At 36.3% G+C, this 57,671-nt stretch carries 51 protein-coding genes and 1 tRNA gene (1 of these 52 cut by a window edge); 24 read left to right on the forward strand and 28 right to left on the reverse strand.

Features of this window, described 5'->3' with window-relative positions; genetic code table 11:
• Positions 1–18: 18 nt before the first annotated feature.
• The 3 genes from AC3QLY_RS14270 to AC3QLY_RS14280 form a co-directional block, all read right to left on the reverse strand.
• Complete coding sequence (locus AC3QLY_RS14270) at positions 19–1,008, reverse strand: YpdA family putative bacillithiol disulfide reductase (protein WP_218330357.1); 990 nt, start codon at positions 1,006–1,008, stop codon at positions 19–21.
• 48 nt (positions 1,009–1,056) lie between these two features.
• Positions 1,057–2,643, reverse strand: a complete 1,587-nt coding sequence (locus tag AC3QLY_RS14275; protein ID WP_218330356.1) for a peptide chain release factor 3 — start codon at positions 2,641–2,643, stop codon at positions 1,057–1,059.
• A 272-nt stretch (positions 2,644–2,915) separates the two neighbouring features.
• Complete coding sequence (locus tag AC3QLY_RS14280; RefSeq protein WP_218330355.1) at positions 2,916–3,524, reverse strand: GNAT family N-acetyltransferase; 609 nt, start codon at positions 3,522–3,524, stop codon at positions 2,916–2,918.
• Positions 3,525–3,607: 83 nt separating this feature from the next.
• Between AC3QLY_RS14280 and glmS the strand changes: the two genes are divergently transcribed.
• The 5 genes from glmS to AC3QLY_RS14305 all read left to right on the forward strand — a co-directional run bounded on the left by glmS (position 3,608) and on the right by AC3QLY_RS14305 (position 9,650).
• Complete coding sequence (gene glmS, locus AC3QLY_RS14285) at positions 3,608–5,446, forward strand: glutamine--fructose-6-phosphate transaminase (isomerizing) (RefSeq protein ID WP_218330354.1); 1,839 nt, start codon at positions 3,608–3,610, stop codon at positions 5,444–5,446.
• Positions 5,447–5,470: 24 nt separating this feature from the next.
• Entirely contained in the window at positions 5,471–7,708 is a 2,238-nt protein-coding gene (locus AC3QLY_RS14290; RefSeq protein ID WP_218330353.1) for a DUF4954 family protein, read from the forward strand.
• An 86-nt stretch (positions 7,709–7,794) separates the two neighbouring features.
• Positions 7,795–8,448, forward strand: coding sequence for a hypothetical protein (locus AC3QLY_RS14295; protein ID WP_074418148.1), 654 nt, complete (start codon positions 7,795–7,797; stop codon positions 8,446–8,448).
• 69 nt (positions 8,449–8,517) lie between these two features.
• Positions 8,518–8,991, forward strand: coding sequence for a 23S rRNA (pseudouridine(1915)-N(3))-methyltransferase RlmH (locus AC3QLY_RS14300; RefSeq protein WP_218330352.1), 474 nt, complete (start codon positions 8,518–8,520; stop codon positions 8,989–8,991).
• Positions 8,992–9,011: 20 nt separating this feature from the next.
• Entirely contained in the window at positions 9,012–9,650 is a 639-nt protein-coding gene (locus AC3QLY_RS14305) for a rhomboid family intramembrane serine protease (protein WP_492989897.1), read from the forward strand.
• Here the strand turns inward: AC3QLY_RS14305 and tilS are convergent.
• On the reverse strand, positions 9,638–10,990 hold the full coding sequence (gene tilS, locus AC3QLY_RS14310; RefSeq protein ID WP_492989898.1) for a tRNA lysidine(34) synthetase TilS: 1,353 nt from the start codon (positions 10,988–10,990) through the stop codon (positions 9,638–9,640). The two genes, AC3QLY_RS14305 and tilS, sit on opposite strands and share 13 nt — an antisense overlap.
• Positions 10,991–11,027: 37 nt before the next feature.
• Positions 11,028–12,689 (reverse strand): glutamine--tRNA ligase/YqeY domain fusion protein, encoded by a 1,662-nt coding sequence (locus AC3QLY_RS14315; protein WP_218330350.1) that lies wholly within the window; start codon positions 12,687–12,689, stop codon positions 11,028–11,030.
• 236 nt (positions 12,690–12,925) lie between these two features.
• On the opposite strand from AC3QLY_RS14315, the gene AC3QLY_RS14320 reads away from it, so the two are divergent.
• Positions 12,926–14,611: a T9SS type B sorting domain-containing protein gene (locus tag AC3QLY_RS14320; RefSeq protein ID WP_287100676.1), complete on the forward strand. Its 1,686-nt coding sequence runs from the start codon at positions 12,926–12,928 to the stop codon at positions 14,609–14,611.
• On the opposite strand, the gene hutH is transcribed toward AC3QLY_RS14320, so the two are convergent.
• Positions 14,600–16,099, reverse strand: a complete 1,500-nt coding sequence (gene hutH / locus AC3QLY_RS14325) for a histidine ammonia-lyase (protein WP_074418152.1) — start codon at positions 16,097–16,099, stop codon at positions 14,600–14,602. The genes AC3QLY_RS14320 and hutH overlap by 12 nt on opposite strands.
• Positions 16,100–16,293: 194 nt before the next feature.
• Between hutH and AC3QLY_RS14330 the strand changes: the two genes are divergently transcribed.
• Positions 16,294–17,559, forward strand: coding sequence for an MFS transporter (locus AC3QLY_RS14330; protein ID WP_074418153.1), 1,266 nt, complete (start codon positions 16,294–16,296; stop codon positions 17,557–17,559).
• 94 nt (positions 17,560–17,653) lie between these two features.
• Here AC3QLY_RS14330 and AC3QLY_RS14335 read toward each other — a convergent pair.
• A tRNA-Arg gene (locus AC3QLY_RS14335) sits at positions 17,654–17,727 on the reverse strand.
• Between the two features lie 59 nt (positions 17,728–17,786).
• On the opposite strand from AC3QLY_RS14335, the gene ung reads away from it, so the two are divergent.
• Together ung and AC3QLY_RS14345 are read left to right on the forward strand one after the other, a co-directional pair.
• Complete coding sequence (ung, locus tag AC3QLY_RS14340; RefSeq protein ID WP_074418154.1) at positions 17,787–18,458, forward strand: uracil-DNA glycosylase; 672 nt, start codon at positions 17,787–17,789, stop codon at positions 18,456–18,458.
• Between the two features lie 19 nt (positions 18,459–18,477).
• Entirely contained in the window at positions 18,478–19,230 is a 753-nt protein-coding gene (locus AC3QLY_RS14345) for a lysophospholipid acyltransferase family protein (RefSeq protein WP_074418155.1), read from the forward strand.
• Between the two features lie 8 nt (positions 19,231–19,238).
• Here AC3QLY_RS14345 and AC3QLY_RS14350 read toward each other — a convergent pair whose 3' ends face one another.
• Positions 19,239–21,881 (reverse strand): putative LPS assembly protein LptD, encoded by a 2,643-nt coding sequence (locus tag AC3QLY_RS14350; protein WP_287100677.1) that lies wholly within the window; start codon positions 21,879–21,881, stop codon positions 19,239–19,241.
• A gap of 147 nt (positions 21,882–22,028) precedes the next feature.
• Between AC3QLY_RS14350 and AC3QLY_RS14355 the strand changes: the two genes are divergently transcribed.
• From AC3QLY_RS14355 to AC3QLY_RS14365, 3 genes are read left to right on the forward strand one after another with little or no spacing between them, the layout of a single operon-like run.
• Positions 22,029–22,973: an N-acetylmuramoyl-L-alanine amidase family protein gene (locus AC3QLY_RS14355; protein WP_074420452.1), complete on the forward strand. Its 945-nt coding sequence runs from the start codon at positions 22,029–22,031 to the stop codon at positions 22,971–22,973.
• 51 nt (positions 22,974–23,024) lie between these two features.
• The gene (locus AC3QLY_RS14360; protein WP_074419642.1) at positions 23,025–24,038 is read left to right on the forward strand and encodes an MlaD family protein; all 1,014 of its coding nucleotides are present in this window, start codon (positions 23,025–23,027) and stop codon (positions 24,036–24,038) included.
• 52 nt (positions 24,039–24,090) lie between these two features.
• Positions 24,091–25,683, forward strand: coding sequence for an OstA-like protein (locus tag AC3QLY_RS14365; RefSeq protein WP_074420451.1), 1,593 nt, complete (start codon positions 24,091–24,093; stop codon positions 25,681–25,683).
• A gap of 71 nt (positions 25,684–25,754) precedes the next feature.
• On the opposite strand, the gene AC3QLY_RS14370 is transcribed toward AC3QLY_RS14365, so the two are convergent.
• The gene (locus tag AC3QLY_RS14370; protein WP_218330344.1) at positions 25,755–27,185 is read right to left on the reverse strand and encodes a type III PLP-dependent enzyme domain-containing protein; all 1,431 of its coding nucleotides are present in this window, start codon (positions 27,183–27,185) and stop codon (positions 25,755–25,757) included.
• A gap of 244 nt (positions 27,186–27,429) precedes the next feature.
• On the reverse strand, positions 27,430–27,867 hold the full coding sequence (locus tag AC3QLY_RS14375) for a YqaE/Pmp3 family membrane protein (RefSeq protein ID WP_218330343.1): 438 nt from the start codon (positions 27,865–27,867) through the stop codon (positions 27,430–27,432).
• A gap of 254 nt (positions 27,868–28,121) precedes the next feature.
• Between AC3QLY_RS14375 and AC3QLY_RS14380 the strand changes: the two genes are divergently transcribed.
• Entirely contained in the window at positions 28,122–29,015 is an 894-nt protein-coding gene (locus AC3QLY_RS14380) for a hypothetical protein (protein WP_218330342.1), read from the forward strand.
• A gap of 14 nt (positions 29,016–29,029) precedes the next feature.
• Positions 29,030–30,337, forward strand: coding sequence for a bifunctional folylpolyglutamate synthase/dihydrofolate synthase (locus AC3QLY_RS14385; protein ID WP_218330341.1), 1,308 nt, complete (start codon positions 29,030–29,032; stop codon positions 30,335–30,337).
• Here the strand turns inward: AC3QLY_RS14385 and AC3QLY_RS14390 are convergent.
• The 6 genes from AC3QLY_RS14390 to AC3QLY_RS14415 form a co-directional block, all read right to left on the reverse strand.
• Positions 30,334–30,894, reverse strand: a complete 561-nt coding sequence (locus tag AC3QLY_RS14390) for an NUDIX hydrolase (RefSeq protein WP_288095719.1) — start codon at positions 30,892–30,894, stop codon at positions 30,334–30,336. The genes AC3QLY_RS14385 and AC3QLY_RS14390 overlap by 4 nt on opposite strands.
• Positions 30,894–31,421 carry a YfiT family bacillithiol transferase gene (locus AC3QLY_RS14395; protein WP_288095716.1) on the reverse strand — a complete coding sequence of 176 codons (528 nt, stop codon included), beginning with the start codon at positions 31,419–31,421 and terminating at the stop codon, positions 30,894–30,896. Before AC3QLY_RS14395 ends, AC3QLY_RS14390 begins: the two co-directional genes overlap by 1 nt.
• A 7-nt stretch (positions 31,422–31,428) precedes the next feature.
• Entirely contained in the window at positions 31,429–32,190 is a 762-nt protein-coding gene (locus tag AC3QLY_RS14400) for an ABC transporter ATP-binding protein (protein WP_218330339.1), read from the reverse strand.
• Positions 32,191–32,192: 2 nt separating this feature from the next.
• Complete coding sequence (locus AC3QLY_RS14405; RefSeq protein WP_074419710.1) at positions 32,193–32,699, reverse strand: hypothetical protein; 507 nt, start codon at positions 32,697–32,699, stop codon at positions 32,193–32,195.
• Positions 32,683–33,711: a class 1 fructose-bisphosphatase gene (gene fbp, locus AC3QLY_RS14410; protein WP_074419711.1), complete on the reverse strand. Its 1,029-nt coding sequence runs from the start codon at positions 33,709–33,711 to the stop codon at positions 32,683–32,685. Before fbp ends, AC3QLY_RS14405 begins: the two co-directional genes overlap by 17 nt.
• A gap of 97 nt (positions 33,712–33,808) precedes the next feature.
• Positions 33,809–34,306: a CAP domain-containing protein gene (locus AC3QLY_RS14415; protein ID WP_218330338.1), complete on the reverse strand. Its 498-nt coding sequence runs from the start codon at positions 34,304–34,306 to the stop codon at positions 33,809–33,811.
• A gap of 116 nt (positions 34,307–34,422) precedes the next feature.
• On the opposite strand from AC3QLY_RS14415, the gene AC3QLY_RS14420 reads away from it, so the two are divergent.
• Positions 34,423–35,688: an aspartate kinase gene (locus AC3QLY_RS14420; RefSeq protein ID WP_288095713.1), complete on the forward strand. Its 1,266-nt coding sequence runs from the start codon at positions 34,423–34,425 to the stop codon at positions 35,686–35,688.
• A 3-nt stretch (positions 35,689–35,691) separates the two neighbouring features.
• On the opposite strand, the gene AC3QLY_RS14425 is transcribed toward AC3QLY_RS14420, so the two are convergent.
• Together AC3QLY_RS14425 and hppD are read right to left on the reverse strand one after the other, a co-directional pair.
• On the reverse strand, positions 35,692–36,444 hold the full coding sequence (locus AC3QLY_RS14425) for a L,D-transpeptidase family protein (RefSeq protein ID WP_074419677.1): 753 nt from the start codon (positions 36,442–36,444) through the stop codon (positions 35,692–35,694).
• Positions 36,445–36,584: 140 nt separating this feature from the next.
• Positions 36,585–37,721 carry a 4-hydroxyphenylpyruvate dioxygenase gene (hppD, locus tag AC3QLY_RS14430; protein WP_287100678.1) on the reverse strand — a complete coding sequence of 379 codons (1,137 nt, stop codon included), beginning with the start codon at positions 37,719–37,721 and terminating at the stop codon, positions 36,585–36,587.
• A 316-nt stretch (positions 37,722–38,037) separates the two neighbouring features.
• Between hppD and AC3QLY_RS14435 the strand changes: the two genes are divergently transcribed.
• On the forward strand, positions 38,038–39,156 hold the full coding sequence (locus AC3QLY_RS14435; protein WP_287100679.1) for a 5-(carboxyamino)imidazole ribonucleotide synthase: 1,119 nt from the start codon (positions 38,038–38,040) through the stop codon (positions 39,154–39,156).
• On the opposite strand, the gene AC3QLY_RS14440 is transcribed toward AC3QLY_RS14435, so the two are convergent.
• On the reverse strand, positions 39,139–40,176 hold the full coding sequence (locus AC3QLY_RS14440) for a DUF3078 domain-containing protein (RefSeq protein WP_068241342.1): 1,038 nt from the start codon (positions 40,174–40,176) through the stop codon (positions 39,139–39,141). The two genes, AC3QLY_RS14435 and AC3QLY_RS14440, sit on opposite strands and share 18 nt — an antisense overlap.
• Positions 40,177–40,380: 204 nt before the next feature.
• Between AC3QLY_RS14440 and miaB the strand changes: the two genes are divergently transcribed.
• The 7 genes from miaB (at position 40,381) to AC3QLY_RS14475 (ending at position 47,296) form a co-directional block, all read left to right on the forward strand.
• Positions 40,381–41,808: a tRNA (N6-isopentenyl adenosine(37)-C2)-methylthiotransferase MiaB gene (gene miaB, locus AC3QLY_RS14445; RefSeq protein ID WP_218330335.1), complete on the forward strand. Its 1,428-nt coding sequence runs from the start codon at positions 40,381–40,383 to the stop codon at positions 41,806–41,808.
• A 52-nt stretch (positions 41,809–41,860) separates the two neighbouring features.
• Entirely contained in the window at positions 41,861–43,144 is a 1,284-nt protein-coding gene (locus AC3QLY_RS14450; RefSeq protein ID WP_492989907.1) for a sigma-54 interaction domain-containing protein, read from the forward strand.
• The gene (gene lptE, locus AC3QLY_RS14455; protein ID WP_287100680.1) at positions 43,128–43,700 is read left to right on the forward strand and encodes an LPS assembly lipoprotein LptE; all 573 of its coding nucleotides are present in this window, start codon (positions 43,128–43,130) and stop codon (positions 43,698–43,700) included. Before AC3QLY_RS14450 ends, lptE begins: the two co-directional genes overlap by 17 nt.
• Positions 43,701–43,720: 20 nt before the next feature.
• The gene (locus AC3QLY_RS14460; protein ID WP_074419350.1) at positions 43,721–44,878 is read left to right on the forward strand and encodes a hypothetical protein; all 1,158 of its coding nucleotides are present in this window, start codon (positions 43,721–43,723) and stop codon (positions 44,876–44,878) included.
• Position 44,879: 1 nt separating this feature from the next.
• The gene (gene secG / locus AC3QLY_RS14465; RefSeq protein WP_074419351.1) at positions 44,880–45,212 is read left to right on the forward strand and encodes a preprotein translocase subunit SecG; all 333 of its coding nucleotides are present in this window, start codon (positions 44,880–44,882) and stop codon (positions 45,210–45,212) included.
• A gap of 69 nt (positions 45,213–45,281) precedes the next feature.
• Positions 45,282–46,322: an endolytic transglycosylase MltG gene (gene mltG, locus AC3QLY_RS14470; RefSeq protein WP_074419352.1), complete on the forward strand. Its 1,041-nt coding sequence runs from the start codon at positions 45,282–45,284 to the stop codon at positions 46,320–46,322.
• Positions 46,319–47,296, forward strand: coding sequence for a YihY/virulence factor BrkB family protein (locus AC3QLY_RS14475; protein ID WP_074417979.1), 978 nt, complete (start codon positions 46,319–46,321; stop codon positions 47,294–47,296). Before mltG ends, AC3QLY_RS14475 begins: the two co-directional genes overlap by 4 nt.
• Here AC3QLY_RS14475 and AC3QLY_RS14480 read toward each other — a convergent pair.
• From AC3QLY_RS14480 to AC3QLY_RS14520, 9 genes are all read right to left on the reverse strand, one after another.
• Positions 47,293–47,781, reverse strand: coding sequence for a TlpA disulfide reductase family protein (locus AC3QLY_RS14480; RefSeq protein ID WP_074419353.1), 489 nt, complete (start codon positions 47,779–47,781; stop codon positions 47,293–47,295). The genes AC3QLY_RS14475 and AC3QLY_RS14480 overlap by 4 nt on opposite strands.
• 18 nt (positions 47,782–47,799) lie before the next feature.
• Positions 47,800–48,399, reverse strand: a complete 600-nt coding sequence (locus AC3QLY_RS14485; protein WP_074417981.1) for a TrmH family RNA methyltransferase — start codon at positions 48,397–48,399, stop codon at positions 47,800–47,802.
• A gap of 43 nt (positions 48,400–48,442) precedes the next feature.
• Entirely contained in the window at positions 48,443–49,606 is a 1,164-nt protein-coding gene (locus AC3QLY_RS14490; RefSeq protein ID WP_228733066.1) for a dipeptide epimerase, read from the reverse strand.
• Complete coding sequence (locus AC3QLY_RS14495) at positions 49,566–52,598, reverse strand: 4-alpha-glucanotransferase (RefSeq protein WP_228733065.1); 3,033 nt, start codon at positions 52,596–52,598, stop codon at positions 49,566–49,568. Before AC3QLY_RS14495 ends, AC3QLY_RS14490 begins: the two co-directional genes overlap by 41 nt.
• Before the next feature lie 169 nt (positions 52,599–52,767).
• A complete protein-coding gene (locus tag AC3QLY_RS14500) occupies positions 52,768–53,172 on the reverse strand; it encodes a c-type cytochrome (protein ID WP_074419362.1) in 405 nt (134 codons plus the stop codon).
• 240 nt (positions 53,173–53,412) lie between these two features.
• The gene (locus AC3QLY_RS14505; protein ID WP_068241358.1) at positions 53,413–53,622 is read right to left on the reverse strand and encodes a hypothetical protein; all 210 of its coding nucleotides are present in this window, start codon (positions 53,620–53,622) and stop codon (positions 53,413–53,415) included.
• A 228-nt stretch (positions 53,623–53,850) separates the two neighbouring features.
• Positions 53,851–54,912, reverse strand: a complete 1,062-nt coding sequence (gene namA / locus AC3QLY_RS14510; protein ID WP_074419354.1) for an NADPH dehydrogenase NamA — start codon at positions 54,910–54,912, stop codon at positions 53,851–53,853.
• An 81-nt stretch (positions 54,913–54,993) separates the two neighbouring features.
• Positions 54,994–56,904, reverse strand: a complete 1,911-nt coding sequence (dnaK, locus tag AC3QLY_RS14515) for a molecular chaperone DnaK (protein WP_074419355.1) — start codon at positions 56,902–56,904, stop codon at positions 54,994–54,996.
• Between the two features lie 127 nt (positions 56,905–57,031).
• On the reverse strand, positions 57,032–57,526 hold the full coding sequence (locus AC3QLY_RS14520) for a GtrA family protein (RefSeq protein WP_228733064.1): 495 nt from the start codon (positions 57,524–57,526) through the stop codon (positions 57,032–57,034).
• Between the two features lie 67 nt (positions 57,527–57,593).
• Here AC3QLY_RS14520 and argS point away from each other — a divergent pair, with 67 nt between their 5' ends.
• On the forward strand, positions 57,594–57,671 hold the 5' portion of the coding sequence (gene argS, locus AC3QLY_RS14525; RefSeq protein WP_074419356.1) for an arginine--tRNA ligase. 1,710 nt of this gene lie beyond the right edge of the window; the window shows 78 of its 1,788 coding nt (coding positions 1–78); its start codon is at positions 57,594–57,596; its stop codon lies beyond the right edge, outside the window.

Below are 57,671 nucleotides of genomic sequence, written 5' to 3' on the forward strand. Positions count from 1 at the left end.
TCCCGCTTATTATTTATATTATGTATTTTTTGCGGCAATATGATTCAAAATTTTAATCGCATGTTCCCGCGAATTTTCAATAAATAACCGGTGTGTATTCAAACCACCACAAACCACACCGGCTAAATAAATGCCGGGTACATTGGTTTCGTGTGTGTTTTCATCATAAGATGGTTTCTTTACCCCATCATCCGACAATTGAATACCCATTTGCTGCAGGAATGAGAAATCGGGCTGATAACCCGTAGCTGCAATCACCCATTGGTTGGGAATGATAACCGCACCATCCGGCGTTTGAATATGTACCTGATGTGGTTCTATAGCCGTAATAACAGAATTAAAATATGCCCTGATAGAGCCTTCTTCAATTCTGTTGATGATATCTGGTCGTACCCAATATTTTACCCTTTCACCAATCTGGCTTTCCCGAATTACCATGGTAACGTTTGCGCCCTTACGCCAGGTTTCTAATGCAGCATCAACTGCCGAATTATTGGCACCTACCACAATCACCTGCTGAAAAGCATAAAAATGAGGATCTTTATAATAATGCGTAACTTTTGGTAAATCTTCCCCCGGTACATTTAATAAAAAAGGAATGTCATAAAACCCTGTTGCAGTAACAATATTGTAACTGTGATAAGTAGCCTTTGAAGTTTTTACCTCAAAAACAGGTTTATTTCTTTCCTGTAACGGCTTGACACACAATACTTTTTCAAACAAATGAATATTGAGTTGTTCTTTAATGGCCACTCGCCTATAGTATTCCAAAGCTTCATTACGAGTAGGCTTTGACGCAATGCTCACAAATGGAACGCCACCAATTTCTAACTTTTCAGAAGTTGAGAAGAATGTCATATTCATGGGATAATGGTACAATGAATTCACCAGACATCCTTTTTCAAGAATTACATAATTTAATTGATGTGTTTTTGCTTCTAATGCACAAGCCAAACCAATGGGTCCGCCACCAATAATGATTACATCGAGTATTTCAGATTCGTTCATCGCAAATATTTAATACGAATTAGGGTCAATTCATTTATTCAACAAAAGTTACTTATGAATTTCACTGCTAAAGTGAAAAATAATATCCGGGTTATTGGTAATTTCCGTATTCAAAAACCATTCGCTTTGTGCCAGGTATACCGGATGTCCATCTTTGTCTTCTACGGTATTCTGTTGTTTAAACCTAAGGAAATCTTCTAATTTTTTTGCATCATTACTGGTAAGCCAACAGGCTTTATAAAAAGGCAGCGATCTGAACTCAACCGCAGCGCCATATTCCTGCAATAACCGGTATTGAATCACCTCAAACTGCAACTCACCAACGCATCCAATAATCTTTTTGGTTCCCCCAAATTGAGAAAATAACTGCGCAACACCTTCATCAGTTAACTGCTGTATACCTTTTTCAAGTTGTTTGGCTTTCATTGGATCCTTATTCACCAACTCCTTGAATATTTCCGGAGAAAATGTGGGTATACCCAGAAAATAAAAGTTGGCTCCCGCTGTAAGTGTATCACCAATTTTAAAATTTCCGGTATCAAACAAACCCACCACATCACCAGGATAAGCATCTTCAATCACATCTTTACTTCTTGCCAAAAATGAATAGGGATTATTAAAGCGAATATCTTTATTCAACCGAACATGATGGTAATATTTACTACGTTCAAATTTACCACTGCAAACTCTCAAAAAAGCTATTCGATCTCTATGACGGGGATCTAAATTGGCATGTATTTTAAAAATGAATCCACTAAATGTACTATCATCTGGAGCTATCGATCCTTTTGAGGTAGCCCTGTTTCTCGGTGTAGGTGCAATATGAATAAAAGTATTCAACATCTCCTGCACCCCAAAATTATTCACAGCACTACCAAAGAATACGGGCGCTACTTTTCCTGCTAAATAATCATCAATCACCAAATTGCCATGTACACCTTCAATCAGTTCCACATCCTCTCTTAATTGCGCAGCATCGCGTTCACCAATTTTATTGTCAACAATTGGGCTATTCAAATCATCAATTTGTAATACATCCTCATCATCTGCTTTGGTGCCGGCAGTAAATAGCAATAAATTTTTATTGGTAATATTGTAAACCCCTTTAAAATCTTTCCCACTATTAATGGGCCATGTCATGGGATGTAAAGCAATATTCAATTCTTTTTCAATTTCTTCCAACAAATCAAAACGGTTTTTGCCATCTCTGTCCATTTTATTGATGAACACTATAACGGGTGTGTCACGCATTCTGCAAACCTCCATCAACCGGCGGGTTTGCTCTTCTACCCCATTTACACTATCAATAACCAATACCACACTATCCACTGCAGTTAAAGTTCGGTAAGTATCTTCTGCAAAATCTTTATGGCCGGGTGTATCTAATAAATTAATTAAATAACCTTCATATTCAAAGGTCATTACACTGGTAGCTACAGAAATTCCACGCTGGCGCTCAATTTCCATAAAATCGCTGGTGGCATGTTTTTTTATTTTATTACTTTTTACAGCCCCTGCTGTTTGAATAGCACCCCCAAATAATAGTAATTTTTCAGTAAGTGTTGTTTTTCCGGCATCGGGGTGAGATATAATGGCAAAGGTTTTTCTTCGTTCTATTTCCTGTTGATAATTCATTGATTAATGCGCAATTACTTTTAATTTTTTATAAATAGGAGCCGCAAAGGTACAAAATTGAGGTGTTATGAGCTAAATTGCCATTTTCAATAAATCAACGTCTACATAAGTGTGTAACTAACTACAAACAAGTACCCAATTTTTTGTTGATATGCAATTCTTATTGAAATATGATAGAACAATTGAATCAATTAAGAATAAAATAAAGCCTTCGTTGCATAGATCATTTTGCATAAAACCAAAAACAAATACGAACTAATCAATTTAAAAAATCATATTATTTTACACTGCTCCTCCAACCTTTGTTTCACCCCTTCCATCCATTCATTTCTTAAGATACTCAATACCATTGAATCTCTCCTTCTCCCGTTTGCACTCAATGCATTGTTACGCAAAACCCCTTCCGTGGTAAAACCTATTTTTTTCATGGCAGCAATACTTCTTTTATTTAACGTATCTGACCTGGCTTCTACCCTTTCAAACATTATCGTTTCAAAAGCAAATGAAAGCAGTAAATATTTACAGTGCAAATTCAAACCAGTTCCCTGAAATTTTTTTCCATACCAGGTATACCCCAATTGCATAGTTGCATGTGCGCTTTGAATATCATAAAATCGGGTGCATCCTGCGTATTCCTGCCACTTTTTATCGTACACAATAAACGGATAGGAAATACCTGTTTTTCTATCCATCAAAGCCTTATCGATGTATTGTTTAAGCAAATCATCACCGGCAGCAGACTGAATAGAATATTGCCATAACTCGGGCTCATGTTGTGAAAAAAAACGCAGATATACCTCATCATTTTGTTGTAAACTACGCAATTTTACGCGTTCATCTTCCAACACAATTTCATCTAAAAAAGGAAATACAAGTTGCATGCAAATAGAGTATTTATGCATGAACATACAAATTTTTCCATTAAAATTTAGGATATTGCACACTCATCTTAAATTCGATTATTATGTGTGGAATTGTTGGTTATATCGGTAAAAGAGAAGCTTATCCGGTTATTATTAAAGGCTTAAAACGTTTGGAATACAGAGGCTACGACAGTGCAGGTGTTGCATTGGTAGATAATGGCGCTTTAAATGTGTACAAGAAGAAAGGAAAAGTAGCTGAACTGGAAGAAGAAGCACTTGGCAAAAATATACATGCACATATTGGTATTGGGCATACACGTTGGGCTACTCATGGAGAGCCCAGCGATAGAAACGCACATCCGCATGTCAGCAACAATGGTAATCTGGCCATGATTCATAATGGTATTATTGAAAATTACGTTGCTATAAAAAATGATTTACTGAAAAAAAGCTATCACTTTACCAGTGATACAGACACGGAAGTATTACTGAATTTTATAGAAGACATTCAAAAGAACAATAGTTGCAGCTTAGAAGAAGCTGTTCGTATCGCTTTAAAAAGAATTGTAGGCGCCTATTGTATTTTATTGGTAGATAAAAACGATCCTGAAACTATCATAGCTGCCAGAAAGGGCAGCCCGTTGGTAATTGGCATAGGTAAAGGGGAGCATTTTTTAGCCAGTGATGCCTCTCCAATTATTGAATATACCAAAGAAGTGGTGTATGTAAACGATTATGAAATTGCCATTGTTAAACCCGATGAGCTTACTTTAAAAAATTTAGGCAACGAGAAACAAACCCCTTTCATAACGCAATTGGATATGGATTTAGCTGCCATAGAAAAAGGCGGTTATGAACATTTTATGCTGAAAGAAATTCACGAACAGCCTGAAACCATTCACGATTGCTTACGTGGCCGATTGTTACCCGATGTTGGAAAAATTATGATGAGTGGTATCGAAAACCATATTGAAGCACTTACACAGGCACAACGTATCATTATTGTGGCTTGTGGTACCAGTTGGCATGCCGGTTTAATTGCAGAATATATGATTGAAGAATTATGTCGCATCCCGGTAGAAGTTGAATATGCCAGTGAATTCAGATACAGAAACCCTATCATACACCAGGGAGATGTTATTGTTGCCATTTCACAAAGTGGCGAAACAGCCGACACATTGGTGGCATTAGAAAATGCAAAAGAAAAAGGTGCTTTTATTTTTGGAGTTGTGAATGTAGTAGGCAGTAGTATTGCCCGGTTAAGCCATGCAGGTGCCTATACCCATGCAGGACCTGAAATTGGCGTAGCCAGTACCAAAGCATTTACCGGTCAGTTAGCCGTATTGGCAATGATGGCTTTCAAAATAGGTTTGGCCAAAGGCACGTTATCTTATGAACGTTATAAAGCACTCATGCATGAATTAGAAACCATTCCGGAAAAAGTAAAAGAAATTTTAAAAGATACATCTAATATTCAAAGTATTGCAGAAAAATATAAAAATGCGCACGACTTTTTATTTCTTGGCCGGGGATACAATTTCCCCGTTGCATTGGAAGGCGCTTTAAAACTGAAAGAAATTTCTTATATACATGCCGAAGGATATCCGGCGGCAGAAATGAAACATGGTCCTATTGCACTTGTTGACAATACCCTACCCGTTGTATTTGTTGCAACCAAAGACCGCTATTATGAAAAAGTAATTAGCAATGTGCAGGAAATTAAAGCACGTAAAGGCATTATCGTAGCTGTTGTAAGCGAGGGTGATACAGTATTACCCGGAATGGCGGATAATATTATGTATGTACCGGATGCCGATGAAATTGTAGCACCTTTATTAAGTGTTATACCACTTCAATTGCTCAGTTATTATGTAGGGGTTACAAAAGGATACGATGTAGATAAACCACGCAACTTAGCCAAAAGTGTTACCGTTGAATAATGAATGATCTTAAAATTAAAACAAATGCCTGAAAATAATATTCAAAAAATTCCCATGCCACAATTGGGATACAATTTTATTCCTTTGCAGTTTTTGCCAAAAGGTAAAGATGAATATTATTTAAGAGATACCCAGAACAGAAGCGGTATACAATACAGGCGCTTAACGGCATATGAAATTGAAGCTTTGGTTAAAAACAGAAATACCAGTGACGACTGGAATAATATTCTGGTATCCGATGCATTCAATCCTGAATTGGTAAAAAATTGTAAATTTTTTGGGCTGGTTAGAATTGGTAAACTGGAACCGGTTTGCCTTAACTTTAGTGATTTAACCATTCCTGTAGGTTTATACAACTCCATCATCATTAGTTGCGATATTGGTGATAATGTAGTAATTGACAATGTAAATTATCTTTCGCATTTCATTATTGGCAATGAATGTATTTTGGCCAATATTAATGAAATGGTAACTACCAACCATGCTAAGTTTGGAAATGGTATTGTAAAAGAAGGGGAAGACGAGGCCATTAGAATTTGGATGGAAATTTGCAACGAAAATGGCGGCAGAAGCGTAATTCCATTCAATGGCATGTTACCCGGCGATGCTTATTTATGGAGCAAATACAGAGACGATTTTATTTTGCTGCAACAATTTAAAAATTTTACTGAAAAGCAGTTTAACCAAAAAAGAGGATACTACGGAAAAATTGGCAGCAGAACTGTTATTAAAAACTGTGCAATTTTAAAAGATGTTTGGATTGGTGAAGATGCCTATATTAAAGGCGCAAATAAATTAAAAAATTTAACCATTAATTCTGGTAAAGAAGGGCAAACGCAAATTGGTGAGGGTTGTGAACTGGTAAACGGCATTATTGGTTATGGATGCAGAATATTTTATGGTGTTAAGGCGGTAAGATTTATTATGGCTTCGCATTCCCAATTAAAGTATGGTGCAAGATTAATTAACTCATATTTGGGCAATAATGCTACTATTTCCTGCTGTGAGGTTCTGAATTCACTTATTTTTCCCGCACATGAACAACACCATAATAATTCATTTTTATGTGCAGCACTTTTAATGGGACAAAGCAATATTGCAGCGGGTGCTACCATTGGTTCAAACCATAACTCCAGAGGTGCAGATGGCGAAATGGTGATGGGCCGGGGCTTTTGGCCGGGTTTATGCGTTAGCCTGAAGCACAATTCAAAATTTGCCAGTTATACCATTTTAGCCAAAGGCGATTATCCGGCTGAATTAAACATCACTTTACCATTTTCATTGGTAAGTATGGATAATGAAAAGAACCAACTTGTTATTATGCCGGGCTATTGGTTTATGTACAACATGTATGCATTGGCACGTAATAGCTGGAAATATATTGACAGAGATAAAAGGCAGGAAAAAATTCAATACTTAGAATACGATTTTTTGGCCCCCGATACCGTCAATGAAATGTTTCAGGCATTAGAAACATTAGCATACATTACCGGAAAAGCTTATTTAAATAAAGAAGCGAATAACAGCCAAAATGATGCAACAGCCTGTATTGCAAAAGGCAAGTGTTTATTAGAACAAAGAGATTTGGATACCATTGAACAATTAGAAATTGTATTACCCGGCGTAGAGAATACCAAACGCAAAACCGTTGTAATAAAAGTTTATCAGGCGTACGATTTATACAAAAAGATGATAGCCTACTATGGAGCCAATCATCTTTTAGGATGGATAACATCCAACCAAATCGATAGCATTGCAAGCTTAAAAAAATCATTCACAATCACGAAAAGAAATGAGTGGATCAATGTAGGCGGGCAATTGATGGAAAATGCAACTGTTGAACAATTATTAACCCACATTAAAAAAGGCATTATCAAAAACTGGGAAGATGTACATGATTTTTATCAATTGCAAGGCCAAAAATATCCTTTTGAAAAAACCATGCATGCATTGGCCTCCCTTACGGAACTGTATAATATTGACTGGAAGAAAGTGGATGATTCATTTTTATTGCAATTATTCAATGAAACGCTCAAAACAAAAACCTGGATTACTGAACAAATATATCTTTCCCGAAAAAAAGATTATATCAATCCTTATCGAAAAATGGTGTATGGTTCCGATGCTGAAATGGAAGCCGTAATGGGTAAGCTATCGGATAATACTTTCATTAATCAACAAAATAAAGAACTGAAAACCTTTAAAAAGAAGTTGCAACAATTAACAGAGCAACTGCATTTATCAGAAAATGCTAAAAAATAAAGGGGTAAGAAAATTTAAACCACTACCCCGGCAGATAAACTTCATTCTAATTTGTTGGTTATATTCGTAGTTCGCAAAACTATACTATGGATTCCATCTTTTTTTCAAAGAAGGGTTTAATTGCTTTATTATCGTTTACCCTTTTAATTACATTTATTTTTTACTATTTTTTTGCCATTAAAATTGACAAGGAATATAGCAAATTAATTTATAGTGAAGCCCGCTTTAATGGCATTAGTCAAAATATATTGCAATCATCCAATGCAAATTGGTCATTATTCCTGCAAACTTCATTGAGCAATACACCTAAACATACAAATGAAAACTGGCAGCAGGTTATTGCACAAAACAATGCCCGCTTCGATAGTATTTCTAATCAAAACCTGTTACACCAAAACGACGGATTCATTTTAGACAGTTTAAAAATAGCCAGAAAAAAGTACAATACACTTATTGCTTATTATTACAATCACCTGCCACAAAACAAAGATTCTGTTCAATTGATTATTGAAAGTGTTTTAAATCCGGCATTTCAACAATACCAACAATTTTTAAACAATTTTTTGAAAGCACACAACGATGACATGTTGGAAATGAGTAATCAATTTACTTTCAAAAATTTGTTCAAAAGCAAATTGTATTTATTAATTGGCTTAATACCTGTTTTTTTGCTTATTTTTCTTGCAATGATAGTATTCATTTATGTATTAGTAATTAGTTATGAAATTATTAAAATTTAAAAAGCACCTGATGTTATCAATCAATTAGCAACAACTAATGGTAATGTATCCGGTTTTAAACAGTATAACATGAAAATTCAATTCTGGTCGGTAGGTAAACCACATGAAACATTTGTGCAAGCCGGCATTGAAGATTTTACCCAACGCATTCAAAACTATTTTTCTATTGAATGGGTGATCATAAAACCGGTAAAAAATGCGGCCACACTGTCAGTATCTGAATTAAAAAAAGAAGAAGCCACCAAGCTTCTTAATATTTTACAAAAAGATGATTATCTGATTTTGTTGGATGAAAGAGGGCAACAATTTACCTCCGTTGCATTGGCCGAATTTTTTCAACAAAGAGCCAATGCAGGTCATAAAAAAATTATTTTTTTAATAGGCGGTGCATTTGGTGTGGATGATGTAATTTTAAACCGTGCTGATTTTGTGTGGAGCCTGTCAAAATTAGTTTTTCCGCACATGTTGGTACGGCTAATTTTAGCAGAACAGGTATACCGGGCATGTACTATTTTAAAAAACGAAAAATATCATCACCTTTAAATAGCTGCTCAATCATCTGTATGATTTCAATCACCATCATCATCATTGCGGTTACCTGTATTGTTTCATTCATTGCGTTTTCTAATGACACGCTGATGGATGATTTGATATTCTACCCTCCTGCTATCACTCATCAACACCAATGGTATCGATTTATTACCTGCGGTTTTATTCATGCAGACATTATGCACCTGGCTTTTAACATGTATGCATTTTATATGTTTGGTGAAGCAATAGAAAGTTTTTTTGTGACCATTTTTGGAGATAGAGGCAAACCCTTGTTTTTGATATTGTATATCAGTTCATTGGTGGTATGTTTATTACCTACCTATTTTAAAAATACAGATAACAATTCATACAGAAGTTTGGGTGCATCGGGTGCTGTATCGGCAGTAGTGTTTGCTTTTGTATTTTTAGCGCCTACACAACCATTGGGTTTAATCTTTATTCCTATTGAATTTCCTGCTTTTATATTTGGTGTAATTTATCTTGGTATTTCGGCTTATTTATCCAAAAAAGGCAGTAGCAGAATTAATCATTCTGCCCATTTTTGGGGAGCCATTTATGGGATTGTATTTTTGATTATTACCACCAGATTTCTTAGCTCATTTAATCCTGTAAATCATTTTATTAATGAAGTTACCGGCTATTTCAGATAGGTAATTTTAATGCAGTTGTTTGATGTGGTGGTACACAAACGAAAACGGTTATCGGCACGGTATCCAATTACCCAAATAATTTTTTTATTCATTTCTAATACCCAAACAGCCTCCTTTTCAGGCACAGACAACTTTAAATCTATCAAAAACCGACTGATTTTCTTTCTGTGTTGCATGCCAAAAGGATAAAAATAATCGCCTATTTTCCATTTCCTTAAAATCAGCGGAAACTGAATGGCAGCCTCATCTACAACAATACTTTCCGGCGAAAGTTGGAGGTTTTTGGGTTGCTTTAATTGCTCAAAATGCAATTTCCCATTCGCAAAATCTACATGATTGATAAAAGCAGGTATAACAATTAAATCTGCAGCCAATTCTGTTAATGATTGAATGAGCAACCAGTTTCTATTCCTGATAAAACGATGGGTTGGGGTTTGCAGGATACTTCCATTTTGTGCATCTAATAATTGCGCTACGGCTATCATTTGTTGCGGGGTGCATCCAAAAGGCTTACACAATTCCCACAAAACGGTTTGAAAAGGAATTGCTTTTTTAAATAAGGCAATGGGAATTTGATATCCATCTTTATTGGGTATCAATAATTTTTTTCGATGCAAATCGATAGCCTGCCGATATAAACCGGCAGCTTCTGAGAAACGCCGAATGTTCTCAATAAGCACTGTTTCAATATTGGGAAATTGTTGTAGTAGTATAGGAAGGAGTTGCAGCCTGATAAAATTTCGGGTATAATGATCACTTGCATTGGATGAATCTTCCACCCAACGAATATGATTTTGCTGCGCATAGGCCAAAATATCTTTTTTAAAAGCAAATAAAAGTGGCCGGATAATTTTAGTGTTTTCAGATGGAATACCCTGTAAGCCTTCAATGCCCGTACCTCTGAAAAAATGATGTAGTAATGTTTCAATGTTATCATTAGCATGGTGTGCAGTTACAATAACAGCATTGGGTTTTTCAGAAAAAAATGAATGGCTTAATAATTCATAAAACCATTGGTAACGTAGCTGCCTTGCTGCAAGTTGTATAGAAATTTTTTCAGTTGCTGCAAATTTTACGGTATCTGCCCTGTTCAAAAAAAATTTTGTTTGGTAGTGATGAGTGGCTTCCTGCACTATGCGTTCATCTCTATAACTTTCTTCTCCTCTTAACTGAAAATTTACATGTGCCACTGCTAAAGTAAAACCCATTTTATGCAGTAAATCAAGCAATACCATACTATCAACTCCACCACTCACTGCCAACAATATGGTGCAGTTTTGCGGGTGTAGATAGGAAAATTTTTTTTTCCATTCTTGCTGAAATGCATGCAGTAAATCCATAAATATCAATTAATGCCTCCATACATTGAAAAGCATGCTATGCTTTTTTCATTTCTTTTGCCCAGGTATCTTTAAGACCCACCGTGCGGTTAAATATGAGCTTTTGCGGGTTGGACTCTTTATCGAGACAAAAATATCCTTTACGCATAAACTGATAACGCTCTGCAATGTTTGCATTTTGTAAAGCGGGCTCTGCAAATACCGTATGCATCACTTCTAAAGATTTGGGATTGAAATAATCTTTAAAATCGCCTTCAGTAGCATCCACATTTTCCACGGTAAATAACCGATCATACAACCTTACTTCTATGGGTACAGCATGCGCTACACTTACCCAATGCAAGGTACCTTTTACATGAATACCGCTGGTATCGTTGCCGCTTTTACTTACCGGCAAATAAGTACATTTTAATTCAGTTACATTTCCGGCGGCATCTTTTATTATTTCGTTGCACTGAATTATATAGGCGCTCTTTAACCGTACCATTTGTCCGGGTGCTAACCTGAAATATTTTTTGGGTGGCTGTTCCATAAAATCTTCCCGTTCAATATACAATTCGCGACTAAAGGGCATGGTGCGAAGTCCGGCATTGGGATCTTCAGGATTATTTTCAGTTTCAACCCATTCGGTTTCATCAGCAAAATTGGTAATGGTAATTTTCAAAGGATCAAAAACAACCATTCTGCGAAGCGCTACTTTGTTTAAACGCTCCCGTACATAAAATTCCAACAAACCAATGTCTACCAGGTTCTCCCTTTTGGCAACACCAATACCATCGCAAAAATCGCGAATGCTTTCAGGTAAATATCCTCTGCGGCGCATGGCACTGATGGTTGGCATACGGGGATCATCCCAACCGGCTACTAATTTTTCATTTACCAATTGCAATAATTTTCTTTTACTCATTACCGTGTAAGAAAGATTACGGCGAGCAAATTCGTATTGATGTGATGGGTAAATACCTAATTGCGCAATAAACCAATCATATAACTCCCTATGCGGAACAAACTCTAATGTACAAATGGAATGTGTTATATTTTCAATGCTATCACTTTGTCCGTGTGCAAAATCATACATAGGATAAATACACCATTTATCTCCTGTACGATGGTGGTGTGCATGTTTAATGCGATACATTAAAGGGTCACGCATGAGCATATTGGGATGTGCCATATCTATTTTAGCACGCAAAACCTTTTCGCCATCCTGATATTTTCCATTGCGCATTGCTTCAAAAAGTTGCAGATTTTCTTCTACACTTCTGTTGCGATAAGGGCTATTTACGCCCGGTTGTGTAGGGGTTCCTTTTTGTGCAGCAATTTGCTCACTGGTGCTGTCGTCTACATAAGCCAATCCTCTTTGAATTAACTGAACAGCAAATCCATACAATGTTTCAAAGTAATCGCTGGCATACAATTCATGTTTCCACTCAAAGCCTAGCCACCGAATATCTGCTTTAATGCTTTCTACATATTCCGTATCTTCTGTTATCGGATTGGTATCATCAAATCGTAAGTTGGTGTATCCGCCATATTTTTTTGTAAGTCCAAAATTCAGGCAAATACTGGTTGCATGCCCCATATGCAAATAGCCATTGGGCTCAGGAGGAAATCGGGTAATAATTTGTTTGTATTTACCCGATGCCAAATCTGCTTCAATAATCTCTTCCAGAAAATTTAAACTTTTTTCTTCGCTCATACCTCTGTTGGTTGTAGTGGACAAATGTACGTTATACACGTATATAAAACTTGCTGCAAGCCTTTGTTCAATGATTTATACTCATTGATGCATTATAGAAAATTCGCTTTAAAGCACTTTTAACCTATTATATTAAAATTGTTAAAACCATATCTAAAAGCAGCAGAAAGCCTATTTTGCAATTCTAATAAGAAACTGCGTATTACAAATTGATGAATCAGCACAAATATATTTTTTTGCTTTTTGTTTTGTTTTTCCTGCAGCAAACTACTATTGATGCACAAAGCGGTGTTTGTTCCTTAAAAGGGCAAACCCCTGCCAGCGCTTTCCCGGTTTGTGGAGTTAAAACATTCACACAAGGCTCTGTTGGTATTTGCGTCAATACACCCATACCCGTACCCCCTTGTAATAATGCATTTATAGCCACCAATAAAAACCCTTATTGGTATAAATTTACCTGTTACCAATCAGGCACCCTGGGTTTTATGATTACACCCAATACATTAAGTGATGATTATGACTGGCAAATATTTGATATTACAGGTGTTGACCCCAATACTGTATTTACCAATGCTTCGCTTTTTGTAGCCTGCAACTGGTCGGGAGTTGGTGGTTTAACAGGTACTTCCGATACTGCTTCAGCAGCCAATCAATGTGCTTCCCCACCCACCTATGCACAGGGCGGTGTTTCGCCCTTTAGTAAACCACCCAATATTATTGCAGGGCATATCTATTTGTTATTGGTAAGCCATTATACTGACAGCCAAAGCGGATATAGTTTATCATTTTCTGGTGGTACAGCTAGTATTACAGATCCAAACATTCCTACTTATATAAAAGCTTCAGGTATTTGTGGTGGCAAAGAAGTGTATATTAAATTAAGTAAAACGGTTCAATGTACTTCTATTGCTGCCGATGGCAGTGATTTTACACTTTCTCCGGCTGCCACTGTACAATCTGCCTTAGGTGTTGGTTGTAATAATGGCTTTGATACAGATTCCATTATTGTTCAGTTAAATTCACCGCTTTTTCCTAATAATTACAGTATTCAACAATTGATGGGTTCTGATGGAAATACGCTGTTAGATAACTGCTTCAATGCGGTACCGTTGGGTACTCAATCTTCTTTTACCATTACTTCGCAACAATTGGTAAAAGCCGATTTTTCTTATGCCATTCATTATGGTTGCCAGTCAGATACCGTTCAATATACTTTACAGGCGCAAAATGCTACAGATTGGTTATGGACTTTTGATAATGTAACGACCAGTACCAATGCAAATCCGGCAATTATTTATCCGAGTCTGGGGCAAAAGCAAATTAAATTGGTGGCATCTAACAGCGTTTGTGCAGACAGTATTTTTAAAACCATTGTATTGGATAATTATCCGCCAAAAGCATTTTTTATAGCACCCGATTATATTTGCCCGAATGATGCTGTAAACTTTACAGATTCAAGTGTTGGGTTGATTACAAAATGGTATTGGGATTTTGGCAACGGACAAACCAGCGGCTTACAAACGCCTGCTGTACAAAATTATCCCAACAATAACCGAACTACCAATTATCCGGTTCAATTAATAGTTACCGATACTGCAGGTTGTACCAACACCTACACCAAACTGCTCAAAGCAGTTCCCAATTGCTATATTGCTGTACCATCAGCATTTACACCAAATGGAGATGGATTAAACGATTATTTATATCCGTTAAACGCATACAAAGCCATTAACCTGCATTTTTCAGTGTATAATCGATATGGGCAAATTATTTTTCAAACAACAGATTGGACCCAGAAGTGGGATGGTACCGTAAATGGTTTGGCACAGCCGAGTGGTACCTATATTTGGACGTTGAATTATACCGATAGCCAAACCGGAGAAAAGTTTGCTTTAAAGGGCACCACTGTTTTAATCCGGTAAATGATAAGTTTTTATGAATTGAATGGCAGCCATCATATCGTCATGCAGCACCCGGTCTTTTTCATTAAAAGTTACCACTTTTCTAAAATCAGTTATCACTTTTTCAATAATTGGCGCACTGGTTTCGGGACGTCGAAATGTTAATGCCTGAACCGCAGTTAACAATTCTATGGCCAACACTTTTTCTACATTTTCAATAACACGATAACATTTTGTAGCGGCATTGGCCCCCATACTCACATGGTCTTCCTGATTGTTTGAAGATGAAATACTATCTACACTGGCAGGTGTACACAATTGTTTATTCTCGCTTACTATTCCGGCTGCTGTGTATTGCGGAATCATAAAGCCGCTATTCAAACCAGGGTCTTTTACCAAAAACAAAGGCAACCCACGTTGGCCACTAATGAGCTGATACGTTCTTCGCTCGCTAATATTGGCTAATTCACTCATGGCAATTGCCAAGAAATCTAATCCTAACGCCAATGGCTGTCCGTGAAAATTTCCGCCGCTTAAAATAGTATCCTCATCAGGAAAAATATTTGGATTATCCGTTACCGAATTAATTTCACGTGTAAAAGTTTCCTGTACAAAATGCAATGTATCGGCAGTCGCACCGTGCACCTGGGGTATGCACCTAAACGAATAAGGATCCTGTACCTGATGTTTTTTTTGAAGTGCTATTGGACTATCCTGTAAATATTTTCGCAATGTTTCAGCGCATGCAACCTGTCCACTATGCGCTCTGATTTGATGAATCAGTGACTGCAAAGGTTCATTTGTACAATGAAACGCATCGAACGAAATGGATGCAATAAAATTAGCCCATTGCAACAAATGATATGATTGATGAATACAATATACCCCATAAGCACTCATAAACTGAGTACCATTAATTAAAGCCAAACCCTCTTTACTTTGCAAAGCAAGCGGCTGCCACTGCAATAATTCAAAAGCTTTAGTTGTTGGCATTTTATTGCCTTTATACTTTACTTCACCCAATCCAATTAAAGGCAAACTTAAATGGCTAAGGGGAGCTAAATCTCCGGATGCTCCCAAAGAACCCTGGGTATACACAACAGGCAAAACAGCTGCATTATACATATCAGCCAGGCGTTTAACGGTAGCCCATTGTACACCGCTATGGCCATACACCAACGATTTTATTTTCAACAACAAGATTAATTTCACAATGGCTTCCGGCACTTCTTCACCCATTCCGCAGGCATGAGACATTAACAAATTATATTGTAATTGTTCTATTTTTGCTTTATCTATTTGCACATTTTGCAAATAACCAAAACCGGTATTAATACCATAATATGCAGCCTGCGCATTTTGCATTTTCTCATCTAAATAATTACGACATCTGATTACTTTTTCCTGAGCATCTTTGTCAATATGCAGTTCAAACTGCTCATGAATGGTAGTAGCAATTGCTGAAAGTAAAATCCACTCGGTGTTTACAGTAAAAACAGGCAACTTCATATAGCAGCATTTATTGCGTAAATGTAAGGCAAACTAATATTGAAAATGTATTTGAGTGTAATCAACACAATAAATGTTCTGTCAATTAAAAAAGAAAAAACAGCTTCAACAAAAACATTAATCGTTCATGGTTTTATTGTAATGTATATTTGTTACCTCTCGTTCATCTTTTATTTCTGAACAAAAGCTGTTACATGATGCTACCTAATTCCATGCGGGCATTGCAGTATAGAAATTTCAGACTATACTTTGGCGGTCAGGCAATATCACTGATTGGCACTTGGATGCAAAGGATAGTTGTAAGCTGGTTAATTTATACTTTAACACATTCTGCCTTTATGCTGGGTATTGTAGCCTTTGCAGGACAAATACCAACTTTACTGCTATCACCCTACGCCGGCAGTTATGTTGACAGGCATAGCCGTTATAAAACTTTACTATTTACGCAAATCGCCTCTATGATTCAAGCAGGCATTTTAGCAGCATTGGTAATAACAGGTACCCATACAGTCAATAGCATTATAGTATTAAGTGTATTGTTGGGCATTATCAATGCTTTCGATACACCAGCCCGACAATCTTTTATGATTGTATTGGTTGAAAAAAAAGACGACTTGCCCAATGCTATTGCTTTAAATTCAAGCATGGTTACATTGGCACGTTTAGCCGGGCCGGCAGTTGCAGGCATATTACTCAGTAGTTTTGGAGAAGGTGTTTGTTTTTTCATTAATTTTTTAAGTTTTATTGCAGTAATTGTATCGTTACTATTCATGAAAATAAAAGTACCACCTGCCAAAACAATTAAGGAGCCCATCTGGGAAAATTTGAAAGAAGGTTATCAGTATTTACAACATAGCAAAGGCATCCGATCGGCTATTTTATTAATAGCCTTAATCAGTTTTTTTGTAATGCCCTACAATACATTATTTCCGGTATATGCACAACAGGTATTTAAAGGCAACGTAACCACATTTAGCTGGCTAAATAGTATTGCCGGTTTAGGAGCATTAATGGGCGCTGTTTATGTAGCCACTCTAAAACCCGGTAAAGATTTTTTAAAAATTATTACATGGTCTAATGTATTAACATCTGTTTGCATTATATTTTTTTCATACATGCAAAATTTATGGATTGGATTAGCCATTATTATGTTGGGCGAAAGTGGACTGCTGGCATTAATTGCATCTACCAATACCTATATACAAACCCATGTTGAAGAGCGGATGCGAGGCAGAGTAATCAGCTATTATGTAATGGCATTCCTGGGTATTCAGCCCATTGGCAGTTTAGTAATTGGATATTTAGCGCATAAAACCAGTGCACCATTTACTTTGTTGCTGGAAGGTATTGCAGGAATTATTTCGGTTACTGCTTTTATTCCTGCATTTAAAAAAGCCGGCATGGGTAAGGTGATGAACCCTGCCATTGAAAAATATATTCCAAAAAATCCCTTTAAATAAAAAAACTTAATTATAAAAGTACAATGCTGAATTCATTTCAATTTCGGTCAAAAAAACCTCATCGGTTTGGATGAGGCCTTTAAATTTGATGTAGTGATTCGGATTGGATTCGAACCAATGACCTACTGCTTAGAAGGCAGTTGCTCTATCCAGCTGAGCTACCGAACCAAATGTTTAGGGCGCAAAACTAAATTTTAATTAGTTTGCATCCAAACACATTTCAAAAAATGGACGTAAAAATTGAAAACAGTTGGAAAGAACAGTTACAAAAAGAGTTCACTAAACCCTATTTTTTGCAAATTGTAGCCCATTTAAAAACAGAAAAAGCTACCGGAGTTACCATTTACCCACCCGGTAGTTTAATTTTTAATGCGTTTAATACTACCCCATTTCAGGAAGTAAAGGTTGTCATCATCGGGCAGGACCCCTATCATGGGCCACAACAGGCTATGGGCTTAAGTTTTAGTGTTCCCAATGGTATTACCCCACCACCCTCCTTACAAAATATATTTAAAGAATTACAAGACGATTTAGGTATGCCCATCCCCTTAACCGGCAACCTCACTCCTTGGGCAAAACAGGGCGTTTTATTGTTAAATGCCGTATTAACAGTGCGTGCCAATGAAGCGGCCAGCCACGCTAAAATTGGCTGGATGAATTTTACCGATGCTGCCATAAAAAAAATTTCTGAACAAAAAAAAGGAATTGTTTTTTTGCTTTGGGGAAAATTTGCGCAGGAAAAACAACAATATATTGATGCGAATAAACATTTTATTTTAAAAGCGGCTCATCCTTCTCCACTTAGTGCCCATAACGGTTTTTTTGGATGCAGGCATTTTAGTAAAACCAACGAAATATTAATGAAACAGGGCAAAACGCCCATTGACTGGAAACTTTAAATGATAAACTAACATTAAAATGCAATATTTAAAGAACTTTTCTGCCCGTATCTGGGCTTTTTGGGGAATTGTATCCTTCATTGTTACATTTTTAATTTTTTACATACCCTCTATGCTATGCTATGCCATTCCCGGCAAAAGAGGACAAAAAATTTTTATTGATCTTTCCCGCTATTGGATGAATATCTGGTTGCCGTTAATTGGCTGCCCATTAAAAGTATATGGTTGTGAAAATTTTGAAAAAAACAAAGCCTATATCGTTACCTGCAACCACAATGCATTGTTAGATGTGCCACTTTCGGCACCCTATACCCCATCGCCCAATAAAACCATTGCAAAAAATTCATTTGCAAAAATTCCCATATTTGGATGGTACTATAAAAAAGGTTCAGTGCTGGTTGAAAGAAAAAGTGAGCGTAGCCGTATACACAGTTTTGAAGAAATGAAGAAAGTTTTAAAAGATGGGATGAACATGTGCATCTTCCCCGAAGGAACCCGAAACAGAACCAACGAACCGCTTAAAAAGTTTTATGACGGTGCTTTTAAACTGGCTGAAATAACCAAAGCGCCGATTATTCCTGCTATTATTTTCAATACCAAAAAAGCCATGCCTATCCATAAAAAATTTTATTTATGGCCGCATAAATTAGCCCTTCATTTTTTACCTCCGGTTGAGGCAGATGAATTATCTGCTCAGGAATTAAAGGAAAAAGTATTTTCAATAATGAAGGATTATTATACAGCCAATGAAGCACATCCCTTCAAAAAATAAATTGATTATTAGTTGTAATTTGAAAAAGTTCGGGAACGGTTAATGCGCAAATCGCGTAAAATACCCGATTTAGGATTGAGTGTAATACTGAACGAACGCCATAATCCGATGGGCGTTACATTAATAGACATTTGCCAACAGTGCATTTCACGGGTTAAAAACATACTTAATTGTTGCAGTTTACCGGCATTAAAATCAAAATAACCCGTACCGCCTACTTTCCATTTGGTAGTTAAACTAAAATCGCCTTGAAAGTTTACGTTCGAGGAAATTAGTGTGTTAAATTGATACCTGCTTAAAGAATCAACCTGCAATTGCTTCGAAAAATTGAGTGAATACGACAAGGAGAGTGTCCACGGGATATTAAAATCGGTATACTCGGCCGGATTACTACGCACATATTGCAATTGCATTTGCTGCTCTTCCGGAGTCATAAAGGGATCAACAGGTATCTGACTTTTCGAATCTTTACCATCCTTCGATTTGCTTTTAAACTGCGTTGAAATGGCAATATTGCCACCCGTTAACCTGCCTAACGTGGGATGATTCCCACTCCACGTAAACACATTTTTCCTAAAACCAAATTGATCCACCTGATAGGGGTCTAAAATTGCACTGGCCGTAATGTTTATTTTATCGAATAAAGTACTTCGGGCATAAATATTAAATGGTGCCAATGCAAAACTATCGGCTAATAAATTGTAAGATGAGTTAAATCCAAACCCATCTAATATTTTTATTTTTTTAATGCCGTTATTGCTGGTATCAGTTTTGCTTTTCACTTTCATCTCCAATAAATTATCTACTCCAAAACTAATTCCACCAAACGCACCTTCAGGAAATGCACCGGGCAGCACTCCATCAAACTGCGAAAAACGAAGTACATGGCCAAACGTATCTACCTTCATGGAGTAATAAAATTTGCCATTCATGTTTGGTGAATAGTTTAAGGCAATAGTTGGCCTTATTTCATGCCGAATGGCCTGAATACCGCTGGAATGTTTAAACTGATACGTTCCAAAAATACGGGTGCTGGCGCTGATGCCATACGTCATTTGCCGGGCAGCAAAAAAACCTTTTCTTATGCTGGTATCTAATCGATAGTTTATACTATCCCAATTACGAAATATTTTTTGTCCATACCATCTTTCCTGATAAGAAACGGAAGGACTCAAAGTAACTGGCCCCAATTGTGGTAAAGTTAAGCTAATGGGTATATTGTGTATAAATCCATACTGGGCTGTATCTAACAATCTTTTAAAACTAAATGCCGAATCGTAAAATGAAAGTTGATTGGTGAAATTGCCGGTATATCCAATACCAATACTCTCCCACCATTTTGGTGCACCCACCTGTTCCTTTTTTTGAAATGGATAAAATGTATTCACATTGTAACTGACAGTAGGCAAATTCAAATTAACTAAGCCTGTATTACTATTTTGATTGTGATTCAAGTTTACGGATAAATTAGACTTACCTCCAAAATCTTTACTATAACTAATTGATGAATTTAACTGATTATTAAAATTAACAAATGGATTGTTCAATACATATTGATTAAACTTGGTACTACCAAAGTTTACATTAGCACTAAAAGTGGTTCCAGGACGTGCTTTATTATCACGTGTATGAGTCCAGTTTAGCATAAATGATTTAGAAATATTATACTCCTGTGGTGTTAAATAATTTTGATTTAGGGCCTTAATACTTTGGAAGCTAAAATTTAACGCTCCCTGGTAATGGTAACGAACATAATATTTGGGGTTAATTGTAAATGAATAACCCCCATAGGAGTATATGTTAGCACGAGTAGTAACATCAAAATTGTCATTCAACACTTTGTAATAGCCTAAATTTTCTAACCCCAATCCAAAATCCTGACTAACAATAAACTGAGGCGGTAATATACCCGAGTGCCTTCCGGTTGATAATGGATAAATTCCAAAAGGTATACCAATTGGAATGGGAACCCCCTCGAATTCGGGGGATGCAGGGCCGCTAACTGCTATTTTGTTACTAATCATTTTTAATTTGCGTGTTCTAAAAGCAAAGTGGGGCGTATCTAAATTACAGGTGGTAAACCGGCCTCTGTAACCATAAAAAATATCTTTCCCTTCTTTTTTTAATACATCGGCATGCACAAACAATTCGCCTTCATTAAAAAAGCTGTTGGTGGTGCGGCCCTTCATGGTTTTTAGGTCAAATAAAATAGAATCACTGATCGATTTTGAATCGCCCTGTGTTAATTTGGGCTTGGTATCTAAATTCGTGGAAGTATCATTCAATCCATAAGCCCTTACCAATTGTGATTGCTGGTTATAATTAATGATGGCCGCCTGCAATTCTATATCTTTATATTTTGCATCTGCCTTGCCATATAAAATGAATTGTTTGGATGGAATGAGCAATACACCCGAATCAGCAGCGGCATAATGTACCGGTGCATCTAAAGAATCTTTGGAAAGTTGCAGGGTGTCAGTTTTTGCAATACCACTGGAATCTTTGGAATTACGTGAACTGTTGTTTTTGCCACGTACAACCACCGTATCCCCCAATTGTTGAGTTGTATCAATTGTTGGAATGGTATCAGAAAATGCTGTTAATGAATTGAAAAAAAATTTTGGGGGCGTGTTAAAAGCATTCAAATTCATTGAAATCAGGAGTATTATGCCAAAAGCTATACACCCCGCAAGGGTTTTTACGTTAATTTTACCGCGTAATCTCATAATAACTGGAGCAAAAATAGGTGCTTCACATTAAATAGTTCTATTACTATAATTCCTTTAACGTTTGAACGAATGATAAAAAAAATTGCAGTACCTGGATTGATAAGTTTTTGGTGTATTTTAATTTTCGCATCTTTTGCCTACCCCATTCAAAAAAATGCCCAACAACCGGGTCCAAAACCGGTTTTAAAAAGAATTGTAATTGATCCCGGGCATGGTGGCAGTGATTTTGGTGCCTCAGGTAAATATTCTCACGAAAAAGATATTGCATTAGCTGTTGCATTGAAATTAGAAAAAGAAATTCATAAACAAATGCCGGATATAGATGTATATATGACAAGAACTACTGATGTTTATGATAACGTAAAAGTAAAAGCTATTAAAGCCAATCAGGCAAAAGGCGATTTATTTATTTCTATACACTGCAACTATGGGGATCCTATCAGGCATAGTGAATTTATTGGTTATAAAACACAAACCTACCACAGAAAGGGGAAAAAATATACCAGAAAAGTAAAAGCTTACAAAACTTATACAACTCCAAACCCTGCTAAAGGCACTGAAACTTACATCTGGGGTGTAGATAAAAACGATGATAAAGAGAAAGCATTGAGAGAAAATGAATCTTTATACATGGATAGTACACTGGCCAATGAAATGAAAGATTTTGATCCAAATGATCCTGCAAAAATTGTATTGTATTCCTTAAAAACACAACAATATGCAGAACGCAGCCAGAGTTTGGCTTTAACGGTAGAAGATGAGTTTACAAAAATGGGCAGAGTAAGTCGCGAAGCCAAACAGCGAGGAAAAGGTATTTGGGTTTTACAAGCGGTAGCCATGCCGGCTATTTTGGTAGAAACAGGCTTTCTTTCCAATCCGGAAGAAGAAGATTATTTAAACAGTCAAACCGGACAACAGGAAATTGCAGAAGCCATTGCCAGAGCCGTAAAACGCTACAAATTTTCTTTAGAAAATAAAATGCAGGTAAATGGCACTGCACAAAACCCAAAATAATACTACTTTCCATAATATTAAGCTTCCATAATAACCCTTAGATTTGCGTTTATGAAGATTTCGAACGAAACAAAAGTAGGTGCACTAACTGCTATTGCCATTACTTTGCTGATATTGGGCTTTAATTTTTTAAAGGGGCATAGTGTATTTAAAACGGGCAATTTTTTATATGCCAAATATCCCAATGCAAAAGGCATCATGGTATCTAACCCTGTTTATATCAATGGCTATCAAATTGGTAGTGTTTTTGATATTGAAAATGCTGACCGCGATTTAAAAAGTATCATCATTGCCATTAAGCTAAAAAGTAGTTATAATATTCCTAACAACTCGGTTGCCTCCATTAAAGAAGGTTTTTTAGGTGCCCCCAGTATTGATATTCAGTTGGGTAACAGCAATACTTATTTACAATCCGGTGATACATTACTAACCAGCTCTAACCCTGGATTACTGGGCCAGATAGGCGATAAAATCAATCCCATTAGTGCACAATTAACTACTACTTTACATTCATTAGATAGCGTGCTCAATAATATCAACACCATTTTCGATCCACACACCAAACACAATCTACAAGAAGTAATTGCCAATATCAATAAAACTACCGCAAGTTTAGCTATATCGTCAGTTGCTATTCAAAAAATGCTGGACAAGCAAAGTGGAGCTATTGTGCAAACTATGAATAACGTAAATAGCTTTACTAAAAATTTAAGCGATAACAATGAAAAAATTACACAATCGCTTTCACATGTAGAAGCTGCCACCCAACAATTAGCCGATGCTGATATGAAAGGCACTATTAATGAACTTAAAACCACTATTGCCAATTTAAATAATGCATTGAATAAAATTAATTCGGGTGATGGTTCATTGGGTTTGTTGCTGAATGATAAACAATTGTACAATAATTTGAATAATACGGTTCGTAGTGCCAATATTTTAATGGACGATCTGAGAGCACATCCTAAACGATATGTAAACATTTCTGTTTTTGGCCGAAAAGACAAGTCGGGACCGCTAATAGCACCATTGAATGATACTTCAGTTCAACAACAGCATAAATAAACACATGCCTTTTCTAAAATTAAGTATAATTACATGCCTGTTATTGTTTTTCATGGGCATAGTACAGGCACAAACCAATACTGCAGATACCACCGGTAAAAAAACAATTACCATTATTTATGCGGATACATACAACTTTCAAAATAAAGACACACTGGGGCAATTTATAGCTCTGGTGGGTCATGCTGAAGTACAGCAGGGTAAAACTTTATTTTATGCAGATAGCATTGTATTAGACCAAAAGCAAAATATTTTGGAAGCTTTTGGCAAGGTACATATAAATGATGCCGACAGTGTTCAAACCTATTCGCAATACCTGAAATATCTGGGAAAAGAAAAAAAAGCTTTTTTAAAAAATAAAGTAAAATTGACCGATGGTAAAGGGGTATTAACCACCAATGAATTAGAATATGATACACAAATTAAAATAGGCAATTATACCAATGGCGGAAAAGTTGTGAATGGTAAAACAGTTTTAACCAGTAAAGAAGGAACTTATTATGGTGATACTCGGGATGTAATATTTAAAAAGAATGTGGTATTGATTGACCCGGAATATAAAATTTATACCGATACACTTTTGTACAACATTAATACCAACATTACTACTTTTGTTTCACCCTCCAAAGTTATTAACGGCAACAGAACCATTAAAGTAAGTGATGGTTATTACGATTTAAAGCATAAAATTGCTAATTTCGGTAAACGGCCATTTATTGACGACAGCACTTATACCTTTACTTCAGATTACATGGCATTTAATGATAGTACCGGTTTGGGCGAATTTCAAGGCAATGCTGTTTATAGAAGTAAAGACTCAATAGGGGGGTACGATATTATTGCCAATAATATAAAAACCAATAAAAAAGAAGATGCGTTTTTAGCTACAGAGCAGCCCATATTACTCATTAAGCAAGAAAAAGACAGCATTTATGTTGGGGCAGATACATTAAAATCGGGAAGGCTTTCAACATTAACCAAAACCAGAGCAGTACCGATTATCAGAGATTCATTGGGAGCTGCTAATCGATTACTGATAGATAGTGCTGAAGCATTGAAAGATAGCAGTACCAATCGTTACATTGAAGCCTACCACCATGTAAAAATATTTTCTGATTCATTGCAGGCAGTGGGCGATAGTTTATTTTATTCCCTGCATGATTCTGCTTTTCGTTTGTTTACCCAACCCATTGTATGGTCAAATGAAAATCAAATTACAGGCGATACTATTTATTTGTTTCTGGCCAATAAAAAACCAAAAGAGTTAACTGTATTTGAAAATGCTTTAACCATCAGTAAAGTAGGAACCGGCTATTATAACCAGGTACGTGGCAACATCATGCATGCATTTTTTTCAGATGGCAGAATTAATTATTTAACCACTCGTGGCACACCGGCAGATAATGTTTACTATGTGGAAGATGATAACCATAAATTTATTGGAGTAAACAAATCAACCTGCAGCGTTATTGATGCTTATTTTGATAATGGTGAAATTCAAAAAGTTGTATTTATCAACGATTTAAAAGGTGATATGAACCCTATGAATCAGGTAGATCATGCATCGCTCAGGGTTCGAGGTTTTAAATGGCAGGATCAGCTAAGGCCCAAAAGTAAGTTTTCCATATTTTCAAATACAGAATAGAAAATACAATCCATTAAAAAAACCGACCGGTTAAAAGGAGGTTTTAATAGTGATTTTTATAGTTATAAATACTATTTTAAATAACCCAGTATTTTTAACATGCTTTGTGCAGATTGTTCTTTTGCATACAGCCAGTCAATCAGTTTACCGCTTTTATCATATTCAACAATTACATGCTTTGGTGAAGGAATTAAACAATGTTTAATGCCTCCATAACCACTAATTTGATCCTGATAGGCACCTGTATGAAAGAAACCTACATACAGGGGTTCTTTATTGTTTTGCTCATTTTCTTTTTCAGGCGAAGAAATTTTAGGTAAGAATACTTCGTTAATGTGTTCTTCACTGTCGTAATAATCATGACTATCGCAGGTTATTCCACCTAAAACTACCCTATGGTATTCATTTTCCCATTTATTAATGGGCAGCATTAAAAATTTTTCACCTATTCCCCATGTATCAGGTAATGTAGTGATGAAAGATGAATCAATCATATACCAACACTCCCGGTCGTTCTGAATTTTCTGGCCTGTAACACTGTAAATATGTGCCATACTCTCCCCCACTGTAAAACTGCCAAATTCAGTATAGATATTGGGCATGGGCACTTTGGCTTTTTTGCAGGCTTTTTTAATATTGCCAACAATTTCATTAATTATGAACTGATAATCATATTCAAAGCCCAATGAATGTTTAATGGGGAAACCACCGCCAATATTGATAGAATCTAACTCCGGACAAATCTTCTTCAACTGGCAATACAGGTTAATAATTTTGTTCAATTCACTCCAGTAATAAATATCATCTTTAATGCCTTTATTCAAAAAAATATGCAGCATTTTTAGTTGAAACTTATCTTCAAAACCTTCTATTTCATCTACATAAAACTCTAAAATATCTTTAGCTCGCATACCTAAACGCGAAGTATAAAAAGGAAAAGATGGTTCTTCTTCTGCTGCCACCCGAATACCTAATTTAAAAGGTTGTTTTACACTTTTTTTATAAGCCTGTAATTCTTCTTTATTATCTAAAATTGGAATAACATTCTTAAACCCTGTATTAATCAGTTTGGCAATACGACTGGTATAGGCTTTTTGCTTGTATCCGTTACAAATGATAAATATATCTTTATTTATTTTTCTGCGTTCGTATAACCGGTTAATAATCTCAATATCATAAGCATAAGAGGTTTCCAGATTAATATTGTGTTTCAATGCTTCTTCAACAATAAAAGAAAAATGAGAACTTTTGGTACAATAACAATAAAAATACTCTCCTTCATACTTATGCTTTTTAAAAGCAGACTGAAACATGGCTTTTGCTTTGTTAATCTGCATGCCTATTTTGGGTAAATAGGTAAGTTTCATGGGAGTGCCATACTTATCTATTAATGCCTTAAGATCTAAGCCATTAAAAGTGAGATAGCCATCATCGTTTACGTTAAATCCTTCCTGCGGAAAATGAAAAGTTTGTTGAACCAGCGAGGTGTAGGTATTGTTCATTGAAGAACGATGGTTTTTAAAAAATGAAGAAATTGCTTACAAATAAGTTGCAAAAATAATGGAAGTTCGAACCCAAATAATAAAAATTTTGCGATAAGTACTTTTATTAATTTGACTAAGCCGCACTTATGCAAATATTTAAAGTTACAAGCAGCCGTTTCTTTGCAAACAGTTATTTGAAATTTCACAAAAAAACCGACAGATAAATTTTAGCTGCCGGTTTATATAAATAATATTTAAAATATCATCCGCCCAAAATTACAATCAAAGCATAAATAATACCGGGCAGGAAGAACAATAAAGTCAAAATTAAATCAATCCAGAACTTAGTGTTAATAGCATCTTCATGCAAATACACGGCTAATGGTGGTAATAAAATGGCTAAAATTACCAATAAAAGAGTGTTGGTATCAGTTGAAGTCCCTGCCTTTTTTTCTGCTTTGTATTGCTTTAATAAAGCTTTTGATTCTTTGATTCTGAATTTTTTTTCTTTATGCGATAAGCTTTTAAACTCGGCTAATGCATTATGTAAAACAGCACTATTTAGCGTAGCCCCGCCTTTTCCGGCAGAATCGGTACCACCATTACCTGGCTTAAAAGGCAGGCTGGATGCCATTGAAGGTGTAAATGCTATCATGCATAGCATCCAAAATGGAACGATGAAAATTATTTTGCGTAACATAAACAGTTAGTTTTATTGTTAAAAAGAAGTTAGTATTTGCCTGTAAATTACACTGTTTTGTTGAAATGGTACATTATTTTATCATTATAAAATATATTATTTCTTTTTATTTGAGAAAAGGAATCAAATCCGATTAAAAACAAAAGAGTTTAGCGTTCTATTAACCAATTTTAGCACAATAGATGTGCTGAACTAAACGTTCCATCAGTAATTTTCAACAATTGGAATTAGCTGATAAAATAAGATAACTTTGTATGAACAATTCCACCATAGTGTATCAAAATTTTGAAATAGAAAAAAACTGGAAAGCAGCTGCATATACCTTACTAATTTGTATCGGTATCTTTTTGCTGTTCTTTTTTCTAAAATGGACTTTGCCTCAAATTCCACCACCGGTTACAGAAGATGGAATAGAAGTAAACTTAGGAAACAGCGAAACAGGTTTGGGCAATATTGCGCCACAGATGCAGGATAACCCTTCCTTAAATCAGGATGAACAGTTAAAAACACCACCCCCATCCAAACAAATACAATCCACTCCTGAGGTATTGGCCAATGAAGTAACCAATGAAAATGATGAAGCCGTTGGCACGTTAGAAAAAAAAGTGAATCCCAAAAAACCATTGAACCACAATCCTACGGTTTTACACAGAAAAATTTCTGAAAACACAGTTATAAAACCTACTCCGGCACTACCCAAACCTAAAGCTTTGTTTAAAGGTGGTACATCTACTACTTCCAGCGGTAATGGTGCCGATTCTTATAACGGAGTATATAACCAAGGCATTGCCGGCGGCAAAGGTGATCAGGGCAAGCCCAATGGCAACCCCAATAGCGACAGTTATATCGGAAACGGAGGCGGTGGTACCAGCGGTGTAAGCATTAGAAATGGGTTGGAAGGCAGACATTTTACCAAACTACCCAGTTTTGAAGATGATTTCAATGAACCTGCAAAAGTTGCTGTTGATATTACAGTGAACAAAAGCGGACAAGTGATTCAGGCCAGTATTAACCCCAGAGGTACTACTACTACCAACCAAAATATTCGAAGCATTGCCTTGAAGAAAGCAAAATTATTAAAATTGAATGCAGGCGATACTGATAACCAAACAGGCACCATTGTATTTAGCTTTAAATTGAATGGTTAATTATTACCAAGTATATGAATTACAGGGAAACAATCGCCTACTTATATGAGCAATTGCCTATGTTCAGTAAACAAGGCGAATCTGCTTACAAAAAAGATTTAACCAACACCCTATTGCTATGTGAAAAATTAAGGAATCCACAACAGCATTTTAAAACCATTCATATTGCCGGCACCAATGGTAAAGGAAGTACCAGCCATATGTTGGCTGCTATTTTGCAAACTGCAGGTTATAAAACAGGCTTATACACTTCGCCACATTTAAAAGATTTTAGAGAACGCATTAAAGTAAATGGCAACCTGTGTTCAGAAGAATTTATTGTATCTTTTACCGAGCAAATGATTCCGGCTATTCAATCCATTCAACCTTCTTTTTTTGAAATTACCGTTGCCATGGCTTTTGATTATTTTTCGAAACAACAGGTTGATATTGCAGTGATTGAAACGGGTTTGGGCGGAAGATTGGACAGTACAAATATAATTTTACCGGAACTCTCTGTTATTACCAATATTGGCTGGGACCATATGAATTTACTCGGCAATACTTTAGAAGCCATTGCATCAGAAAAAGCAGGTATCATCAAGAAAAATATTCCGGTAGTAATTGGAGAAGTAATTCCCGAAACAAAATCTGTTTTTGAAAACAGCGCCAAACAAAATAATGCCCCGATCATTTTTGCTCAGGAACAGTTTTCGCTTTTCAAATATCAACAAACCTTAGAAACACTTACGGTAACCATTAAAAATAATAATAGTGGCCTGCATGAAACATATACTTTAGATTTACCCGGGCTATACCAAACCAATAATCTGATTACAGTTTTAACATCCATACAACAACTGAATAAAAATGGATGGAATTTGCAGGAATCGGTTGTGCAAAAAGCACTTGCACATACAAAAAAAATTACCGGCTTACATGGCCGATGGGAATTATTACAGCAACAGCCCAACGTTATTGCAGATGTGGCACATAATGAAGCGGGTATACAACAACTATTGCAACAAATTGCCATCAGCCAATACCGGCATTTACACTTGGTTTTTGGTATGGTAAAAGATAAAGATGCCGATACAGTTTTAAAGTTGTTACCAAAACAAGCCAGTTATTATTTTACACAGGCACATATTCCCAGAGCTTTGGCAGCAGATATTTTATTGGAAAAAGCAAGCATATTTGGTTTAAAGGGCAAAACTTATTCGCAGGTAAATGAAGCTGTTCGTGCTGCTATTCAACAGGCCGGGAAAAATGATTTAATTGTGGTTTGTGGCAGTGTATTTTTAATTGCAGAAATAGATAAAGAAAAATTTATATCACTTTAAAAATACAGTTCTCCTAATTGTTCTAATGCAAGCATGATACAGGTTATATGCATACTTTGTATAATTTTGTTTGCCCGAATCATTTGTTTTATTTCAGCAATATTAGCCAGAAATACCTCTAAATCTTCACCGGAATCAAAATTTTGAGCAGCTACTTTTTCACCACCTGTTGCTAAAAATAGATGCATGATGTTATCGTTGGTAGATGGATTGGCGGAAGTAACACCTAATTTTTGAAAATGAGTAAACTGATATCCCGTTTCTTCTAACAATTCTCTTTGTATGGCCGCTTCCGGTGATGCATCGGTGGCATCAATACATCCACCTGGCGTTTCAATATCAGTTCGGCCTAAAGCATGGCGGTATTGTTTTTCCAAAATTACTTTACCATCCTTCGTCAGTGCAAAAGCCGTTACCCAATCCGGAAATTCATACACATAATAAGGGTTTATGATTTTACCATTCGGCAACATGCAGGCATCTTTTCGAATAGTGGCCCAGGTGTCTTTTAATAAGTATGTAGAAGAAAGCGTTTTCCAGGTTAAATCTCTTTCCATTACCAGTTCATTCTTTCTTTGAGTGATATAATATGCGCTGTATGATGTTTTCCATGCCAGGCATATAAACCTAATAACAACCACAAACTCATTTCTCTTCCTTGTTCGGGATGAATAACAGTTCGTTCAAAATCCTGTTGTGATAAATCTTTTATTGCTGCATACCATCTTCTATGCAAAACATGCAATAGTGTTAGTGAAACATTAACAGGTACCGTTTCATTATCTGCCAGTAATGCCCAGGCTTTTTCTTCATAAGGTTTAATAACAGGTTTTAATTCTGTTAAACCCAATTTAAATCTGATGTAGGCATTCATGTGGCTGTCTGCTACATGGTGTATCAATTGCTTCACCGTCCATCCACCATCGCGATATGCTGTGTTTAATTGAACTGCATCGAATGTTTGTACAGCTCTTTCCAGTTCTTCGGGCAATAACTGAATATCTCTTAACCATTCAATTTTTTGCACCTCAGAAAATGGCTTCGGTTCATATTTCCCAATTGGGTAACGCTCATCTTTTTGCATAGTGGTATTATTCTTCTCTTAATGATTTGCCGGTAAGATGTATAAAAACATCTTCCAGCGTTGCTTTTTTCACTTCTTTTGTTCGTTCAAAACCGGTTGCTACCAAATTATCAATTAATTCATTTGGGGTAGCGATTGATTTTATTTTTCCACTATCAATAATGGCCACCCTGTCGCAAAGTTCCTCTGCCTCATCCATATAATGTGTTGTAATAATTACGGTAGTTCCGGTTGATCGAATGAGTTTGATTAAATCCCATAAATTACGACGAGCCTGCGGATCTAAACCGGTGGTAGGTTCATCCAAAAAAATAATCTTGGGATGATTAATCAGTGTGGTAGCCAATGAAAACCGCTGCTGTTGCCCTCCACTCAACTCCTTATATTTTGTTTTGGCTTTATCGGCTAATTTTACTTCTTCTAATATTTTCTTTTTATCGATGGTTTTATTGTATAAACCTGCAAACAAGTCGAGCAATTCGTTCAATGTTAAACCGGGATAATACCCACTCGATTGTAATTGTACCCCTATAATTTGTTTAATTTCATTTGGATTTTTATCTAAATCAAACCCATCTACACAAATTTTGCCGCTTGTTTTTTCTTTTAGCGTTTCTATAATCTCAAGAGTGGTTGATTTGCCAGCACCATTGGGACCCAGTAAACCGAAAATTTCGCCTTCCAATACCTGAAAACTAATGCCTTTTACTGCGGCTACATCAGCATAATTTTTTGTAAGTTCCTTTACTTCAATAATTGTTTTTTGCATAACTAAAAATTTATGGCCAATCCTATTTTATTTGCCGAAAATCCAATACCTGCTTGTATTTTAGGTAGTTTTTGATGCTGCTTTTCATTAAAAAACTGAACTGCCATGAGCAGGTTTTTCTGCCCCGAAGCTATTAAATATCCGCCAACAATGGTTGAAGTAAATCCGGCACCTATTAAAATCCAGCCGGTTGATTGGTGGTTATTGGAAGCCAGCCCAACGCCTGCACCCATCATACCTGCACCCAGCACACCCAAAATATTACCGAAAATTTTGTTCGACTGATGTTTTTGATACAAATGTATTAACAGGGGGTCACCCATTCGGTAAAAAAGGGCTTTAAACTCTCTGGCACCGCGGTACATCGTGTCCTCATATAAAAGGGTATTGATTTTCGGATTAATGAAATAATTCAGTTTTCCGGGATCTAATACCTGCTGTGCTTTTACATTGTTTTGTAACCCACCCACCAATAATAGAATACACAAAATTTTAAAAACCGGCTTCATTTGTTTCCTTTAAATAGTTTTCTAATTCATCCATCATCTGCCTGCTGCCAATAAACAATGGCGAACGTTGATGTAATTGATGGGGTTGTACATCTAATACCCGTTGTTGCCCATTGGTTGCCTTTCCGCCGGCCATTTCAACAATAAAAGCCAATGGATTACACTCATACAATAATCTTAACTTTCCATTGGGGCGATCAGTTGTTCCGGGATACATAAAAATACCCCCCTTTAACAAATTGCGGTGTACATCGGCTACCATACTGCCAATATAACGCTGGGTATATGGTCCTCCCTCCGACTTTGGTTTTTGCTGACAGGCTGTGATATATTTTTGTACGCCTTTGTCGTATTTAAAAAAATAACCGTGATTCACTGAATAAAAATTACCGGTTGCCGGGCATTGAATATTGGGATGGCTCAAACAAAATTCACCAATGGAGGGATCTAACGTAAACCCATTTACGCCACGTTTAGTTGCATACACCAACATAGTAGATGAACCGTAAATAATGTAACCAGCTGCTACTTGCTTGTTACCGGGTTGTAAAAAGTCCTCTTTAGTACAAGGTGTGCCTTTAGGGCTAACCCTTCTAAACACACTAAAAATGGTTCCAATAGAAATATTTACATCAATATTTCCGCTGCCATCTAAGGGATCAAACAAAACAACATACTTACTGTTGTTGCTCACTTCATCATCAAAAATTACAAAATCATCTAATTCTTCACTGCCAATACCTGCACAGCTAATGCCATGTTGTAATGCCCCCATAAATTGGTTATTGGCAAAAATGTCTAATTTTTTTACATCCTCACCTTGTACATTAATGGAACCTGCATCGCCCAAAATATCAACTAAACCTGCTTTATTTACTTCTACATTTACACGTTTGGCAGCGAGGCCCATATCGCGCAGTAAGCTACTTAATTCACCTGTAGCAGTAGGAAACTGTCTTAACTGCTGAATAGTAAATTCATCTAAGGTTAAAATTTTTCTGTTAACCACCATGGCATTTTATGTTTTCGATAAAGATAAAGGGCAGATAGAATACATACAATATTTTTTTATGCAATCGTGTTCGCCCTACACATTAAATGCCACCCTGTTAATTTGGTTTATATATAAAAATTTGGGTAAAATATAAATTCCCATCATTACTTTGTGCAATACCAATGGCTGTTAAATTATAACTTCCTTCAATATTTTTTTTATGCCCCGGACTATGCAGCCAGCCATTTACAACAGCCTGGGCATCTAAATGGCCTAATGCAACATTTTCTGCACCGCCACGCAAATACCCCAATTTACTTTTAATGGCATTAAATCGATTATCGAAACCATCATGCCCAAAAACAACCCGGTGTTTGGCCATATCGTTACTATGCTCCACTGCTTCAGTATAAATCGTCTTATCCCATTGTAAAGGAGCTAAGCCCATACCCGTTCGATGTTGATTAATGTAATACAACACATCTTTCTCCATTTTTGCAAAATTGGTAACAGCGGGGCTATGTAAGGTATCAGTACCAATACAACCATTGCCAACAAAAGCCAAAGTAATCAGCGATAATTTTACAGTTTTAAATAGAAATGAAAATAGCATTGTATTATTTTTTGCATGTAAATTCAATAATTATACCAACAAATTTTTGGTAAACTTTTAGATGGCATAATTACTGTAGCTTTGCAAATCTTCCACCTAATCATTTGTTAAATAGCATGATTGTTTATAAGTTCGGCGGGGCAAGCATTAGCAATATTGATCGCATTCAACAGGTTATTGAAATTGTAAAAAACATTCCGGAAAACGAAACGGCCATATTGGTTGTTTCAGCAATGGGTAAAACAACCAATGCATTGGAAAAAGTGGTAGAAGCATTTTACAACCAGAACCCAACAGAAGCCATAGCACTTTTTAATGTAATTAAAAACCAACATTTAACAATTGCAAAATATTTATTAATTCAACAATACAATGAATGCTATTCAAAACTGGTTGATGTTTTTACAGAAGTAGAATGGTTGTTACACGATAAGCCTGTAAAAGTATTTGATTATTATTATGACCAGATTGTTTGTGCGGGAGAATTACTCAGCTCTGCTATTCTGCATTTTTATTGTAAGGAAAATCATATTGCCAGTAAATGGGTGGATGTTCGGGATGTATTGTTAACAGATAATAATTTCAGGGATGCAGCCATTGAATGGCCAATAACCGAAAACAAGGCAAAGCAAGTTTTTTTAAAAAATGATGAAGCAATTTATGTTACCCAGGGATTTATTGGTGCTACATCTGATAATGAAAGCACCACTTTGGGCAGAGAAGGGAGCGATTTTACCGCAGCTATTTTAGGCAATCTGTTACATGCTGATAGTGTAACCATCTGGAAAGATGTGGAAGGTGTGATGAGTGCTGACCCGAAACATTTTCCTGAAGCTGTTTATATTCCTGAATTAAATTACAGTGAGGTTATTGAAATGGCGTATTATGGTGCCCAGGTCATTCATCCCAAAACCATCAAGCCATTACAAAACAAAAACATTCCATTGCTGGTAAAATGTTTTCAAGACCCTGCACTGCCCGGTACCATCATTCATAAAACACAACAACTGCAATTACCTCCTATACAGATTTTAAAAGAAAAACAGGTGCTGGTTACCTTGCAAAGTCTTGATTTTTCTTTTGTAGGCGGTGTATCCATGAATAGCATTTATGCAATTTTGCAGGAATTGAAACTCATTCCAAACCTAATTCAGTTCGGTGCCATTTCTGTTCAAATTTGTTTAGATGATAAACCGGAAAAAATTGCACAATTGGCTTTAGCTGCAGCAGCAAATTTTGATGTTCAGGTAGAAAAAGGCTTACAGCTATTCACCGTTCGGCATTACAATACAGCTATTGCCGAAAAATTAAATCAGAAAAATGCAGCGGTGTTGCGCCAACAAACACCTGTTACCATTCAAATTCTAAAAAAAACTGCATAAAATTTAATACATTACATATTTTCCCTTCTCATTAATGGTAATAACGGGCAGGGTTTTATGTTTCTCAAAGTAATTGTATACTTTTTCCAGGCTCTCAGTAAAGTTTGCATATTCTTTATCATCCTTGGTAATCTTATCCAAATAAGCCAAACTTTTTGGATTATTAAAGCGTACAGGAAAAATATGCACCGGTATAAAATCTTCGCCATTGTTTTTTGCATAAGATGCCAGTAAATACAATTCATCAATCTGATTATCCATAATAGGAATACAACCCACTGTTACGCAAGTCCCATGAATAAAAATATCGCTGCCGGGCTTAAGCGAATCAGACAATAACTGGTCTGAAACATTAGGATAATTAAGACCTAATGATAAATAATAAGTACTTTTAGGATTAAACAGATTAATATAATAAAAGCCCTCAGGTACCTGATAATCCCCTTCAATTCTTTTTGGCCCTAATCCTCCGCTTAATGCACAAATTTTGTATGTTTTAAATAATTTAAAGGGTTCATTGCTATTATTCCGCGCCCATACTTCTAACTGGCTATCGTATTTAAAGCTACGGATGTATAATTGTTTGGGTGGCCAGCTTAGCCTCTCTTTTTTAAACTGTCTTGCAAGGGTATCTTCTTTTAATTTAAATGCATTTGCTACACGTACATTTGATTTTTGATAATCTACAAACGACGTTTGTGCATTTAAATGGCCAAACGAAACAAACAGTATACAGCACAAAACAATGACTCGCATCCGATTTTCAATTTTTTATGGGTACATATCATCCAAAAATCTCCATGTTGTTATAACGACATGGAATAAATATTCGTATTAAAAACCGAAAATAAACAATCCTGATAAATCAAAAATGTGAAATTATGCAGATACTGTGTTTATAAATTACCCCGAAGTGCCTGTTCGCATTCAATAGCTTCAAAAAGTGCTTTAAAATTGCCCTTCCCAAAACTTTTTGCCCCCCGGCGCTGAATAATTTCAAAGAATAAAGTGGGTCTGTCTTCAACAGGTTTGGTAAAAATTTGTAATAAATAACCTTCTTCATCCCTGTCAATTAATATCCCTAATTTACTCAGTGCCTGTACATCTTCCTGAATGTTGCCCACCCTTTCTGAAATGGTTTCATAATAAGAAGCGGGTACTTTTAAAAATTCAACACCACGATTTTGTAGAGCCATTACTGTTTCAATAATATTATGGGTTGCCAAAGCTACATGCTGTACCCCTTCCCCATCATAAAACTCAAGGTACTCTTCTACCTGCGATTTCTTTTTACCTTCTGCCGGTTCATTAATAGGAAACTTCACAAAACCATTTCCGTTACTCATTACTTTGCTCATCAAAGCTGAATATTCGGTTGATATATCCGTATCATCGAATGTTAAAATGTTTCTGAATCCCATTACATTTTCATAAAATGACACCCATTTATTCATTTGATTCCATCCTACATTGCCTACACAATGGTCAACATACAATAAACCGGTTTCAGTTGGCTGATAGTTTGTATTCCATATTTGATAGCCGGGCATGAACGGGCCATTATAATTTTTTCGTTCAATAAACAAATGCACGGTATCGCCATAGGTATGAATTCCGCTTATTACCACTACCCCATCTTTATCGGTTAATGTTTTGGGATCCATAAAACTTTTGGCACCGCGATGCGTGGTTTGCTGCCAGGAGTTGGTTGCATCGGGTACACGTAGTGCCAATACTTTAATACCATCGCCATGTTTAAAAATATGTTGTGCTATTGGGTGCGATGATTTAAGGGGTGTAGTGAATACAAAGGTTAATTTGTTTTGCCGCAATACATAACTTGCTGTGTCATGATTGCCGTTTTCGGGCCCGGAGTAGGCAACACTTTGAAAACCAAATGCGGTTTTATAGTAATGGGCAGACTGTTTGGCATTTCCCACATAAAATTCTACATAATCTGTTCCTTCCAATGGAAGGAAATCCTGAACTGCCAGATTGGAAATACCAGTATTTCCTTTTACCTGAAAAAACATAAATACAAATTTTAATGACTGAAAAAATGAGATACAAAAGTTAGTAGTTCTGCAACTGTTAGCCGGCCGAGTCCATAGCCAAGGCAAACATCAGCAAACAATAATTTGCCCTTCTGTCATTAAATAATTTGTATGGGTAATCAGGTAACATGAATCAAAAGTAAAACATTTAAGCAAAATGCATCATAACATTGTGCTACCGTTTTATCTTCGCAATGGAATTGCAAACAGTATTGTTACCAATACCATTCAATAACCGTATTTTTAAAAAATACGATTTGCATTTTTGCATCATCATTTTTAAAGTATCATACCCATGAAAGTAGGCATTTTAGGCGGCGGTCAATTAGGAAGAATGTTATTACAGGCTGCAGCCAACTATACTGTAGAAACCTTTGTGTTGGAGCGTGATAAGCATTGCCCTGCAGCTCATTTATGCCACCACTTTGTGCAGGGTGATATTACCGATTATAATACAGTGTATGCTTTTGGAAAACAGGTAGATGCATTAACCATTGAAATTGAAGCGGTAAATGTAGCAGCGCTGGAACAATTAGAAGCAGAAGGCATTAAAGTATATCCTTCACCCGGTGCCATTAAAATTATTAAAAATAAAATTTTACAAAAAAAATTTTATCAGCAACATCAAATTCCTACGGCCCCTTTTGTTATTACTGCTGCATTAAATGACTTATTTCAGCATACTAATTTTTTACCTGCTGTTCATAAAATTGGTGAGGGCGGGTATGATGGCAGAGGTGTTCAAATTATCAGGAGTGAAAAAGAAATTGAAAATGGGTTTAATGATCCTGCTGTTTTGGAAAAAATGATAGCTATTGAAAAAGAAATTGCCATTATTGTATCGAGAAACCACAAGGGCGAAACAGCTGTTTATCCTCCCGTTGAAATGATTTTTGATTCGGTTTTAAATATCTTAGAATACCAGATTGCCCCTGCCAGAATTAGCCAGCAATTGCTATGGAAAGCAGAAGCCATTGCCATAAAAGTAGTTCAGGAACTGAATAGTGCCGGCTTATTTGCTATTGAATTTTTAATTGATAAACAACAAGAAATTTGGGTGAATGAAACTGCACCAAGGGTGCACAATAGCGGCCATCATACCATTGAAGCCAGTTATTGCAGCCAATACGATATGCTGTGGCGCATTATTTTAGGTTATCCATTAGGTAATACAAAACTCATTTGCCCCTCAGCAATGATCAATGTTTTAGGTGAACCCGGTTATAGCGGTACACCGATTTATCATGGATTAACCGATACCCTTAAAACAGAACAGGCCTTTGTTCATTTATATGGTAAACTAACCACTAAACCCGGACGCAAAATGGGGCACGTTACCCTGCTGGCTAAAGATGAAGGTGAACTGATTTACCAGGCTCACAAAATAAAACAAATGCTAAAGGTGATTGCCTGAGGTATTTAAATTAATTCTTGGATCAATAATGGTTGGAATAGACGGCGGTGCATTGTTAACGGGAACGGGTTTATGCAATTTTTTTAACGGCATGGTAAATCCTAAGCCTATAATACTTTTTACCTGCAATGCCGGCGAATCGCCATTCGGACCAAATATTTTTACATTATCATCATAAATCATATCTAAACTATAAGAGGCGGTGAGGTATTTATTGATTTTAAAATTGAACTGATTGGTCATGAAAAAATTGATGTTTTGGGGTTGCTTCAGATAATTGGAAAATAAATCAACCCTACCTCTGTAATCTACATTCTTAATAATAGTTGTATTGTAATTAATGGTTGCAAAAGCACCAAACTCGTTCAAAACATGGCTTCCTGAATCTACCCCATAAGCTTTTTGGTTAGATAAATACTGATTGGCTACTATTACCCAACGGGAAGTGATGGGTGAAAGGAACAATGAAAATTTATCAGTGGGCTTATAATCGAAACCGGCAGCCAGAATCACAAATGCAGGCGATAAAAAACTGGAAGCAAATACCGGCGCTCCATTGGGGTATGTATACCCATCAAAAAACTGAGAACGAAAATTAAATAATCCGGACAAATACCATTTACCCAGCGTATCAACTTTATAACCATACTTACTCACAAAATCAATTCGGTCATCATTTTTTCTCCCACCTAAACTTGTAGTTTGAATATATCCCAGATTAACATCCAGGTTATTATCCCAACTATGCCGTTCCTTTTTATAATAAACAAAATAATTAAAATAGGAACTAACTGCTAACGAAAAATTATCACCTCCTGCAGCCCAGTTACTCAACGAACCCTGTGATAAACTAAAATTAAATAACCCCCCTCTTTTCCAACGCCAGTTAATGGAATCTTTATCCTTATCCTTCTTAATCGGTCTGTAAATCTCATTTTTTAATGTGTTCACTAAAATATCCTGTGCCTGCACCTGACTGGCCCCCAGCATTAACAAAAAAATAAATCCTATTTGCTTCATGAAAGTTTGGCGATTAAATGAACAATGACCTCATGCAAAACAGTTCTTGCTTTCTTCAAACAGACCATTGCTTAAAAATATAAATACCTGCTCAATTCGTACAAAAATAAAGGCATTTCTTTAAAATTATTCAATCAATCTCTGACAAAGTGTCACCACAACGTACAAAACTGTATTTTTGCAGTCCCAAAATAATTTTAACCAATGAACATATTAGATTTACCTACTAAAATTCATGATGAAAGCAGGCAGGGAGAAGCCTATGCTCCTGTTGCACAGGAAACAGCACTATTTTCAAAAAAATTTTATATTGAAAGCTATGGCTGTCAAATGAATTTCAGTGATAGCGAAATTGTTGCCGCCATTCTGCATCAGGAGGGATTTGGTGCAACCAAACAGTTTGAAGAAGCTTCGCTCATTTTATTAAATACCTGCTCCATTCGTGAAAAAGCAGAACAAACCATTCGTAAAAGATTAACCGAATTTAGAAAAACAAAAGAAAAAAAACCGGAACTATTAATTGGAATTTTAGGCTGTATGGCCGAACGCTTAAAAGCCAAGTTGTTAGAAGAAGAAAAATTAGTGGATATTGTAGTTGGGCCGGATGCGTATCGTAGTTTACCCGCATTGATTGCCGAAGCCGAAACAGGTCAGAAAGCAGTGAATGTATTATTGAGTCGGGAAGAAACCTATGCCGATATTGCACCCATTCGGTTAGACAGTAATGGCGTTACAGCTTTTGTTTCTATTATGCGTGGCTGTAATAACATGTGCAGTTTCTGTGTGGTTCCTTTTACACGTGGGCGTGAAAGAAGTAGAAATGCTGATTCAATAGTTGCCGAAGTGGAAGATTTATTTCGCCGCGGTTACAGAGAAGTTACCTTATTGGGTCAAAATGTAGACAGCTATCATTGGTTGAATGAAGCAGACAATACTTCGGTAAACTTTGCGCAGCTTTTAGAGAAAGTTGCACTTGTAAATCCATTACTGCGTGTTCGTTTTAGCACATCACATCCAAAAGATATAACAGATGATGTGCTTTACATCATGGCAAAATATAAAAACATTTGCCAATACATTCACTTGCCCATTCAAAGCGGCAATTCACGAATTTTACAATTAATGAACCGAACTTACAACAGGGAGTGGTATTTGGCTAAGGTAGACCGTATTAAAGAAATAATGCCCGATTGCTCTATTAGTACCGACATCATTACCGGATTTTGTACCGAAACAGAAGCAGAACACCAAGATACTTTAAGTGCCATGGAATATGCACAATACGATTATGCCTATATGTTTTTTTACAGTGAAAGGCCGGGCACACTTGCAGCAAAAAGATTTACCGACGATGTACCGGAAGCAGTAAAAAAAAGAAGGCTTCAGGAAATCATTAACCTGCAAAATGAACTTTCTAAAAAAAGCTATATGAATGATATGGGTAAAAGCTTTGAAGTATTAATTGAAGGCGAAAGCAAGAAAGACAATTTATACTGGAAAGGCAGAAATCCGCAAAATAAAATGCTAGTATTCCCCAAAAAACAATTCAATTACAAACCTGGAGATTATGTAAATGTGCTGGTACACGATGCTACACAGGCAACTTTATTGGGAGAAATTATACCTGCATAAAGTATTCAAAATCATATAAAAGCATCCTATTTAAACTTTAATAGCATTGGGTATGGATTTACAAAGTATAAAAAACAGATTTGGTATCATAGGCAACTCTCCTGCACTCAATTTTGCTTTAGATACTGCAGTTCAAGTAGCGGCAACTGATTTAACCGTATTAATTGTAGGAGAAAGCGGAGTGGGTAAAGAAGTATTTTCACAAATTATACATGCACTTTCTGCACGTAAACATAACCCATTTATTGCCGTAAACTGTGGGGCTATTCCGGAAGGAACGATTGATTCTGAATTATTTGGACACGAAAAAGGTGCATTTACCGGTGCAGTAGACAGTCGCAAAGGTTATTTTGAAACAGTAAACGGAGGTACTATTTTTTTGGATGAAATTGGCGAAATGCCCATGGGTACACAAGCCAGACTGTTGCGTGTTTTAGAAACAGGAGAATTTATCCGGGTTGGTTCTTCAAAAGTGCAAAAAACCGATGTTCGGGTAATAGCCGCTACCAACCGCGAATTAATTGAGTTTGCAGAAAAAGGCCGGTTTAGACAGGATTTATATTATCGTTTAAGCACTGTACCCATTCGGGTACCTGCTTTAAGAGACAGACAAGAAGATATACCCCTGCTGTTCAGAAAATTTGTAGTTGATTTTGCGGAACGCTATAAAACCAATCCTGTACAATTGAATGAGGATGCCAAAAATATACTGATGCACTATCCATTCCCCGGCAATGTAAGAGAACTAAAAAATCTGGCAGAACAAATTTCGGTTTTAAGCAACGAACCCATTTTATCAGCACAGGAATTAAGGCGTTTTTTACCTGAACGGCATCAAAATAATTTGCCGGTTTTAGTGCATGCAGCCGATGCTCCGCATCAGGAATTTGCCAATGAACGGGAACTACTATACAAACTTTTTTTCGATATGAAAAAAGATGTAACAGAGTTAAAAAAAATGTTCCTTGAAATTCTTAAAAACCCTTCTCTGGCCGGCAGTGCTGCACAATTTACCAAAGAATCTTTGATACATGATGTAACTACCCACCACGAAGACGGGTTGCACCCGCTCTTTCCGGCAAATATTACCAATCAGAATACACTGGCACCTGCTGCTTTATCAGCCAATGCCGGACAACCGGTAATTCTTAACCATGATGATGTACATCATCATGAAGTGGTTGAAGAATCGCTCAACATTATGGATAAAGAGAAAGAATTAATTATTAAAGCACTGAAAAAACATAAAGGCAAGCGAAAAGATGCAGCATCCGACCTGGGTATCAGCGAACGTACATTGTACAGAAAACTCAAAGAATATGATATTGAAGAATAAGCAAATACTATTTTTAAAGCCAATGAAGGCTTTCAAAGCAAACCCGGCATTCTTGCATCACATACATGGCTGGATGTTGTTATTCGGTGTGCTGTTTCTATCGGGCTGCAAAATTTATTCCTTCAAAGATGTTTCAATCGATTATTCCAAAATAAAAACCATAAAAATAGGGTTTATAGAAAACAGGGCCAGCTATGTAAATCCACAATTAAGCCCGCAGTTAACCGACAAATTACAACTTAAAATTGCCAGCCAAACCAAATTAATTCGTACCAATAACGATGATGCCAATCTGGTAGTGAGTGGATATATTTCTGACTACTCTGTTTCAACAGCAGCCATCTCTGCACAACAAGCCAGTGCCAACCGTTTAACCGTTTCAGCACACATAACTGTTAAAAATAATGTTGAAAATAAAACAGATGAATTTGATGTGAGCCGCAATTATGATTTTTCTTCCAATTTGTCGTTACAACAAGCCGAGGGGCAATTAATTACAACCATTGTAAGTAATATTTCAGATGATATTTTTAACCATATCTTTTCTAACTGGTAAGCTTATTGTATTTTCACAACATGAATGCTGTAATCAATCAAACTGCTTATGCTATTTTGCAACAACCTTTAGAAAAGGTTGCTGTAGAACACTTACAGCAAATTTGCAAAAGTTATCCATTTTTTACGCCTGCTCAGGTATTATTGGCCGCTAAATTACAGCAAAATGCACCGAATTTACTGGTACAGGCCCAAATCCATATCATTGCTGCACCTTGCAATATAACCTGGGTAAACTACCTACTAAACGAAACACCGGCCAATCCAACAACCGCGGGGAGGGAATCTGTGGTATTATCAAATGAAAGCAAAACCAATGCAGCAATTGCCCCTTCTGAAATGAGAGCTGAAGAACAATCTGAGCGGACAGATATGACCGATCTTGCGGCAATCAGCAACATTCCGGAAACAGAAGCAGTAACACATTCATTTTTAGAAGAAGTTAAAAATGCAGATCACTTCATCGAAATAAATCCCGAGCCTTTAGAAAACAGTGATGATTTGCAAGCAGTTGATTCTACGAATACTATTCAGGAAGAACTGCCACATGCTTTAGCAGAACATATCACTGAAAACAAAAATAATGCTGTGCCGGAAACAGCATTGCCGCAAAACAATATGGCCATTGCAGAACAAGAATTAGTGGAACATTTGGAAATGCAGGCAAATGATGCCAACGAAACAGACCAGCTGCCCGAAACTTCATCTGAAAACAAAGAACCAGCGGTTGAAAACGAAAAATTATCTGATATTATTGCAGCACAGTGGGCTTCATTTCAGGAGCCGGTTGAAACAGATGAAGAACTAACTTACGAACCGCCGCATTTACATACCATAGATTATTTTGGATCGTTAGGCATTACCGCTGATTTAACCCAAGAGCCACAAGACAAATTAAGTAAGCAACTTTTAAAATTTACTGACTGGCTTAAAATTGTTAAAAACCAGCATACCCCAGATACACATGCGGTACAACAGGCAGAAGTAGACAGTATTATACCTGGTATTGCTCAAACCTCAAACGAAACCAGAGAAATTATTACTGAAACCATGGCAGAAGTGCTGATAAAACAAGGCAAAATAGATAAAGCGGTTCAGGTTTATATTAAATTAAGTTTTTTAGATCCTGATAAATCTGCTTATTTTGCAAAAAAAATTGAACAACTAAAAGAAATGTAGCATGACTGTAATTTTTATTATTTTAATTGTAATTGCCTGTATAGCCTTAGGTTTTATTGTATTAATTCAAAATCCAAAAGGTGGTGGTTTAGCAGGAAATGTAGGTGGATTTGGCAACCAGATTATGGGTGTTAAGCAAACAACTGATGTTTTGGAAAAAGGCACCTGGTTATTTGCTGCAATTATTACCATACTCTCTCTGTTTTCTACCATAATTTTCAGAGGATCCACCAAAGGGCCCGATACTTCAATTATACAAAAAGTGAACACCAATCAAAACACAGCACCCACCAACAGTATTCCTTTAAATACTCCGCCTCCGGCTACTAAATAACTTTTTATTTATAAAATATTTACCCTGTCTGTTTGCTGCAGACAGGGTTTTTATTTATCTTGAACTACCATGCGCAAAATTATAGGCACAGTCGTTGTACTAATTGTAATCATAACCATTGGTTTTTTATGGTTTTTAGAAAGCCCTGCTACTGCTTTCAATGATAAAAAAACTTATTTCACACTTTCTGATAACAGTTTAAGCAGTCAACAAATTACCCAATCATTAAAGCAACAGCAAATTATAAAATATGGCTGGCCCTTTCAATTTGTATTAAAAGAATTGCATATAGCCAAACACATTAAACCAGGTAAATATGAGGTTAATAAAGATGCATCGCTGTTAAGCATTATTCGAATGTTGAAAAACAATCGCCAGGCCTCCATTAATTTAGTGATTACCAAATTGAGAGTAAAGGAAGATTTGGCCAAATTAATTGCAAAAAACTTTTCAACCGATTCGGTACAGGTTATGCAATTTTTAAATAGCAATGATTCGTTAAAAGAATATCATGTAGATACTGCTACTATTTTCACCATCATTTTGCCCGATACCTATACTTTTTATTGGAATACATCAATTAGAAAAATTTTTAATAAATTATATATTGCTGACAGCTTATTCTGGACCAAAAACAACAGGTTACAAAAAACTAAAGAGATAGGTCTTACCCCAACTGAAGTGTATATATTAGCCTCTATTGTTGAAGAGGAATCGAATATTGATGATGAAAGAGGAAAAATTGCCAGTGTATACCTAAACAGATTACACCAGAATATGGCATTACAGGCTTGTCCTACCATTAAATATGCCATGAAAGATTTTGCGTTGACACGTATTTATGAAAAATACTTATTAACTCCTTCTCCTTATAATACCTATCGCAACAAAGGTTTACCACCGGGCCCTATTTGCACTCCTTCAACTAAATGCATCGATATTGTTTTAAACGCTCCTAAAACCAATTATTTATATTTTGTAGCAAAAAGCGACTTTAGTGGTTACAGCCATTTTAGCAGTAATTTTGCAGAACACAATGCGTATGCAAAACAATACCAGCAGGCATTAGATGCTGCTATGGCTAAAAAACAAAAAATGAAGGGCGAGTGACAAAATTTGAAAAGACATTAGTTTCCTTCCCTCCCATTGCATTTGCAATTCGCAAAAGCAAGCAAATTGTTATTCCGGGTTTTAAAGGAATACCCCTGTTTTATGTAATTCGGTTTTTTTTTCAACAAATTAATAAAATTGGCATTATAGACAGGGCTTCAGCAATTTCATTTAATTTAATCATGGCTTTACCGGCCGCTTTTTTATTTATTTTTTCTATCATACCTTATTTACCGGACTCTTTTGATTTTAAAGGGCAAATGCTGAATTTATTTAAAGATTTAACCCCCAACTCAAACACATATAAATTAATTACTACCATAATTAATGATTTATTGAAAAAACATGTGGGTGTTTTTTCTTTTGGTTTTATTTTGGTTTTGTTTTATGCATCTAATGCAACAATGGGTATTGTAAGAACTTTCGATAAATCAATATCTGAGAAAAAAGCTTATTTTTTGCATCGAAGATGGCGCGCTATCCGATTAACTACCTTATTAATTTTATTGGTACTGGCCTCGTTGCTGGTGTTAATAGGACAAGGCGAGCTAGCCGGTTTATTGCGTGAATTTTTTCATTTCAGAAAAAAAACTTTTTTTCCCTGGTGGAATACCGTTCGTTGGGGTATTATTGTTTTATTTATATTTTTTGGTATTGCCTTTATTTATCGTTTTGCACCGGCCATTCAGAAAAAATGGCCACTCATATCACCAGGTTCTATTCTTGCAACTTTATTAATGTTACTAACCACTATTGGGTTTTCATTTTGGGTAAATCATTTTAGCAGTTATAATAAAGTGTATGGCTCAATTGGAACGGTATTAATTATTATGTTACTGATATACCTGAACTCTTTAATACTTTTAATAGGATTTGAATTGAATGTAAGTATTACTATTTTGCAACAACAAGCTGAACAGGGTAAAGCAGAAATGCTGGCACAAACAAAAAATGCAAAACAATTACAACATTAATGCCCGCCATTCAACATTTCCTGAACAGCTAAAGGAATTTGCGGTGCGGTTAATTGACGGTTATAAAATTGCCGGTATTTTGTAATCGGATTCATCATTAAAGTAGCAGGTATATTTCCATTCCATGTTCGGTCTATTTTAGGGCAAAAATCTGCTGCATTGGTTTCATTCAGCCACCAAATGGTAGCACTGTAACCATGTTGTTTTACAAATTTGGCAATGGTTTTGGGATAATCATCGGCATAATCTACACTAATTAAAATAATTTTTACTCGGTTTCCTGCAACCGCTTTTATTTCATTTTCAAAGTAATTTAACTCATGTATACAAGGTGTACACCAGGTAGCCCAAAAGTTAATGATAACCGGTTGTGTGGTGGTATCAATATAATGCACCACATCATTTATTTTTACTTTTTCAATATTTTGGGCATGCAGCTGCCGAATCACTAAAAACAAGTAAAAAACAAAAAATATTTTTTTCATATCAATTGATTGATAACACTAATCATTTTCAGCATTGGGTACGCCCCACTCTGATAACAACCGGTTAATACTTTGAGCAGCTAAACCCGGGCTGTTATAATGCCCTGCCTGTTGTTTCTGACGAAATGCTTCATAAATACTCACTGCGCATGCAACAGAAATATTCAGGCTTTGAATAATACCTACCTGTGGTATAATAAAATTGCCATCGGCTAACCGGCGTGCATCTTCACTAACTCCTTCATGTTCATTACCAAAAACCAAAGCAATGCTGTTTTGTACAAAATCAAGTGCATACAATGGTTCGGCATTGGCACACAAATGAGTGGTATAAATTCTTTGATATTGCGTACGAAGTGCGTTGTAGCACGCTTCAACATTATCATAAGCATGAACGGTAAGCCATTTGGCAGCACTACTACTGCTTTTGGCACCAAACTTTTTGTGGCGTGCTATTTTAGTGGTGATGATATAAATATCCTGAATACCTACTGCATCACAACTACGCATCACTGCGGATATATTGTGTGGATCCTGCACATTCTCCATCACTACTGTTAAATTGGGCTGTCGTTTATATAAAACATTCAACAATTTTGTTTTACGTTCGGGTGTCATAGCATTTATAATTTCATTTACCTATCTAAAAAAATTTAAAAGATTATTGTTTCAATTGAATACCCAGTCCAGATTTTCCCAATATATCCACCTTCCCAAATTCAAAATTTAGTCCGGTTGCAATATCTTCTTTTAAAAGCAATGGCCCGTCCATATCCACATAATCTAATAAAGGTAAAAATTGTGCAATAGCAGCAGAGCCTAAGGTAGATTCATTCATGCTTCCCATCATTACCTGTAAACCGAGTTTTCTTGCCTGAGCAATCATACGTTTGGCTGGTGTTAATCCACTGCATTTGGTTAATTTAATGTTTATGCCATGAAAATGATGTAAACATTTTTCAACATCGGTTTCAAGCACACAACTTTCATCTGCAATTAAAGGCAAAGATGATGTTTGATACAAAACCTTCATTCCTCCCCAATCTTCTTTTGCTAATGGTTGTTCAATGAATTGCACACCTAATTGTTGTAATTGAGGAATTTTGATGAGCGCTTCTTCTAAAGTCCAGCCGGCATTGGCATCTATTCTAAATACTGCATTAGTGTGTTTTCGTAATAGAGCTACCAGCTCAATATCGTTGGGAACACCCAGTTTAATTTTATAGATGGGCCAGGGTTTAGCCAGCATTTTGTTTACCATATTTTCAGGCGTATCAATGCCAATGGTATAATCGGTAAGTGGTGTATTATCCCATGTTACATTCCATAAACGGTAAACCAATTGTTGTTCCATTTTACCAAACAAATCCCATGCAGCCATATCCAATGCAGCTACCAGAAAAGGATTGCTTGGAAATAAATGATGCAAATAATGCCAATAACGCTCAGGTTCGGTTAAAGCAAATTTTTCAACAAAAGCTCTTTTTTGCTCCAATGCTTCTATCATTGAATCCACCGTAACATCATAATATTGAATGGCAGGTGCTTCGCCATAACCTATTAGTGAACCTAATTGCAGCGCTACCAATAATGATGGCTGATGGGTTTTTGTTCGCCCTCCTGAAATTGTAAATGGATACTCAAAAGGAAGTTCTATTTTTTTATAATATAATTTCATTTGCAATGCATAAAATAACCGCAAAGAAACGCCAAACGAATGGCTTCTAAAAAAATAAACCGGCAACAATACCGATTTATACAATATTAAAAAAGAAATTGACAGACTATCTGCCGCTTTCCTGCACCATTTTTTGCAGCGCTTCATTAAACAAATTAGCATCAATGAGCTGCTCTAATGTAAGATGCATTCTATAACGCCAATAATGTTTTGGATTGGATGGAATATTAATACGTTCATCATTCGGATTGTTTCTTCTGATGGATTCATCCATTCCTAACAAATCCTGCAACTGAAATATGCTCCACATAGCCGGCGAATACAAATGTTGCAATACAATGGCTGTGTTAATCCAGGCTTCACAATAATAAGGGGCATTATCCCATTGCCCTAATTCATTGTTGTAAAATTGTTGAATTTTATGCTTATCTTCTTCCCACCAGCCCCTAATGGTGCTCATATCATGAGTAGAGGGGGTAACCACACTTAAATAAGGCGCATCATTGGGATGAAAAAATGTTTGCTGTGGGTTTTTAGGCATTCGTTGAATTTCGAGGCTTAATAAACCTAACTGACGCATTACTTCCGGAACACAGGCTGGCACCAACCCTAAATCTTCACCACAAATCAACATATTGGTAACGCGTTTTAATGCAGGTAATTTCTGCAAAGCTTCTTTCATCCAAAAATCATCCTGCCTGCGGAAGTAATAATCTACATACAATTCTTTTAATTGTTGTTGAGAATGCGCATCTAAATGGCGAAATGAAATGGTAGCATCCATAGCAAATCTAAAATGGAATTGCTGTGCGTTACTGCCTTCTTCTTCAAAAAAGATAACATTACTGATTAAATCGAACAGCCCCTGTTTCATTTTCTGAGTAAATGCATCGTCATTCCAATGGGCCAAATATTGTTCAACTTTACGTTGGGTATTGCATTCTTCTTTTAGTGTATAATTTCCAAAACCATTGTATTGCAAAAAAGTATTGCGTACAAAATCGGCATCATTGCCAAAAACTTCGGCTAATACTTCTTCATTAATATAGGGCTTTGTAAACCGATAGTAATCGAACCAAATATTTCTGCTATACAATTCATTGATGTGTATGGGTAAAGCAGGTACAAAGCGCCCCATAATACCCTCTACTGCATCTATAGGTATACTCCATATTCTAAAAAAACCTAAAATATGATCAATCCTGAATGCATCAAAATAATAACGCATTTGTTCAAATCGTTTCTTCCACCACGCAAAACCATCCTGCATCATTTGTTGCCAGTTATAAGTGGGGAAACCCCAATTTTGGCCTTTTATGGCAAAATCGTCGGGTGGTGCACCAGCCTGCATATTCAAATGAAATAAATGCGGTGCCTGCCAGGCATCTGCGCCATTTCTACACACACCAATTGCAATATCACCTTTCAAAATAATTCCATTTTGGTGGGCATAGCCAGTTGCCTCCTGCAACTGACTGTGCAGGTAAAACTGAACAAAATAATGATAAGCAATAGCATGGTATTGTTCAGAATCAGGTGAAGCCATGGCTTCAATGGCCGATTCATTATAAATACCATTCTCTGGCCATTCACTGAAATTGGGCGTGCCATACAAATCTCTCAAATAACAAAATACAGCATATGGAATTAACCAATGACTATTATTGTGAAAGAATGTTTTAAATTCATCTGATTGAAACAAGACTTTCTGTTGTAAAGGATATAATTGCTGTAAATATTGTTGTTTTAGATGCATTACAGCTTCATAATCAACTGTATCTAATGCATTTAATTGAAGGCGTTGCGCTTCTATGCTATCCAACAAGTGCAAATTTTCAGTTGAAGTAGCTTTTTTTAGGTTTAGGTATAACGGATGCAATGCAAAAGCAGAAATGGCAGCATAAGGATAAGAATCTGCCCAGGTATGCGTTGCTGTAGTATCATTCACCGGTAATATTTGCACTAATTTTAATCCTGTTTTTTTGGCCCAGTCTACCAACAGTTTTAGATCAGTAAACTCTCCTACGCCAAAACTCTGCTCGCTTCTTAAACTAAAAACAGGAATTGCTACCCCTGCTCCTCTCCACGTATTATTGGGTAATACAGCAAATCCGGCATTCATTATGGCTAAAGTATCAGTTGCATTTGTTGCATTTATGGTTCTGTTTTTGCCATTTTCAAACCGAACAAATTGTTTTGTATTTGTATTATAAACACCAAATTTAAATTGCAGTGCCTGTTTGGCTGTTGATAAGTTGAGCTGTATAGAATAAAAAGATTCATCTTTATACCGCTTTAACAGCAATGGTTTTTCAGTATTCCAATTGTTTAAAATGGTACTTTCACCGCATAAACAAAGCACTTCATCAGCTGACAGTAAGGGTGCTTTTACTTTTAACAAATGAGTTGTACCGGCATTAATTTTAGTGGTATCTGCAACCTGCCTGGGTTTGGGCAATAAAATTTGCTGAAACGGTTCTGTATAAAATGCGTTTTCATAATAACCTGCAAAATTCCAAGCATCTTCAATTAACAGAGTTGATTTTTTAACATAAGCAGGTGATATTTTTTTATCATTACCCCAATCATAATCAATCGTTCCATCTTCATTTTTTAGTATATAATGATAGGTAATTCCTTCTTTCGGTATTTCATTTAGTTGAAAAGTTATTGTAATTTGCCAATACTCCTGATTCAGGTACTGCATGGGAATTGCCTGATTAATATCTTGATTTCCCAGCTTGGGATGATTGCCGGTTATAAAAATATTTTGCCCGAAATGGGTACTAAATTTTAAAAGAAAAGTTACCTGCAATTCAGTAATTGATTTTGATTTAGTAGCAACAGATACTTTACTTTTTTGTGTTGCCGTTGTTGCATCTTTTTTTGATGAGGTTTTGGGCTTTTTAGTTGATGTAGCCTCTTTGGCTGCTATCTTCTCTCCTTTCGGTGCCGCTTCCTTTTTGGCTGATTTTTTTTTCAAAACTTTTTTTTGCTGCTCTGCTTTTGTTGCATCAGGAGTTGCAGAAGCGGAAGATAAAGTTGAGGGTTCTTCTATTTTTTTTACACCACTTTTTGTTTTGGATAATCCGGTATTTTCAATTTCACCAGATTGCGTAATCGTTAGTTTTTTAGCCAATTTTCCTGATTTTAGATGTACTAAGTTAATCAATTAATGTGTAAATTAAACACATTAATTGATTTTCACAAAAACAAAATGCAACAAAGCACGGGATTTTGTAATAACCCCAATAAAAAACAGATTGCTCTACGTATAGCAATCTGTTTTTTAAGAAAGAATCGGAATATTATTGCAGCTCTGGTTTTGATTTTCCCCTGTGGCAGGTACCGCAGGTTACCACCTGAAGTTGAACACTATCAGTATGGGGAATTTGGCGCACATATTTTTCATTAATTTCCATCGTCATGCGCATCATATCACGAGCTATATCTTTTTTAGGATTTTCATCACTGGCCGGATCCATTCTTCCAGGCTGGGTTTTAGAAGGCGCATGGCAAAAAGAACATTTAACTCCCAACGCCGCCTTAAATCCATCCATCACATGCTCCAAACTATCATGACTAATATTTTGAGGCAACACTTTTAAATTACGCGGCTTGGGTTGTGTAGGAATGGTAAAAGAAATAATGCCAATGGCCAATACAGATAGAATGGCTGAAAAAACAAAAAATTTTCTTTTGTGAAAATGCATAATCATTTATTTGAATGATACTAAAAGTAAGGAATGCGATTTGAATTTGAAATTATTTTACATAAAATGTTCATTAAAATAAAAGAGGCTGTCTCAAAAGTCCGAGGCAGCCTCTTTTTATTCGGTAAAGGGTAAGGCGGTGGAGAAAGTTTTGATTTAAGCCATTCTCAAACGCTTCATTTTACTTTTGAAACTTTCTCTTAACACTGTAATAAAAAAACTTAAAAATGTAGCTATGATTTATAGGCCCCAACGATTGGTAAGCTTTTGTCTTAAAGCACGCTTTTTCTGATTTTGAATATGCCAGACTGTTGCAGCACTAATATGTGCTGATTTAGCAGGTACATGATTGCTTAAATTGGTAGCTACTGTTTCTTTTACTTCTGATACCAATTGGTTCAGATGTTCTTTTTCTAATTGCACTAATGAACTGTTTTGTTTGTTTTCCATAACATTATTATTAATTTTTTAAAATAAAGGTCATCAGCATGTGTATGCTTGCGGATGAAAACTAATAATCGTTAGAAGAAAAATAGAATGGCAAGTTGCTTAATCCGTAAGTAGATGTTATGCTATTATACTCAATTGCGGGTGCAAATTTACAACTATTTTTTATAACTACAATAATTTTAATTGATAAAAGCATTGTTAATATCACTTTTAGGTAATTCTTCGTGTTTATTTAGCTCTTTCATATTGTTTAGGCCATTGAATAGGTTCTTTAAAAGTTTTTGCTGCGAAGAGTGGGAAGTATGGATTCCGCAATATTTCACGGGCCATAAAAACAAAATCTGCTTTTTGTTCCTGTAAAATATTTTCAGCCTGTTCCGCATTGGTTATTAAACCAACCGCTCCGGTTAACATGTGGGAGCCGGCTTTAATAGCTGCAGCAAAAGGCACCTGATATCCAGGCGCCACCGGAATTTTTGCATGTGCCACATTTCCACCGGAAGAACAATCTATAACATCCACACCCCTTTCTTTCAGTATGGAAGCCAATACAATGGAATCATTTAATTGCCAGCCATTTTCAATCCAATCGGTAGCTGAAATGCGAACAAAAAGTGGCAAATCATTAGGCCATTCCTGCCGAACTGCATCAACAATTGCTAAGAGTAATTGAATTCTGTTTTCAAAACTTCCTCCATAAGCATCGGTACGTTGATTACTGTAGGGTGATAAAAACTGATGAATTAAATAGCCATGTGCTGCATGTATTTCAATTACTTTAAACCCTGCTTTTAAAGCACGCCACGCTGCTGATTGAAATTGGGACACAACTTCCTGAATTTGTGGAACGGACAAAGCAATAACAGGAACCTGTTCTTCTTTAAATGGAATAGCACTGGGTGCTAATACTGGCCATCCGCCCTCTGTTTCATTTAGTTGCCTGCCTCCCAACCAAGGGGCAACGCAACTGGCTTTACGGCCTGCATGTGCTAATTGAATACCGGGCACAGCACCCTGTTGGGTAATAAATGTGGTAATGCGTTGCAGCATGGCAATATGTTCATCTTTCCAAATGCCTAAATCACCCGGACTTATTCTTCCCTCCGGGCTCACTGCAGCTGCTTCTGTAAACACTAATCCTGCACCACCTACTGCTCTGCTGCCTAAGTGTACCAGGTGCCAATCGTTTGCAAATCCATCTTCTGCAGAATATTGACACATGGGCGATACCACAATTCTATTCTTAAAATTGATAGATTGAATGCGAATAGGTTGAAATAAAATCGACATATAAATATTTTATGGGTATAACACAAAAGCCCCTACGTTGTTGCAGGGGCTTTAACTATTTTTTTGAAATAATAATTCAAACTATTTTACTTCTTCAAACTGAGCATCTTCTACTGTATCGCCTCCAGCCTGTTTGCCTGAAACATTTTCAGTAGAATTTGCTTCAGCACCGCTGCTCGGTTGTGCACCTGCAGCCTGAGCTTTATAAATTTCTTCGCTGGCGGCAGTCCAGGCAGTATTTAAAGCAGCCATAGCTGTATCAAGATTGTTGATGTCTTGATTTTTATGTGCTTCTTTCAGCTTATTCAATGCTTCTTCAATTGGTGCTTTTTTATCAGCGGGCACTTTATCACCAAACTCTTTTAATTGTTTTTCAGTTTGGAAGATTAAGCTGTCGGCCTGATTTAATTTTTCGATTTTTTCTTTAGCAGCTTTATCTTCTGCTTCATGCGCTTTGGCCTCTGATTTCATTTTTTCTACTTCTTCCTTACTCAAACCACTTCCGGCCTCAATTCTGATTTTTTGTTCTTTTCCGGTGCCTTTGTCTTTTGCACTTACATGCAACATACCATTGGCATCTATATCAAAAGTTACTTCAATTTGCGGAACACCTCTTGGAGCCGGTGGTATGCCATCTAAATTAAACATACCTAAACTCTTATTGTCTTTTGCCAACGGACGCTCACCTTGTAATACATGAATTTGTACACCGGGTTGATTATCACTGGCGGTAGAGAATACTTCTGATTTTCTGGTAGGAATAGTAGTATTAGCAGGAATCATTGGTGTTAATACACCGCCCATGGTTTCAATACCTAAGGTTAATGGGGTTACATCCAATAACAACACATCCTTCACTTCACCGGTTAATACCGCACCTTGTATAGCAGCACCTACGGCTACTACTTCATCCGGATTTACGCCCTTATTAGGTTTTCTTCCAAAGAATTTTTCAACTATCTCCTGAACTTTAGGAATACGGGTAGAGCCACCCACCAATATTACTTCATTGATTTGTGATGCAGTATATCCGGCATCTTTCAATGCAGCTTCACAGGGTTTTAAGCAACGTTCAAACAAACTATCAGATAATGCTTCAAATTTTGCACGTGTTAATTTCTTAACCAAATGTTTGGGAACGCCATCTACTGCAGTAATGTAAGGCAAATTAATTTCAGTTTCTGAAGAGGAACTTAATTCAATTTTTGCCTTTTCGGCTGCTTCTTTTAAACGCTGTAAAGCCATGGGATCTTTTCTTAAATCAATGGCCTCATCTTTTTTAAACTCATCTGCCAACCAATCCATGATTACTTTATCAAAATCATCACCACCTAAGTGGGTATCTCCATTGGTTGATTTTACTTCAAAAACGCCATCGCCTAGATCTAAGATAGAGATATCGAAAGTACCACCACCTAAGTCAAACACAGCAATTTTCATGTCGTGTTTTTTATCTAAACCGTATGCCAAAGCGGCAGCAGTAGGTTCATTTACAATACGGCGTACATTTAGTCCGGCAATTTCACCGGCTTCTTTGGTAGCCTGGCGTTGTGCATCGTTAAAATAAGCAGGTACGGTAATTACCGCTTCGGTAACTTCCTGCCCTAAATAATCTTCTGCAGTTTTCTTCATTTTTTGAAGAATCATGGCAGATATTTCCTGAGGTGTATATAAACGTCCATCAATATCAATACGAACGGTATTATTATCGCCTTTTACCACTTTGTAACTCCAGTGGCTGATTTCTTCTGTTACTTCATCAAACCTTCTACCCATGAAACGTTTTACACTGGCAATGGTATTGTGAGGGTTAGTAATGGCCTGGCGTTTTGCAGGATCACCAACTTTACGCTCTCCATTCTTTAAAAAAGCCACAACAGAGGGTGTAGTTCTACGGCCTTCATCGTTCGCTATCACTACGGGCTCGTTACCTTCCATAACGGCTACACAACTGTTGGTGGTACCTAAATCTATTCCTATAATTTTTCCCATAATAAATAAATTTTATTGCTGATTATTTATTCAATTTTGAATTCGTTATACATTGGCAACGATTATGCCACTGACAGAAAAAATGCAAAATTGTCAGCTAAAAAATATGCTCATTGAATGAAATAAACTAATCAACCGATGAAACTGCCTTGAATGTATAATGTTTTTGAGAGAGGTAACTGAATGCCACTACAAATACCGTGGTAGCAACCTTGGCAGGTGTGGGATACCAGTGCAAAACCTCAATAAACAATTTGAGAAAGATATAATTCAAAAACAAGCAACCCATCACCACCATAAAATATTTACGTAATTGTACCGTTTTTTTGGCTTCGGTTTGTTGAAAAACTACATAACGACTTAAATAAAACCCAACCGGAAAAGTAACCGTAAAACTGAAAAGAAATGATGCAATAGGGGCTGAAATTGAAATAATTGGCGTTTGAACAGGCTTTTTTAAAAAAATATAGTTGTAGGCAATAAAAAATAAAGTGATATCGGTTAATGTATTAAACCCGCCACAGGCAGCATATCGAAAAGTTTGCAATGGCATAATTTTTTTAAACCAGGGATAAAACCAATCAATCAACTGTAACACCGAACCTCTTATATAATTGTGCATACGCCTCATAAACGGCGGCGAAGGTAGTATATAAATCCTTTAGATTTGCAGACCGAAAATGTTAATAATGCATATTGTAGAAACGATTAAAGTACATACTTCAGCAGCACTGCAACAAATATTTCAATACACTACCAACCCCGAT

This window comes from Hydrotalea sp. GW822-HT8A01, from assembly GCF_058798575.1.

What these genes read in the sequence shown, in the direction of transcription:
- secG (WP_074419351.1), top strand. Translation starts at nt 44,880, where the DNA reads ATGACTGTAATTTTTATTATTTTAATTGTAATTGCCTGTATAGCCTTA.
- hppD (WP_287100678.1), bottom strand. Translation starts at nt 37,721, where the DNA reads ATGTTTTTTCAGGTAAAAGGAAATACTGGTATTTCCAATCTGGCAGTT.
- AC3QLY_RS14435 (WP_287100679.1), top strand. Translation starts at nt 38,038, where the DNA reads ATGAAAGTAGGCATTTTAGGCGGCGGTCAATTAGGAAGAATGTTATTA.
- AC3QLY_RS14270 (WP_218330357.1), bottom strand. Translation starts at nt 1,008, where the DNA reads ATGAACGAATCTGAAATACTCGATGTAATCATTATTGGTGGCGGACCC.
- AC3QLY_RS14440 (WP_068241342.1), bottom strand. Translation starts at nt 40,176, where the DNA reads ATGAAGCAAATAGGATTTATTTTTTTGTTAATGCTGGGGGCCAGTCAG.
- AC3QLY_RS14425 (WP_074419677.1), bottom strand. Translation starts at nt 36,444, where the DNA reads ATGCGAGTCATTGTTTTGTGCTGTATACTGTTTGTTTCGTTTGGCCAT.
- miaB (WP_218330335.1), top strand. Translation starts at nt 40,381, where the DNA reads ATGAACATATTAGATTTACCTACTAAAATTCATGATGAAAGCAGGCAG.
- AC3QLY_RS14355 (WP_074420452.1), top strand. Translation starts at nt 22,029, where the DNA reads ATGATAAAAAAAATTGCAGTACCTGGATTGATAAGTTTTTGGTGTATT.
- AC3QLY_RS14375 (WP_218330343.1), bottom strand. Translation starts at nt 27,867, where the DNA reads ATGTTACGCAAAATAATTTTCATCGTTCCATTTTGGATGCTATGCATG.
- AC3QLY_RS14295 (WP_074418148.1), top strand. Translation starts at nt 7,795, where the DNA reads ATGGATTCCATCTTTTTTTCAAAGAAGGGTTTAATTGCTTTATTATCG.
- namA (WP_074419354.1), bottom strand. Translation starts at nt 54,912, where the DNA reads ATGTCGATTTTATTTCAACCTATTCGCATTCAATCTATCAATTTTAAG.
- AC3QLY_RS14290 (WP_218330353.1), top strand. Translation starts at nt 5,471, where the DNA reads ATGCCTGAAAATAATATTCAAAAAATTCCCATGCCACAATTGGGATAC.
- hutH (WP_074418152.1), bottom strand. Translation starts at nt 16,099, where the DNA reads ATGAAGTTGCCTGTTTTTACTGTAAACACCGAGTGGATTTTACTTTCA.
- AC3QLY_RS14390 (WP_288095719.1), bottom strand. Translation starts at nt 30,894, where the DNA reads ATGGAAAGAGATTTAACCTGGAAAACGCTTTCTTCTACATACTTATTA.
- AC3QLY_RS14505 (WP_068241358.1), bottom strand. Translation starts at nt 53,622, where the DNA reads ATGGAAAACAAACAAAACAGTTCATTAGTGCAATTAGAAAAAGAACAT.
- AC3QLY_RS14490 (WP_228733066.1), bottom strand. Translation starts at nt 49,606, where the DNA reads ATGAAGCGCTGCAAAAAATGGTGCAGGAAAGCGGCAGATAGTCTGTCA.
- AC3QLY_RS14500 (WP_074419362.1), bottom strand. Translation starts at nt 53,172, where the DNA reads ATGCATTTTCACAAAAGAAAATTTTTTGTTTTTTCAGCCATTCTATCT.
- AC3QLY_RS14385 (WP_218330341.1), top strand. Translation starts at nt 29,030, where the DNA reads ATGAATTACAGGGAAACAATCGCCTACTTATATGAGCAATTGCCTATG.
- AC3QLY_RS14305 (WP_492989897.1), top strand. Translation starts at nt 9,012, where the DNA reads ATGATTTCAATCACCATCATCATCATTGCGGTTACCTGTATTGTTTCA.
- AC3QLY_RS14400 (WP_218330339.1), bottom strand. Translation starts at nt 32,190, where the DNA reads ATGCAAAAAACAATTATTGAAGTAAAGGAACTTACAAAAAATTATGCT.
- AC3QLY_RS14315 (WP_218330350.1), bottom strand. Translation starts at nt 12,689, where the DNA reads ATGAGCGAAGAAAAAAGTTTAAATTTTCTGGAAGAGATTATTGAAGCA.
- AC3QLY_RS14345 (WP_074418155.1), top strand. Translation starts at nt 18,478, where the DNA reads ATGCAATATTTAAAGAACTTTTCTGCCCGTATCTGGGCTTTTTGGGGA.
- lptE (WP_287100680.1), top strand. Translation starts at nt 43,128, where the DNA reads ATGATATTGAAGAATAAGCAAATACTATTTTTAAAGCCAATGAAGGCT.
- dnaK (WP_074419355.1), bottom strand. Translation starts at nt 56,904, where the DNA reads ATGGGAAAAATTATAGGAATAGATTTAGGTACCACCAACAGTTGTGTA.
- AC3QLY_RS14280 (WP_218330355.1), bottom strand. Translation starts at nt 3,524, where the DNA reads ATGCAACTTGTATTTCCTTTTTTAGATGAAATTGTGTTGGAAGATGAA.
- AC3QLY_RS14380 (WP_218330342.1), top strand. Translation starts at nt 28,122, where the DNA reads ATGAACAATTCCACCATAGTGTATCAAAATTTTGAAATAGAAAAAAAC.
- AC3QLY_RS14365 (WP_074420451.1), top strand. Translation starts at nt 24,091, where the DNA reads ATGGGCATAGTACAGGCACAAACCAATACTGCAGATACCACCGGTAAA.
- tilS (WP_492989898.1), bottom strand. Translation starts at nt 10,990, where the DNA reads ATGGATTTACTGCATGCATTTCAGCAAGAATGGAAAAAAAAATTTTCC.
- AC3QLY_RS14395 (WP_288095716.1), bottom strand. Translation starts at nt 31,421, where the DNA reads ATGCAAAAAGATGAGCGTTACCCAATTGGGAAATATGAACCGAAGCCA.
- AC3QLY_RS14370 (WP_218330344.1), bottom strand. Translation starts at nt 27,185, where the DNA reads ATGAACAATACCTACACCTCGCTGGTTCAACAAACTTTTCATTTTCCG.
- AC3QLY_RS14360 (WP_074419642.1), top strand. Translation starts at nt 23,025, where the DNA reads ATGAAGATTTCGAACGAAACAAAAGTAGGTGCACTAACTGCTATTGCC.
- AC3QLY_RS14480 (WP_074419353.1), bottom strand. Translation starts at nt 47,781, where the DNA reads ATGAAAAAAATATTTTTTGTTTTTTACTTGTTTTTAGTGATTCGGCAG.
- glmS (WP_218330354.1), top strand. Translation starts at nt 3,608, where the DNA reads ATGTGTGGAATTGTTGGTTATATCGGTAAAAGAGAAGCTTATCCGGTT.
- AC3QLY_RS14450 (WP_492989907.1), top strand. Translation starts at nt 41,861, where the DNA reads ATGGATTTACAAAGTATAAAAAACAGATTTGGTATCATAGGCAACTCT.
- AC3QLY_RS14330 (WP_074418153.1), top strand. Translation starts at nt 16,294, where the DNA reads ATGATGCTACCTAATTCCATGCGGGCATTGCAGTATAGAAATTTCAGA.
- AC3QLY_RS14460 (WP_074419350.1), top strand. Translation starts at nt 43,721, where the DNA reads ATGAATGCTGTAATCAATCAAACTGCTTATGCTATTTTGCAACAACCT.
- AC3QLY_RS14415 (WP_218330338.1), bottom strand. Translation starts at nt 34,306, where the DNA reads ATGCTATTTTCATTTCTATTTAAAACTGTAAAATTATCGCTGATTACT.
- ung (WP_074418154.1), top strand. Translation starts at nt 17,787, where the DNA reads ATGGACGTAAAAATTGAAAACAGTTGGAAAGAACAGTTACAAAAAGAG.
- fbp (WP_074419711.1), bottom strand. Translation starts at nt 33,711, where the DNA reads ATGGTGGTTAACAGAAAAATTTTAACCTTAGATGAATTTACTATTCAG.
- AC3QLY_RS14485 (WP_074417981.1), bottom strand. Translation starts at nt 48,399, where the DNA reads ATGACACCCGAACGTAAAACAAAATTGTTGAATGTTTTATATAAACGA.
- AC3QLY_RS14275 (WP_218330356.1), bottom strand. Translation starts at nt 2,643, where the DNA reads ATGAATTATCAACAGGAAATAGAACGAAGAAAAACCTTTGCCATTATA.
- AC3QLY_RS14350 (WP_287100677.1), bottom strand. Translation starts at nt 21,881, where the DNA reads ATGAATTTGAATGCTTTTAACACGCCCCCAAAATTTTTTTTCAATTCA.
- AC3QLY_RS14405 (WP_074419710.1), bottom strand. Translation starts at nt 32,699, where the DNA reads ATGAAGCCGGTTTTTAAAATTTTGTGTATTCTATTATTGGTGGGTGGG.
- AC3QLY_RS14300 (WP_218330352.1), top strand. Translation starts at nt 8,518, where the DNA reads ATGAAAATTCAATTCTGGTCGGTAGGTAAACCACATGAAACATTTGTG.
- AC3QLY_RS14520 (WP_228733064.1), bottom strand. Translation starts at nt 57,526, where the DNA reads ATGCACAATTATATAAGAGGTTCGGTGTTACAGTTGATTGATTGGTTT.
- AC3QLY_RS14420 (WP_288095713.1), top strand. Translation starts at nt 34,423, where the DNA reads ATGATTGTTTATAAGTTCGGCGGGGCAAGCATTAGCAATATTGATCGC.
- mltG (WP_074419352.1), top strand. Translation starts at nt 45,282, where the DNA reads ATGCGCAAAATTATAGGCACAGTCGTTGTACTAATTGTAATCATAACC.